At 51.9% G+C, this 43,417-nt stretch carries 30 protein-coding genes; 10 read left to right on the top strand and 20 right to left on the bottom strand.

All coding sequences use genetic code 11. The features are described 5' to 3' along the window. Nucleotides 1–190: 190 nt before the first annotated feature. On the bottom strand, nt 191–1,093 hold the full coding sequence (gene lipA, locus A3844_RS23930; RefSeq protein ID WP_244169838.1) for a lipoyl synthase: 903 nt from the start codon (nt 1,091–1,093) through the stop codon (nt 191–193). A 343-nt stretch (nt 1,094–1,436) separates the two neighbouring features. On the opposite strand from lipA, the gene A3844_RS23925 reads away from it, so the two are divergent. Further along, nucleotides 1,437–2,504 (top strand): M23 family metallopeptidase, encoded by a 1,068-nt coding sequence (locus A3844_RS23925; RefSeq protein ID WP_074108675.1) that lies wholly within the window; start codon nt 1,437–1,439, stop codon nt 2,502–2,504. A 68-nt stretch (nt 2,505–2,572) separates the two neighbouring features. Here the strand turns inward: A3844_RS23925 and A3844_RS23920 are convergent, their stop codons facing one another. Continuing rightward, nucleotides 2,573–4,270, bottom strand: coding sequence for an alpha amylase N-terminal ig-like domain-containing protein (locus tag A3844_RS23920; RefSeq protein ID WP_074108674.1), 1,698 nt, complete (start codon nt 4,268–4,270; stop codon nt 2,573–2,575). Between the two features lie 125 nt (nt 4,271–4,395). Here A3844_RS23920 and A3844_RS23915 point away from each other — a divergent pair, with 125 nt between their 5' ends. Further along, entirely contained in the window at nt 4,396–5,430 is a 1,035-nt protein-coding gene (locus tag A3844_RS23915; protein ID WP_074108673.1) for a LacI family DNA-binding transcriptional regulator, read from the top strand. Between the two features lie 94 nt (nt 5,431–5,524). Here the strand turns inward: A3844_RS23915 and A3844_RS23910 are convergent, their stop codons facing one another. Then, nucleotides 5,525–6,226 carry an alpha/beta hydrolase gene (locus A3844_RS23910; protein ID WP_074108672.1) on the bottom strand — a complete coding sequence of 234 codons (702 nt, stop codon included), beginning with the start codon at nt 6,224–6,226 and terminating at the stop codon, nt 5,525–5,527. Between the two features lie 332 nt (nt 6,227–6,558). On the opposite strand from A3844_RS23910, the gene A3844_RS23895 reads away from it, so the two are divergent. The 4 genes from A3844_RS23895 to A3844_RS23880 all read left to right on the top strand — a co-directional run bounded on the left by A3844_RS23895 (nt 6,559) and on the right by A3844_RS23880 (nt 13,733). Beyond that, nucleotides 6,559–7,899 (top strand): DUF6385 domain-containing protein, encoded by a 1,341-nt coding sequence (locus A3844_RS23895; RefSeq protein WP_244169837.1) that lies wholly within the window; start codon nt 6,559–6,561, stop codon nt 7,897–7,899. 142 nt (nt 7,900–8,041) lie between these two features. Further along, nucleotides 8,042–10,111 (top strand): glycosyltransferase, encoded by a 2,070-nt coding sequence (locus A3844_RS23890; RefSeq protein ID WP_074108671.1) that lies wholly within the window; start codon nt 8,042–8,044, stop codon nt 10,109–10,111. Then, the gene (locus tag A3844_RS23885) at nt 10,108–11,655 is read left to right on the top strand and encodes a glycosyltransferase (protein WP_074108670.1); all 1,548 of its coding nucleotides are present in this window, start codon (nt 10,108–10,110) and stop codon (nt 11,653–11,655) included. Before A3844_RS23890 ends, A3844_RS23885 begins: the two co-directional genes overlap by 4 nt. Before the next feature lie 17 nt (nt 11,656–11,672). Then, nucleotides 11,673–13,733 (top strand): tetratricopeptide repeat-containing glycosyltransferase family 2 protein, encoded by a 2,061-nt coding sequence (locus A3844_RS23880; RefSeq protein ID WP_074108669.1) that lies wholly within the window; start codon nt 11,673–11,675, stop codon nt 13,731–13,733. An 80-nt stretch (nt 13,734–13,813) separates the two neighbouring features. On the opposite strand, the gene A3844_RS23875 is transcribed toward A3844_RS23880, so the two are convergent. From A3844_RS23875 to A3844_RS23840, 7 genes are all read right to left on the bottom strand, one after another. Further along, on the bottom strand, nt 13,814–14,569 hold the full coding sequence (locus A3844_RS23875; protein WP_074103130.1) for a glycosyltransferase: 756 nt from the start codon (nt 14,567–14,569) through the stop codon (nt 13,814–13,816). Beyond that, nucleotides 14,553–15,881 (bottom strand): hypothetical protein, encoded by a 1,329-nt coding sequence (locus A3844_RS23870; RefSeq protein WP_074083792.1) that lies wholly within the window; start codon nt 15,879–15,881, stop codon nt 14,553–14,555. The genes A3844_RS23875 and A3844_RS23870 overlap by 17 nt, the downstream gene beginning before the upstream one ends. Further along, complete coding sequence (locus A3844_RS23865; RefSeq protein WP_074108668.1) at nt 15,878–17,359, bottom strand: glycosyltransferase family protein; 1,482 nt, start codon at nt 17,357–17,359, stop codon at nt 15,878–15,880. The genes A3844_RS23870 and A3844_RS23865 overlap by 4 nt, the downstream gene beginning before the upstream one ends. Nucleotides 17,360–17,475: 116 nt before the next feature. Further along, on the bottom strand, nt 17,476–18,630 hold the full coding sequence (gene yunB / locus A3844_RS23860) for a sporulation protein YunB (protein ID WP_425270622.1): 1,155 nt from the start codon (nt 18,628–18,630) through the stop codon (nt 17,476–17,478). A 139-nt stretch (nt 18,631–18,769) separates the two neighbouring features. Further along, on the bottom strand, nt 18,770–19,381 hold the full coding sequence (locus A3844_RS23855) for a TVP38/TMEM64 family protein (RefSeq protein WP_074103127.1): 612 nt from the start codon (nt 19,379–19,381) through the stop codon (nt 18,770–18,772). Between the two features lie 227 nt (nt 19,382–19,608). After that, nucleotides 19,609–19,830 (bottom strand): glycine betaine ABC transporter substrate-binding protein, encoded by a 222-nt coding sequence (locus A3844_RS23850; protein WP_371916023.1) that lies wholly within the window; start codon nt 19,828–19,830, stop codon nt 19,609–19,611. A gap of 209 nt (nt 19,831–20,039) precedes the next feature. Continuing rightward, nucleotides 20,040–25,049, bottom strand: coding sequence for a carbohydrate binding domain-containing protein (locus A3844_RS23840; protein WP_074108667.1), 5,010 nt, complete (start codon nt 25,047–25,049; stop codon nt 20,040–20,042). Between the two features lie 239 nt (nt 25,050–25,288). On the opposite strand from A3844_RS23840, the gene A3844_RS23835 reads away from it, so the two are divergent. After that, nucleotides 25,289–26,305, top strand: a complete 1,017-nt coding sequence (locus A3844_RS23835; protein WP_074083869.1) for a LacI family DNA-binding transcriptional regulator — start codon at nt 25,289–25,291, stop codon at nt 26,303–26,305. 344 nt (nt 26,306–26,649) lie between these two features. Here A3844_RS23835 and A3844_RS23830 read toward each other — a convergent pair whose 3' ends face one another. The 6 genes from A3844_RS23830 to A3844_RS23805 form a co-directional block, all read right to left on the bottom strand. Beyond that, on the bottom strand, nt 26,650–27,660 hold the full coding sequence (locus A3844_RS23830; RefSeq protein ID WP_083606993.1) for a ketoacyl-ACP synthase III: 1,011 nt from the start codon (nt 27,658–27,660) through the stop codon (nt 26,650–26,652). Nucleotides 27,661–27,863: 203 nt separating this feature from the next. Continuing rightward, on the bottom strand, nt 27,864–29,207 hold the full coding sequence (locus tag A3844_RS23825) for a glycoside hydrolase family 28 protein (protein WP_074108666.1): 1,344 nt from the start codon (nt 29,205–29,207) through the stop codon (nt 27,864–27,866). A gap of 399 nt (nt 29,208–29,606) precedes the next feature. Beyond that, nucleotides 29,607–30,719, bottom strand: a complete 1,113-nt coding sequence (locus A3844_RS23820) for a glycoside hydrolase family 88/105 protein (protein ID WP_083606992.1) — start codon at nt 30,717–30,719, stop codon at nt 29,607–29,609. A 66-nt stretch (nt 30,720–30,785) separates the two neighbouring features. After that, nucleotides 30,786–31,661 (bottom strand): carbohydrate ABC transporter permease, encoded by an 876-nt coding sequence (locus A3844_RS23815; protein WP_074108664.1) that lies wholly within the window; start codon nt 31,659–31,661, stop codon nt 30,786–30,788. A 21-nt stretch (nt 31,662–31,682) separates the two neighbouring features. After that, nucleotides 31,683–32,651 carry an ABC transporter permease gene (locus tag A3844_RS23810; RefSeq protein WP_074083867.1) on the bottom strand — a complete coding sequence of 323 codons (969 nt, stop codon included), beginning with the start codon at nt 32,649–32,651 and terminating at the stop codon, nt 31,683–31,685. A 133-nt stretch (nt 32,652–32,784) separates the two neighbouring features. Next, nucleotides 32,785–34,338 carry an extracellular solute-binding protein gene (locus tag A3844_RS23805; RefSeq protein WP_074083785.1) on the bottom strand — a complete coding sequence of 518 codons (1,554 nt, stop codon included), beginning with the start codon at nt 34,336–34,338 and terminating at the stop codon, nt 32,785–32,787. A 605-nt stretch (nt 34,339–34,943) separates the two neighbouring features. Between A3844_RS23805 and A3844_RS23800 the strand changes: the two genes are divergently transcribed. Further along, complete coding sequence (locus A3844_RS23800; RefSeq protein WP_083606991.1) at nt 34,944–35,198, top strand: hypothetical protein; 255 nt, start codon at nt 34,944–34,946, stop codon at nt 35,196–35,198. 165 nt (nt 35,199–35,363) lie between these two features. On the opposite strand, the gene A3844_RS32435 is transcribed toward A3844_RS23800, so the two are convergent. Then, nucleotides 35,364–35,630 carry a hypothetical protein gene (locus tag A3844_RS32435; RefSeq protein ID WP_244169836.1) on the bottom strand — a complete coding sequence of 89 codons (267 nt, stop codon included), beginning with the start codon at nt 35,628–35,630 and terminating at the stop codon, nt 35,364–35,366. Between the two features lie 53 nt (nt 35,631–35,683). Between A3844_RS32435 and A3844_RS23795 the strand changes: the two genes are divergently transcribed. Then, a complete protein-coding gene (locus tag A3844_RS23795; protein WP_074083783.1) occupies nt 35,684–36,163 on the top strand; it encodes a VanZ family protein in 480 nt (159 codons plus the stop codon). Nucleotides 36,164–36,311: 148 nt separating this feature from the next. On the opposite strand, the gene A3844_RS23790 is transcribed toward A3844_RS23795, so the two are convergent. Beyond that, nucleotides 36,312–37,835 (bottom strand): extracellular solute-binding protein, encoded by a 1,524-nt coding sequence (locus A3844_RS23790; protein ID WP_074108663.1) that lies wholly within the window; start codon nt 37,833–37,835, stop codon nt 36,312–36,314. Between the two features lie 184 nt (nt 37,836–38,019). Here A3844_RS23790 and A3844_RS23785 point away from each other — a divergent pair, with 184 nt between their 5' ends. After that, on the top strand, nt 38,020–40,359 hold the full coding sequence (locus A3844_RS23785; RefSeq protein WP_074108677.1) for an AraC family transcriptional regulator: 2,340 nt from the start codon (nt 38,020–38,022) through the stop codon (nt 40,357–40,359). A gap of 113 nt (nt 40,360–40,472) precedes the next feature. Here A3844_RS23785 and A3844_RS23780 read toward each other — a convergent pair whose 3' ends face one another. Then, complete coding sequence (locus A3844_RS23780; RefSeq protein WP_143192144.1) at nt 40,473–41,072, bottom strand: hypothetical protein; 600 nt, start codon at nt 41,070–41,072, stop codon at nt 40,473–40,475. Nucleotides 41,073–41,883: 811 nt separating this feature from the next. Further along, nucleotides 41,884–43,417 (bottom strand): ABC transporter ATP-binding protein (locus A3844_RS23775; RefSeq protein ID WP_074108661.1); only part of this gene is annotated, 1,534 nt, incomplete at its 5' end.

The raw sequence follows: 43,417 nt of genomic DNA, 5'->3' as shown, positions 1-43,417 counted from the left end.
GACTAAAGACTAAAAGACTAAAGACTAAAAGACTAAAGACTAAAAGACTAAAGACTAAAAGACTAAAGATTAAAGACTAAAGATTAAAGATTAAAGATTAAAGATTAAAGATTAAAGATTAAAGATTAAACATTAAACATTAACTGTGACTCCGTCACGGGACAAATTTGCTGCGCAAATTTGTAAGAGCTTATAAAGAAACGGAACGCTCTTCACGGGCAGCGGTAGCGGACTTCACCTGCTCATGCGCATGATAAGAGCTGCGCACCAGCGGGCCGGACTCCACATGGCTGAAGCCGCGCTTCAGCCCCTCCTCCTTGAGCTGGGCGAATTCCTCAGGAGTATAATATTTCTCCACGTTCAGATGCTTTGGTGAAGGCTGCAGGTATTGGCCCAATGTCAATATATCACAATCCACCGACCGCAGGTCATCCATCGCCTGCAAAATCTCATCCCATTCCTCGCCAACGCCAAGCATAATGCTGGATTTGGTTGGGATGTCCGGCTTCATCGCCTTGGCTCTGCCCAGCAGTTCCAGGGAACGGCGGTATTTGGCCCGCGCCCGCACTCGGTCAGACATCCGCTCTACCGTCTCAATATTGTGGTTCAGTATATCCGGACGACTGTTCATTACAATTTCAAGACTGTCCCGGTCGCCCAGAAAATCCGGTATCAGCACCTCTACACTGCACAGCGGAAGGCGCTTACGGATTGCAGCTACGGTCTCGGCAAAAATCTGTGCACCGCCATCCTTCAGATCATCACGGGCCACGCTCGTGACCACACAATGTTTCAGTTGCATCCCCTCGGCAGCCTCAGCCACACGCTCCGGCTCCAAAAGATCGAGCTCCGTAGGCAGACCTGTATTTACGGCACAAAACCGGCAGGCCCGGGTACAAATGTCACCCAGTATCATAAAAGTAGCCGTGCGGTTAGCCCAGCATTCATAGATATTCGGGCATCGCGCTTCCTCACATACGGTATGTAGAGTTTTGGAGCGCATCATGCCTTTAATTTCCTGATAATGTTCACCCGTCGTTAACTTGATTTTGATCCAGTCTGGCTTGGGTTGTTTGGCTGTCCGATTAGTCAAAGTGAAGAACCCCGCTTTCGCCTGAATATTTAGTTGCATCCATTAAAGTTTGCTGCCTCATATTATAGCATGTGCAAGGGCCATTTGCCTGTTTTTGTGAACCTTTGGGCAAGGATGGATAAAATAAGCCCATTTGCTCCACTCTACAAGTAGAAACGGCTACGCCGTCCTTATCAAAGCTGATGATTCCGGAGCACCGATACTGCGTACCGCTTTTAGCTGCCCGTTCCAACAGGAAAGACAGAGACAGGAAAGATAAGGAATAAGAACAAAAAGCACCCCAAGGGTGCTCTTGATAAAAACTTGTTAACACATCAGCACCCGGACCTAGGAGGTTGTAAACATGCCGGCTCAATTCAGGAATGCTGCAATACGGAAAACAGTACTCTGTCTGTCAGCCGCCGCCATGCTATGGGGAACAAGCTATCCGGGGGCAGCGGCTGCAGAATTACGCCTTCCCTCAGTCCGTACTGGAACTGTGTCAGACAAAGACACACTCTCTGCCCGCCGCAAGGAGCTATATGATCAAATGAGCGCTGCTACAGGGGTTACCTGGTTCCGTTTCGCTGCTATTGACCAATATGAACGGACGATTGCCAAAAAGAAAAGCGGAACCGCGGAACCCGCCAATCCCCGTCTTACCGGAATCAGCATCCCCGCACCGGTATGGTGCGGACCGCTGAACCCGGATCAAGCGGACCAGGCCCCGCAATCCATCGGATTTTTTGGAGGACTCGGAAAGGATGGGTCCGGCGACGGTGTGGCTGATCCCGGGAATGATGCTGATGTACTCTACAGTATGGCAAGGCATCTGATGAAATACGGGGATTCTGCCAGCGATTTCAATATCGGTGTGTGGGAATATTACCATAACGGCAGGGCAGCGCAGCGGGTAGCACAGTTTGCCAAGCTGTACGAGCATTTCGGACGGCTTGATTTGTCGGGCAGTGCTTTTCCTCTGCCGGTGGGCTCCCTCTATTCTTATCACAGCACTTGGGGCACCGGCAGAAGCTGGGGCGGAGCGCGTATCCACGAAGGGACAGACCTGTTCACACCTCACGGCATGACTGTGCGCAGCACCTGTTTTGGAATCGTGGAAACCAAGGGCTGGAACCGCTACGGCGGCTGGCGGATCGGTATACGCGATATCGAAAACCGCTATCATTACTACGCCCATCTGGCAGGGTATGAGAAATCACTCTCCCGTGGAGATATTGTGGCCCCCGGCCAAACGATCGGCTGGGTCGGCAGCTCCGGCTACGGCAACCCGGGCACTCAAGGCAAGTTCCCGCCTCACCTGCATTATGGAATCTACCGCGACCGGGGGATTACGGAGTGGGCCTTCGATCCTTATCCCTTACTGAAGCAGTGGGAGAATGCGGAATACAAAGCTGTGAAAAAACGGAAGTAATTGCAGCCATTCCACCTGATCATCAGACGGCGTCCTGTCCTGTCAGCATGGAACAGGTACAGCTTACTCTAATGGAGCATTAGACAACCGAAGGGTTCAAGCTCCACAACCAGACGATCATTATTACAGATCGTTGTCCCTGTCAGCAGGTCGGTTAACTCCGGGGTGCCGGAGCGGAAACGGTCCACCTCCAGATGATAGCGGTTAGGGGAATTATTAATGACCAGCCCTATCTTCTCCTGCCCGCTGGACCGGACGTAACCTAGAACATTGCGGGTTTCATCCGTGAACCAGGGACGGAAAGAACCTTTTCGCAGCACCTCATATTTCTTCCTTAGACCGATCAGCCGTGTATACCAGGCATGGAGTGTGCTGTTCTGCTCTTGCTCGCGCCATACCATCGGCCGTCTGCAGTGCGGATCTGTCGCACCCTCCATGCCAACCTCATCACCATAATAAATCATAGGCATACCGATATAGGTCATTTGAAAGAACACTGCAAGCCTCATCCGGTACATCGCCGTTTCCTCATGGTTCCAGCCCCGTCCACCCTGCTTGCAGGCCGTTAAAAAACGCAGCGTGTCATGGCTGCCAAGCAGCTGGAACATGGCCGCATTCGCCTGATCGTTGCAGAACGCTTCCTGATGGATTACTTGCTCCATAAAGCGCACCGGTCCAGTTGACTGCTCAGCAAAGAACTCCAGCACCGCATCGCGCAGAACATAATTCATGCCGCCATCGAACTGGTCGCCTCTGAGCCAAGGCCCGGAACCATGCATGATCTCACCAATCAGCAGCAGCTCGGGGAATTCTGCTTTGAGTTCACGGCGAAACCGCGTCCAGAACTTGTGCGACACCTCATTGGCCACATCCAGACGCCAGCCGTCAATCCCCGCCTCACGTACCCAATGCTTGGATACCTCCATCATATAATCCGCAACTTCTGGGTTGTCCATATTCAGCTTGGGCATATGCGCCTCAGCTTTGCCAAAGGTCTCATAGTTTGGAGAAGGGGTCTGTACCACTGGATAGGAGTGGATTAGAAACCAGTCCTTGTACCGGGAACTCTCCCCATGCTCAAGCACATCCCTGAAGGCAAAAAACGTATCACCGGCATGGTTGAATACGGCATCCAGCAGTACCCTGATTCCATGGTGGTGAGCCTGATCCACCACAGCCCTCAAATCCGCTGTTGTGCCAAACGTTGGGTCGACCTTGTAGTAGTCAGAGGTATTGTATTTGTGCTCGGAAGGAGACTCGAATATGGGCGTCATGTACATAGCTGTGATGCCCAGCTGCTGCAGATAAGGGATTTTGTCCAATATCCCTTTCAGATTGCCTCCGTTATAGCTGCTGGGATAAATCTGATAGACTACCGCATCCTGACTCCAAGAGGGAATTTTAACCGCTTCCGGCTGGTGCATGTAAGCATATTGAAAAGATCCGGCATGCTCTCTGTTCTCTGCTATCCCTCTCTCTCCATACCACAAATATTCCCCGGCTGGGTTCATGACATGGAATAAGTATCTGCATTTGCCAGTTACTGATGGAAGGACGGCTTCATGAATCTCATAAGCTCCTGCAGAGCCGATCCGCTCCATTGGAAGCGGGATTTCGCTCCCCGGCGAGTCATAGCGGTCAGAATGAATCACGGTGCAGGTCAATTGCTGCCCATTCTGTACGAAAAGTCGCAGCTTCAAGCTGCCGGGGCCAACCGGAAAAGCAAAGGGATCTTCAGCAGTATGGTATAGAAACCAGCGGGTCATATGATACGAGCTCCTTTTATTGTATGATGGGTTTATGTCTTGGTCATTAGCAGAAACGGCTACGCCGTTTGAAACCTATAATCCTTATTTTTTCAAAAAATCCGGCTGGATCGTGAGGGAAAACTATGAAGGTAACGATTACGGATATCGCCTCAGCGGCAGGTGTAGCCAAATCCACAGTTTCTAAGGTGCTGAATGATTCACCGAAAATCTCGCAGGAAACCAAACATAAGGTCAGAGAAATCATGAAACAAATGAATTACACACCCAGCAGCATCGCCACAGGTTTAGCCCGTCAGAGCAGCAGCAATATTGGGCTGTTGATCGACATGTCCAAATCCAGTGAATTCTTGAATCAGTTCTTCTACAGCATCATCGGCGGCATTGAAAGTGTAATCGGATCCATGAAATATGAACTGACCATCGCCAATGTGGAGCATAACCACCCGGAGGGCCATTTCCTGCACAGGCTCATAAGAAGCAAGCGGGTCGATGGCCTTATCGCCAACACCTCGGTGCTTACAGAGGAACTATGCATGGAGCTCAACCGGCTCCAGTTCCCATATATTTCGCTGGGGGAAGTTGCCGGCTCCGAATGCTGGGCCGATTTCGATAACGAAGCTGGCGGTAGAATGCTCACCCGGCATCTGCTGGAGGAAGGCTACTCTGCGGTTGCTTTTGTTGGCGGTCAGGAGGGAGATCCTCTCTTCATCCGCCGGCTGGAAGGCTGCAGGGAGGAACTTTTAAAAGCCGGACTATCCCTCCCCGAGCAATGGATTATGAACGGCGCGGCAGAAGAGGCGGTAGGCTATCAAGCGGCCAAACAGCTGCTGCGTAGCGAAACGCCGCCGGATTCCCTGATCTGTATGAGTAATTTTGCCGCATTTGGGGCACTGCAGGCTGCAAGAGAGCTGGGGGTACAAATTCCCGCTGAGCTTGGAATTGCAACCTTTGATGAATATCCGTTGTCCCGCTACACCACACCGCCATTAACCTCGCTTAATTTGGACACTTTTCATCTGGGGGTATCGGCCGGTGAGTTGTTAATGGAAAGGATCGACGGCAAAAATGAAGCTGGCCGCGGGCTGCTGCTGAAGCCGGAGTTAATTCCGCGGGAGTCAACATTAAGAAAAGTAAGGGAAACCGGTTTCCCTAAATAGAAACTATCATACCCATCTAGAGATGTCAACGGAATAAGGCATGTCCCTGAGTCGTTAAAAACCTCCTCCACGTTAGCCCGTGAAGGAGGTTTTGTTATTTCGCTGAGTATTCCTGCAGCTTATTTATTGAAGCTCTGCCGGAGCTTTGAATAAACTGCAGCACCTCATCCATTATTAGGCTGCTGTCTTCGCAGTGGCACAACATATGGCCGCTTCGCTCCACCATTAATACACGTTTGCTTGCCGAGGGGATGGTGCGGTGCAGATAGGCCGCGCTTTTTGCTCTCACCAAATGATCCCTGCCGCCCTGAACAATTAAGGTCGGGGTCTCAATCTGCGGATAGATCTCAAAGCTCTCACGCACCAGACGTTGAAATTCCCTTGTAGCCTTCGCCGGAGTAGAGCCGAACTTGCTCAGGTAATTCCGGATCATAACCGGGCTGCCCAGGGTCTTCAGAATCTCCAGCAGGTTAAGCGGAAAAACAGGTGTAGACAGCAGCGTAAGCGACTTGATCTGTTCCCGGTACTGCACAGATAAGTGGGAAGCAATAAGCGCTCCGGTGGAAAAACCGATCAGGTGCACCCTGTCGCCATCATTCAACATCTCTTGCAGCTGGTCTTCGGCGCTCTGCCGCCAACCCTGCCTGTCGGATTGAAGCAGGTCATGCCGGCTCCCCCCATGTCCTTTTAGCGTAAAGGTTCGGGCAGGGTACTGATGCTGTTCCAGGAATTGCGCTAGCGGAGAGATTTCGTATTCCCCTCCTGTGAAGCCGTGTATGAATAAGCAGCGTTCCATAGGCGCCCTCTTTTCGTTGGAATTCATTATTAGTAGCCTATTAAGCAGGATTCCCATGTTTAACCCATTTTAAGAAAAATAACCCTAACTGCTCCAATCGTCAAGTTTTGACTCTGGACAAGGATGGGGCTGTTTTTTTATTTTACTGCCCAAGCATTACCAAAGTTTTTCCATATAGTAATATCACACCATTCGAATGGTTATTGTTCAGCTGTACAGGCTATTGCTCTACTTGAATCACTGCCTATCTATTTGAAAGCCCAGACGACGGTTTGGGATTTTTACTGTGGGCGGGTTACTCGGCCTATTCTATTATGAGAGGATGAACTCTTTTGCCAAATTTCAGTTCGTTTCAAGCAAACCCCGATAATCTGCGAACGCTGATCTTCGGGCGGGACCCTTCCACACTGATTGACCGCCCTCTCACCACCGATTCCAGCGGAAATCTGACTACAGTCATCCTTAATGGTACGATCTCCAGCGTGCTCGGCGCTACCATTACCGCCGGTACACTATCATCGGCGGGTACGGTTACCAACCTCTTAAACGGTACGATTACCAGCGTGCTCGGGGCTACCATTACCGCCGGTACGCTATCATCGGCGGGTACGGTTACCAACCTCTTAAACGGTACGATTACCAGCGTGCTTGGGGCTACCATTACCGCCGGTACACTATCATCGGCGGGTACGGTCACCAACCTCTTAAACGGTACGATTACCAGCGTGCTCGGCGCTACGATTACTGCTGGTACATTATCATCGGCGGGTACGGTCACTAACCTGCTAGATGGTACGATCACTAGCGTGCTCGGGGCTACGATTACTGCTGGTACATTATCATCAGCAGGTACTGTAACCAACCTGCTAGATGGTACAATTACCAGCGTGCTCGGGGCTACGATTACTGCCGGTACGTTGTCATCGGCGGGTACGGTCACCAATCTCTTAAACGGTACGATCACTAGCGTGCTTGGGGCTACCATTACCGCCGGTACACTATCATCGGCGGGTACGGTCACCAACCTCTTAAATGGTACGATTACCAGCGTGCTCGGGGCTACGATTACTGCCGGTACGTTGTCGTCGGCGGGTACGGTCACCAACCTCTTAAACGGTACGATTACCAGCGTGCTTGGGGCTACCATTACTGCCGGTACGTTGTCGTCGGCGGGTACGGTCACCAACCTCTTAAACGGTACGATTACCAGCGTGCTCGGCGCTACCATTACTGCCGGTACGTTGTCGTCGGCGGGTACGGTCACCAACCTGCTGGATGGTACGATCACCAGCGTGCTCGGGGCTACGATTACCGCCGGTACACTCAGCAGCGTAACCTCGATTTCACAGCGCAGCTTCATTGAACAGGCAACTACCGGCATCACAACAGCCGATGCGCTTACGCCTCTGCCTGCGAACACGACAAGCGTGCTGGGCACTTATTCTTATTTCATCGTGAATACCGGCGCTAATCCTGTAAATACGCAGGTGGAGATAAGTGCGGACGGAACCAATTATTTTGTCGACACAACCGGTAATAATCCGCTTCCTGCCGGATCTGTGGATGTCCTTGTTCCATCCCGGTTCCTCAAGTACACCCGGCTGGCCTATCAATCGTCAACACCGGGTTCAGCATCTACGCTCAATGTCATCTTCGATGCTCAGGGAACGTAAGTTATCTATCGGTCATAGTATGTAATGACAAAGAGTGCATGGGTAGCCCATGTACTCTTTGTTCTGCCCGCCTTTACCGGACAACACTCCCATCGTGCATCACAGAACTGTGGGGAAACTGACTCTCCAAGGAGGAACACCCGTGAAAAAGCCCACCCTAGGTGTACATCTCATCATTCGCAATGAAGCCGCTCTTCTCCCCCAATGCCTGGACAGCCTGTCCGGTGCTGCGGATGAAATTGTAATTGTAGATACGGGTTCAACCGATGATTCCTTGAGCATCGCTGAAGGATACGGAGCCAAGGTATACCGAATGAATTGGAACCATAATTTCTCGGAAGCGCGCAACACCGGGCTGTCCCATGCGCAAACGGATTGGATCCTCGTCTTGGATGCCGATGAAATATTGAAGACACCGCTCGGAGAAATTACCGATATGCTCCAGAACACTCCAGCCCTGGCTTATACGGTTAATATAGAAAATTGGTTGGGAAGCTCTCCTGAGGAGCGGCTGACGCACAGCATAATCCGTCTGTTCCGCAATGGAAAAGGGTTCAGCTTTGACGGAATCATCCATGAAGGGTTAGACGCCTCTATTATCGACAAGCACGGTGCTTCCGTCATTCACAGCAGCAATATCGAAATCACTCACCTGGGATATTTACCGGGCCTCATGGCCCAGAGGAATAAAGTCAGCCGCAACGAGCAATTGCTGCGCCTTGCGCTGGGAAAAGAGCCGGACAATCCTTTTTACAGCTATAATCTGGCGGTTACCTGCTGTCAGAACGGACAGCTGGAGGAGGCGGCAGAACTGCTAAGCCATACCATCCATCAAGCTCCGCTTCAGGTGTCTTACCGTCCTTCGATGATCCGCGATTTAGGTAAAATCTATCTGGCCATGAATAATACGAAGGGGATTGATGCCCTGCTCGCACGGGAACTGCAGCGCTATAGGGATTACCCGGATTTGCATTTCATCCAGGGGCAATCCTGGGAGAGCCAGGGACTGATCGAACGTGCTTGTCAGTCCTATGAGCGCGCAGCGGCGGGTTCGGAAGCTGCACTAAGTCAAGAAGCTGCCCTCAGCGGGAAATATGTTTCTGAGAAAGGCATGAACAGCTTCCGCCCGCTGACCCGTCTGGGAGAGAACTCTCTTCAGCTTGGACACACGGAGGATGCGGCCCGGTGGTTTCACCGTGCCCTTCAGCATCATTCAATGTATGGTCCAGCACTTCAGGGAATAGCTTCAGCCTTCCAGCGCCTGAATGTGCCGGATCCGGAGATTTCCACGCTGTTGATCCAGCTTGCGGGTACAGAGCAGCCTGCCGGGAGAAGCGCGGTAATCCATGCCCTGGAATCCGTCCATGCTTATGAGGCTATTGCCGGATTGCCGCGGGCGGGTTTTCCGCTGGAATGGGAGACACTGCCTGCTATAATCTCCGCATGGATGATTACCGGACAACTGCAGGAAGCAGGGTCTGCTCTGCGGGAGGCTCTTCCTCTGTTGAAGCAGGAAACAGACAGAGACAGAGATGTCACGAGGCAGTTATGGATTATTCATGCCATCTGCCGGTGGCAGGAAGACAGACAACAGACCGAATCATACGGATTTCTGGATGCGCCGGAGCCCTTGCGGTCCGGGCTATTGCATATCGGTGAAAAGTTGGCGCGCCAAGTTTCAGCTCCGGCTGCGCCAGACAATGCCGGTGAACATTCCCTAGTGGTCACGGAGCTGATCCGGCAGGCGGTTAAACTGCGCAGCTTCGGGCTGGCTGCCGAACTGGCCGGGCTGTTTCCAGAACACCGGGCCGAACTTGCCGGGGCTCTGTATGAGGCGGGCCAGCTGGAGGCCGCAGGGGAGCTTTTGATTACCCTGGCGGCCGGCGGTCAAACGGGAGGGAAGGGTTCTTTTTATCTCGCGGAGATGCTCTTTGACCAAGGCCATTATGGGGAGGCTGCCGAGTGGTTCCGGCACATGCTTGACACAGCACCAGCGGATAACCCTTCCCGCATTGGGCTGTCGCTGAGCTACCTTCATCTAGCCAAGCAGGAGCTCGAAGGAGCTGCAGCCAGCTTCCCGGAGATATATACGCAGGGACCTTTACAAGAGGACATCGCTGCGATCCATCAGGCCATCGCCGTGCTGAACCGTACTGCCTGGCATACACAGTGGAGTGCTAATCAGAACATTCAGGGAGGAGCCGCAAGATGAGCACACCAAAACACCGCATTTCCCTCTGTATGATCGTCAAGAATGAGGCGGATAATCTGGCACAGTGCCTGGCAAGCGTACGTGGTGTGGCTGACGAAATCGTAGTGGTTGACACCGGATCAACAGACTCCACTGTTCAAATTGCCCGAAGCTTCGGGGCGAAGGTCGTGGCCTTTCCCTGGAGCGGTGATTTTGCCGCTGCCCGCAACGCCGGCCTGAATCAGGCTCAGGGACAGTGGATTCTTATACTGGATGCGGACGAGGAGCTGGATCAAGGCAGCAGGGGCGAGCTGTTGCTGTGCGCGGAGCATATGGAGTATGAAGCGTTTTTTCTGCGAATTCATAATCACTCAGGAACGGCCCGCTCCTCACAGACGATTACCGTGAATCCGATATTGCGGATGTTCCGCAACCGCCCGAGTTACCGCTTCAGCGGGATCATTCATGAACAAATCGCCTCGGTTATCGTAAAGGAAACCCCTGCCGCCTCCATGCATTTGAGCACTGTGGTGATTCATCATTACGGCTATGCCAATGGCGTAGTGGCCAAAAAGGATAAGATCCGCCGCAATGTCGAGCTGCTGAAGGAGCAGCTGAAGCTGAATCCGGGAGACGCTTTTCATCATTTTAATATGGCTGTCGAATATATGCGGCTCGGGGAGTATGACCCTGCGCTTGAGCATATCCGTACTTCGCTTGAACAGGTGGAGCCGGATACAAGCTATGTCCATCTCCTGTATAAGTACGAAATCCGCTGCCTGGCGGTCAAAGGCCATGTGCAGGAGGCGCTTGCAGCCTGTGAGCGGGGGATTCTGTTATTTCCCGACTACCCGGACCTTCATCACCTAAAAGGTATACTGCTGCTGCAGTCGGCAGCTTACATGGAAGCCAGAGCCGCGCTGCGGCAGGCGCTGGATATCGGCGTTTCGCCGCCGGGCTATCACACGGAATCCGGCTGCGGGACGTATGTTACGCTGGCTGTGCTGGGGCAGCTCTGCCAGGAGATTGGTGAAGACTGCGAATCGGCTGCCTGCTATACCCGAGCCGCCCAGCTTCATCCAGCGCCTTGGCCGCTGGTTGCACGGCTGGTGCGCACGCTGAAATGCGCGGGCCGGGAGAACGAACTGAACGGTTGGCTGGATCTGCATGTTCCCGGAGTTGCAGCGGAGCACCGGAAGCTGGCCGTTCTGCTGCTGAATGAAGGCTGCTTCGAAGCGGCCGCGGCGCAGCTGGAAAGGAGTGCACTTGGGCAAATGGACCCGGGGGCCGCCAATGACAGCAGTTCCTGCGTCAAGTCGCTTCAAGAAACCGTTGCCGCTTCTGCCGGAAGCTTAAACGGTGAAGATCTGGCTGGCCTGCTGGGTCTGGCTTCGGACATGGCCGCGGGCTGCGCCGGCATGACCGCACACCCGGCATATCAGCGCAGCCGGACCTGGATTCTGCTGGCTGACGGCGCACTGGCCTCGGTCGCCTCTTCGGCACCCATGCATCCCGCTGCTGGCAGAGCGCGTCTATTGCTCCCGCTACCACGGGTAACAGACTAGAGAAGGCAGGTGTGAAGATGTCTATCCCGGATGTATCCCTGTGTATGATCGTCAAGAATGAAGCTCAGCATCTGGAACGCTGCCTGGCTTCGGTTGCAGGATTGGTGTCGGAGATCATCATTGCCGACACGGGTTCTTCCGACAACAGCATGGAGGTGGCCCTGAGCTTCGGGGCACAGGTGATTGAAATTCCCTGGGAGGGGGATTTCGCCAAAGCCCGGAACCGGACACTGCGGCAGTCCTCCTGTTCCTGGGTTCTAGTGCTTGACGCCGACGAGGCGGCTGGCGGCTGGCGGGCCGATGTTCTGAACGAATTGCTCGGCGCAGAGCAGGTAGACGGCTATTTCCTGCCTTTTATCCATTATGTAGGAGAAGCGGATAGCGGGGACTATGTCACGGACAATGTCTGCCGGCTGTTCCGCAACGATGAACGCATTGTCTTCCAGGGGAGTATCCATGAAGAAGCTGCAAGCAGTATCTGGGCGCTGCCGGACGGAAAGATCGCCTACGCAGCAGCGCTGCCTGTCCGGCATTACGGCTATCTGGATGAGGAGCTGCGCGCAAAGAACAAAACTGCCCGTAATCTCGAATTGATCCAAACCGCACTGCAGCATGATCCGGAGAGCATTCCCCTTCAGTACGCCCTAGGGACTGAACATTACCAGCAAGGAGCGTATGAGACTGCCGCCGGACTTCTGCTTCCTTTGCTGAAGACAGCCCCTGCAGGCTCCGGCTATCTTGCCGATATTTATATGAAAACGGCTTATGCCCTGCAGGCCTGCGGACGCACTAAAGAGGCCAAAGCCGCCTATGGAGCCGGTCTCCGCCTATTTCCTGATTTCACGGATCTGCTGGAGAGTTATGCTGTTCTGCTCCTGGAAGAAGGAGAATTACAGAAGCCTTACCATCTGTTGAAAATAGCACTGCAAAGCGGAGACACCGCGCAGAAATATCCCTCCTCCTCCGGCAGCGGGACCAGCCGGACCTGCGTGGTGATGGGCCAGGTCTGTGAGCGGCTGCTCCGCTATGAGGAAGCGGCAGATTGTTGGGAGCAGGCGATAGACTATGATGCCGGCTGCGCTGCTGCTTGGGCAGAGCTTGTTCCCCTCTGTCTGCTGGCAGGAGAGGAACAGCGCCTGACTGCCTTGACCCGGCAGACCCTTCAGGCCATGCCTTCAGAACTGCTGGGCAGATGCATCCCTGCAGCACTGAATGCCCATGCCTGGGAATGGCTGCAGGTGTTGGCCGCTGCACCTCAGCTGCCGGCTTCGGTGCAAGCCATCCTGCGTGTGCTGCCGGAACTGTTCCGGCACACGCAGATGCTGGATGCAGCTGCTGCGGCTCCGCTGGAGCGGCTGCTGCGGGAAGGCCCGGAGCAGCCGTGGGTACACGGCTATCTGTGGGCCTGGGCCTGCCGCACCGGCGACGCCGCCGCTGCAGGGAAGTGGCTCGCGCGCCTGGCCCCTCTCAGGCCAGGCCTCGCGGCGGTACACCACCGGATAGGACTGGAATCCGGTGGCGGCGATCCGGCATGGCCGCAGCAGAGCCATACGGATCACTCCGGTGATCCGGCAGCGAAACTGCCAGGCCATGCGGATCATCCGGCCGGTGCAGCGGCGATCCAGCCGATAACTTTTCCCGGCCTGTCCTACGCTGCACAGCTGCTGCTTCAGGCCGGAGCCTGGAGCAGTCTGCTGACGCTATACAGGAACACGTCTCCCTCTCTGTTCCAGTGGTGCCGTCTGCCTCAGCCGCTGCTGCGCGGACTGCTGCAAGCACCTGCTCCCTTCAGGGAGCAGTGGTGCTCTATATACAGCAGTCATGCGCAGCAATACCTCGGCACAACTTGTGCAGCAGAATGGCTGCTCTATGCAGCTGTATCCGATTCCTGCGGGAGAGTGCCGCAGCTTGATCCGGCTGCAGGGAAGGCGCTGCAGCAATCGGGAAGCGCAGCAGCAGCCTTGGGCCTCAGCTATCATAAGCTGCTGCTGGCGGCAGAAGCCTTTCCCGGTAAGAATCCCCGGGGAAGCATTCCCTGGCTGCTGCTCGTCAGATCAGCTCTCCGCGACGGATTATGATGAAGTGAAATGTTTCCACTGCATTATCTGCAATAGCAATCGCCAATCCGCTGCTTCCAGCAACTTATTCGCTGCTGCACCTATTCCGGTCTTTCATGCTCCCGCCTCTCCTGCCATTCCACCAGATTGGGGTTGTCGTCCAAAATGGAGCGGTACTGCTCCAGGCTACCCCATTTCCCCTCGGGGTCCAGCTCCATGTAGCGTTCATATTTTTGCCGGAGGGCTTCAGGCGGCAGCGCCCAGCCATAGTGCTTCACGCGCAGCTCTGCGAAGAAAGCGGGCAGAACGGCGTAAGACAGCGGCAGGCGGGGGACATGATGATTCATTTGCGGTGTAAAATAATAAAATTGCGGCAGATACCGGACCAGCGTCCGGGTATGCTTGGTATGAATGTTCCAGTGCTCATCTTCACGGTAATGCGTCGTACCGCCCCAGAAGTCATACAGCCGGAACGCCACGGAATCGTACGCATCCTGATCAATCAGGCGGCGCATTTCCCGTTTGGCCTCTTCTTCATAGAATTCATCGGCATCCACGGACAGCAGCCAGTCAGGGTCCGTGGACACCGCCAGCTCCCAGAGCGTCTGCCGCAGCTCCCATTCCCGGTGGAACAGCGGGCCTTCCAGTGTCACCAGCTTTGTCACCTTGGCAAAAGAATGGCACAACCGTGCCGTGTCATCCGTGCTGGCGTCATCAACAATGACAATATCGTCCACAAAACCGCTCAGTTCCTCAAGCACTTGTTCCAAATAACGTCCGCTCTCATTCCTTACCTGCATCATGGCGGTAAGACGATTTCCGGAGGTTTTGCGCAGCGGCTTATCCTTGCTCATCATCGGCTCCCCCCTTCAATCGTCCTGCTGCTTCCTCCAGGTCGGCCATCTCAGCGAATAATGTCCGCGCCTCGCCGCCTGCACCTGCCACCCGCAGAAAGCTGCGGATCGCCGCATGTCTTCTGCCATGCAGCAGATGCATCGTACCTTCAATGACTGGTAGTTGAACGCCGCCATAGGAGGGAATTTCGGTCCCTGCCAGCAGGGCCGTGCTTGCGGGCGGCATCCCGCCACCCTGGAGCACCGCACCGCCAGGCAGCGGGATGACTCCGGCCTCGCTGCTGCTGAGCGCCGCTAGACGCTGAAGCTGCAGCGCTTTTTCCCACTGGAAGGAGGCGATGTAATTCTGCAGCAGCAGCGGCTGCGCCTCAGGGCAGGACAAGTTCTCCAGAACGCGGATCGCCTCTGCGACGTCCTCATTCACGCGGTAAAGTTCCGCCTGAAGCAGTCCGGAGTCTCCACTGTCCAGCCACCTTCTCATCTGTACAGCTGTACTTCTTTCCTCCTCGGTAAACGCAGTGATTTCGTACTGGGCAACCGCCAGCGCCAGATTGCCCTTCTTGGCCTCAATGGCCGAGAAGAAACGGTAGTGCGAGTGAAGGCAATCGGTATAGTCATGCAGCAGCATCAGTTCAAAAGATTTCGCCAAATACCGCTCGGCGGCTTCATCTCCCAACAAATATAAATAGGTGGCGGCCAAATAATGCACCGTAGGCTGATGAGGCATCTTCCCGCACATGGACACGTAGAAGTCTGCTCTTAGGCGGCGCTGAATGACAAGCCAGTCCCCTGCCCCGGAGCAGGCCGGCTGCCACAATCCGGTAAGTGCACGTGTCCAAACCTCCTCATAGTCAGACAGAAAAAACAGCCGTTCTCCCCGCCGGAGCAGCCCGCAAGACAACGGATAATCTCCGCTGAGATAGACCACCCTCGGTCTGCACAGATTTTGCTCCAGGTATAACCGTTCCGAAACCGTGCCTACCAGGTCTGCTCGGGCGGCAAGCAATGCGCTGTATTTTTCCCACATGATCTCGTTCTCGCCTTCGGGACACGGCTCCAGCAGAGCCACTGTGTAGGCTGGCTGCAGGGCCAGCACATCGGGCAGCCAGTAGGGGGAAGAGACAAGCAGTGTAAAACTCCCGCCATCCCAAGTATTCAACTCCGTCAGGGCCACCGGCCGGATTCCGCTACAGGCTTGCTGCTCAGGCGTCATCCCTCCGGCAAAGCAGATGTCTGCCCGCTCCGGCAAAAGATCCAGCAGTCTTTTATATGGATACTCTTCCCAGGAGACGCGGCTGAGAATCAAATAGTTCATAAGCATACCTCCCCGCCTGCCTGCATGTTGCTGGCATTGAGCTCAGGCGGACCGCCTATATACCCTATAGCCAGGGAAGGCCCGGGCGCAAGCAGAAGACTGTAAGGGGGCTCCCCCCTGGTGATGCGGCCCGGGACTATTCCACTCCTGTGCGCAATCCGTTCCAGTGGAAGCTTCTTCGCGGTCGGACCAGGCCATCCATGATCAGTTGCAGTCTCCTCCATTGCCGAACCCGTCCGGCTGACTACGAGGTCGGCTGAACCATGCCGGACAGCCCCGGCAATCCGCTCCACATAATGCGTGTCATAATCAGCGGAAGCAGAGAGATACACTACAATCTCGCTCCCGTATAAGGCGGAGACATTCTCCAGCGCATGAAGCCAGGATTTCTCGCCTTGAACGGCTATGACCGCATCCTGCTCCCGCACAGCAATTTCCGGGAGAGCTTCACTGCGGATGTCCCTGACCCAAACCCAGCGGATATTGCCATAACTCTGCTGCTCTTGCAGCCGCTGCAGGGATCGAAGAGACTGCCCGGAGGTAAGTATTTCATCGGAAAAGACGACTGCTGTGACGAGCGGAACCGGGGCAACCGCCGATCTTCCAAGCGGTATCCCGGGCCTTGGCAGCAAAATGGATACATCCGCAGGCACCGGAAGAATACCCGCATCTGTATCCATCTTCACTGCACTGGCATCCAGTCCCCATTTGGCCAGGTAAGCCTGCTCCCCTTCCTGCTTGCCCTCGTGATCCACTTCTAGCGGATGAAGCGAATGAACATATACGGCATCACTCAGCGCAAGCCGAATTCCCAGCTGCCGGGCCCGGAGGCACCAGTCGGCCACCATCAGCTGCCGCCGGACAAGCCCCGGATCGAACCCGCCGACCCGCAGCAGCAGTTCCCGCGTGAAGATCAGACAGGAGCCGCCCAACACTTCCACCTCATGCCAGCCGCCCTGCTGCCGTCCCAGGCTATGGCTGACATAAGCGGACAATTCCAGATCGGTGCCAAAATGCAGCTGCTCCCTCCCCTCCCCAAGTTCTGTAGAGGAGCGGGGCGCAATGACCTGGACAGCCGGAACATCGATTGAAGGCCACAGCAGGTGGCCAATCCAGCCCGGAGACACCATCACCGTATCTTCAATTAGCGCGACATAAGAGGTCCCGGCATAAGCCAGGGCTTCGTTCACCCCATCATTTCCGGATTCATAGGGAATACAGGTCACCCCCGGAAAAGCCTCCGCTAAGGGCGGCAGCGGGAAATCCCGATTCATGGCAACACCAATCAGCGTAACGGAAGCACCGGAATGCTGATGAAGAAGATTCAGGCATTCCGCAGCCCACCCGGCATGACGCAGCAGGACCACCAGAGTTACGCCGTCTTTCACCGGTAGTGGAAGCAGTCCTTCCTGCTCCAAGTACCTATATCTGCCCGCCAGACGTTCTATGCTGGCAGAATAATCAGATTCATATGACATCAGGGCTCACTCTCCATTTAGGTAAAAATGATGCTGCCTACAGTGTATGAGCCAAATATCTGGTATATCCCTCACATTTAAGATAAACTTTCAGGCGGAACGAATCCGGAGTGATTTCATGGACTGTCCATACCGGAGCTGCTGCCTGTCTCGTCTCCCGCAGGATTGGTATTCGGTGTACCGGAATTCTTAGAATCGTCCATTCCGCCTGTGGAACTGTTATTTCCCGCGTTGCCTCCGCTTGGAACCGATGGCCCTGTGTGGCTCCCGCCTGTGGGAGGAGCGGGGATGGCAATTCCAGGCGCGTTGCTGCCATTCTCTCCGACAGGCTGACCCTGGTTATCGTAGTAGTACATCGGGACATCGCCCACCACCATCAGATAGGAAACGGGAATTTCCGTATCCACAACCTGCGGTTCTACATCGAACGGGATAATGACTGCCACTTCTGTGACGATATGAATATAGACTTCGACCAGAATCATATTGATTCCGGCATCCTGCTGCCGGGTGTTCAGCTCCACCTTCACCGCACCTTGCGGTTCAATCTTGACCGGCACATTCGGACCGTAGGAGGCAATCAGCGAGCTTCCCAATGCCTGGCCTAGCGGAATATGCTCTGTCTGATTGTGCAGCTCCTTCAACGTGGATTGTATCACCTCTGCCGCCTGTGAGGTAATGCGCATATGCTCCTTATAATTAAGCATAAAGCCTGATATTTTACCGTTCTTGTCCGTTTTCCAGTCAATCAGTGCTTCGGCGTTTCCCTTGTCGGCCACTTGAGAGGTGATCGCCTTATTAATCGATTCCGTGGCAATCTGCTTCACACGGATTTGCGCCAAATGAAGAATAGGCGGCCGTAAATTCTTTTCCACATAACGCAGGCTCTGCATGACCGACAGAATAAGCACCAGACTGAAAATAATCCAGAATCTGCCCCGATTACGCGGTTTCTGACTCGGTCCCTTCGACACAGAGGCCGTATTCCCCCTCTCCATCCGGCCCGGCAGACGGAGAAGAATTCTGCGCTTCGGCTTTCCATACCGTCCCCCTTGAACGGACAGCCGGCCGCCCGCTTTGGAGGGCTTGGCCCGGAATGCCGGACTTGCGCCTGCAAATCTTGGGATGCCATCCTTCGTTGGCCTGGCCTTGAACGCCGGGCTCCGTCCCGCGGCTCTCGGAATGCCGTCCCAGCTGAGCTTGGGTAGCCGCAGCCGCCGCAAACCCGGGACTCTTGCGCTTCGGCTCCCCCATTTTTTAATTCTGCCCATCCCCTCTGTCCCTCCCCGCCTTCCCGGAGGTCAAGCTGCCTCCGGTTACTATAGGCTATTCGGGAACGGTAAAAAAAAGAAGAATGTTCCCCCGGGTACATTCCCGTAAGAAACATTCCTCATTATTTTACCACAATCGCTATTCCATCCGGCTCCGCCTATCCTCCTGCAGATGTCCCCAGTGGCGGCGGATAAAGATAGCAATAAGAACAACGACAAATACCCCATACCAGGTCAAGAACCTGTTCCATTCCTCTCTTGGTACAACAAGTGTTGAACTGATCGTTCCGAACAGCCAGATATAAGAAAGATTGCCAAGAACCGTCCCCCAGATAAAAGCCGGTACCTTAATCGGCGACACGGCCGACATGAAGTTAATAATATTGCTGGGTACGACCGGGACCGTCCGCAGCAGCACCAGTGTCCAAATACCATAGCGGTCCAGGTAGCGCTGCCACTTGTCATACCGCTTCAGCTTGGAGCGCCATTTCCGGTCGAACCAGTTGAAGAGAAACCGCCGAAAGAGGAAGTAGGTGAGGATTGCCCCCAAATTGCAGGCCAGCCAACTGATGACCATTCCTCCGATTACATTAAATACAGACACATGAAGGACAATAAGGATCGCCAGGGGGAAAAATCCGAACAGACTCTGCAATATGGCTAGTGGAATGGTGACGAACAGGATATACGGTCCGCTGAGTCCGAGTGATTGCAGCAGCCAATCGATCCAGGCATTAATGGTCTCCGTCATGGAGCGGCCTCCTTTCTTGCATCCTTGGACCAGCGCGAATCATATAAATTCTTGTATTTCAAGAAAAACACCCCTTACGGGGTGTCTAATAAATGAATCTGATTAGTGCATGTAATATGAATGGAACAGAATTTTAGCGTACAAGTTACAAATTTGTAGCCTTATGTTCCATACATCATAGCATACATTTTTAGCTGCTGCAAAATTCCGAAGATTCAAAAGAACAGTTATTCGATGCCGGCTATCCAGCTGTTTACTTGATTCTCATGCTCCGAAACCCAGACCTTCGCCGCGTCCTCGGGTGACATGCCTCCCTGGATATCCACCATTACCTGTGCCATATCCTCAGCTGTCCATTGGAACTGATCCAAGAACCGATAGACTGCCGGCATGTCCTCCTTCAGGCCTTTGCGGACCATGGTGTGGATCTGCTCAGCTCCGCCATAGATGCCTAGTCAAAATTGAAGAAGCGATTAAATACTACCGCTGGCTGCTGAAGCTGATTGAAGCACTGGAAACCGGCAAAATTTTCGAACTGATTCCTAAAGAATCTTAGGGCATTCTGCATCATTCCCCTCATCTCCACACAACAAAACAGCCGAGATCCTGAATCACAGGACTTCGGCTGTTTGACGTTTAAATAGAATACTTATGCCCCTTACGGAGCCTCTGCCAACCTTACATTATCAATGAAAATATGATGGCCTGCCTGTATCGCGCTGTTGGTGCTGTCACTGTTGCCTGCTATCAGACCCATGAGGAAGACCAGATGCGCTCCGGCATCCGTGCCGCCCGCCATGGTGAAAGTGTAGCTGTAAGTGCTCATGCTGCCCGTCAATGCGACAGCTTTTGCCGGTAAATATTTCGTGAAATCCCCGCCCTTATGCTCCACAGCAACTTCAATCAAACGGTCCACATCGGAGCGGGCTTCAAAACTCAGCGTATACGTCTTGCCCTGCACCAGCTTCAAATTGGCATAATCCACCTGTGCACTGTAATTGGCTGTTCCCGTACCCGTCAGCGCGACAGACAGTTCTCCGTTCACCGCAGCAGCAGATCCAGTGCCATCGAAGTATTGCGTCCATCCGGTGAGGCCTTTTGCCGCATCGAAGACTCCATTATCCAGCGTACCGCTGGCCGGTTCCACAGGAGCACCACCCCCGCCTTCCACTTCTGTAACCCTGATGTCGTCAAAGGAGAGCGTATGCGGCGTGCTATTCGCCGTCTTGTTGTCGCCCATGGCCGCACCGATCAGGTAATTCAGCTTCAGCGGACTATTGTTATCTACGGTAAATTGTGCGCTGTAGGTCGCCCAGGTCGCGGTAACCTCGAACTTCGCCTGCGACGCTGCAGCAGAGGTGCCGCTGTACTCCACGATAATCTGTCTGGGAACGGTCGACTTGGCTTTGAAGCTCAGCTCATAGGTCTTACCAGCCTGGAGTGGAATGCCCTCCTGGAAAAACTGCGTATGCCAGGCGGCCGTTCCGGCAACAGAAATCCCTATCTCCGCAACACCCTCATTGACGTTAAACGAAGATACCCCGCCTTCTCCCGACCAGGTAGACCATCCGCTTTTACCGCTGGCAAATGAACCGTTAACGACCAGATTGTTGTCATTCGCCAGAATAGTCTGGGATACGGCAGCACTGACATAGCCTTCAGCTTCCACCGAAATGATATAGCTGCCTTCAGCCGGGAAAGCAGCTGCGGCTATCGTAATTTTGCCTGCTTCTACGGTGTACTGCCCCACCGCAAGCGCAGTGCCGTTCACCTTCACCGTCTTGATGCTGCTCCGCCAGGCTGCATTCTCAGTGAAAGTCAGTTCTACCGGCTGGGATACCCGATTATTCGTACTGTCACCGAGCAGCTCCTGCGGCTTGGCCGGCGCATTCTTGATCTCCAATTTCACATTGTCGATCATAATCTCATGCGCCTGTGCAACACTCACACCATCCACCTTGCCCAGCAGGAATTTCAGCGACAGGGTGTCGTTGATCCCTTGGCGGAATTCGAATCTGTAATGAGCGGTATCCGGTGTAATCTTCACGATCTGGGCAAAAGAAGGCTGAATCGAAGCATTCTCCGCTCTGATACTAATTTGCCGGGCAACACTTGAACTTGCATCGAATTCAAGGACGTAATCCTGACCGCTGGCAACCTTCAGCCCATTCTGGAACAGCATTACCGAATAGGGCTGGCTTCCGGTATTGGTAATCTGAAATGTGGCTGCCCCTTTCGTAACCGCAGCGGTGCTTGCTCCGCCCTGCTCCGTCAGCAGCCGCTCCCAGCTGTTAAAGCCAAAGCTGAAATCCCCGTTCACCAGCGGGTAATAAACCAGCGAAGGATCATAGTAGAAGCTGGTCCGCACCAGCAGGAAGTTATCCAGCTGGATGGTGCCCGCGGCTCCGCCAAGATGGAGTACAAATTGTCCCAGCGTATCGGTTGCTCCCGCGAGATCAGGGAATACAGCCTCCACCTGCTGGGCTCCCTTCTTCAGAGGGATTGTCTTAGAAGCGTAGACCGTGCCATCTCTGCCCTGCAGCTCAATTACTGCAGTACGCGGGGAAGGCACATCCGCGTCAAAGGTAAGCTTATAATCCTGATCCTGCACCAGGAATATCCCTTTCTGCAACAGACGGACATCGGAGTCCCCACTGCCAGAACCGCTGATCTGCAGGTTTAAGCGGCCTGCATCGTCCACCTTCGGGCTGACCGCTGCTCCTCCGGAGGCTTCGGCATGCCAGTAGCTGAGCCGGTTCGGCTCGCCCAGATCAAAGGTGCCGTTGTACAGATGGTTGCCGCTGCCCAGCGGCGTTTTCGCCCGGTCATGATCGAATGGAATACTGTCGATCTCTTCGAGACGCGCGTTGCCGAACCATACCGGAGAAGCATTTGTACCCAAGTTGAATTCTACCCGGGCGGCAATGTCGGAGTTCTCCTTCATCTGGAACATGGTTTCGAAATGCTTCAGCGATGAAGTCAGCTCGGCCTTAAGTGACGGTGAATAGGCCTGATAACCACGGGACTGCCCGCCCGTCAGCCGGACGCTGATATTCCGCGAAGTATCCGTCTTCGCGTCGAAGCTGAGCTTGTAGGTTCTTCCCTTGGCCAGCGACACTATGGCCTGTGGCTGAATGGAGTAGGAGTTGCCCCCAGGGCTGGTTATATTCACCTTAAGGTAATTCTGCCCGCCAATCGGATCAAGCGATACCGCCGCTTCCGCTCCGGCTTCCTTATACAGCACCCAATGGGCGGTATTCGGGATGCCCATTCCGGCATCGCCCCCCGTCTGCTCGGTGAAGCCGTTGTTATGAATCAGGTTGCCATCTGCAAGCGGCGGCAGTGAACCTTCAAGATACGGCTCCTTCGCAATCGTAACGGGTACCGGCTCGCGGTAAGGGCGGCCTGTCAACTCGTAGACTCTGACGTAATCGATTTCCATGGTCTGCGGAAATACCGTCTCCGCTGTAGGGTTGCCGTCGAAATTCCCACCCACCGCCAGGTTCATCAGCAGATGAAACTCCTGGTTGAACGGTGCCGGATAAGCGTTGTTCGTCGGCTGGCCGTTACTTAGGCTATACCAGTCATTTTTGGTGGAATACAGTACGCCGTCCACATACCAGCGGATTTCCCCCGGCTCCCATTCCATGGAATAGGTGTGGAACTGCTCTATCGTTGAGTTGCCCGGCAATACATATTCCTTGCCTGAATATACATTGTCAGGCCACTGGGCACCGTAATGGATCGTACCCGCAACCGTGCCTGGACGGCTGCCCCAGCTTTCCATAATATCGATTTCTCCGGAGGCCGCCCATGAACCGTAGACATAGTTCGCCGGCAGCATCCAGATCGCCGGCCAGTAGCCTTTGCCTACAGGCGCTTTAGCCCGGATTTCGAATTTACCGTATTTCTTGCTGAACAAATTCTTCGTTTTGATCCGGGAGGAGGTGTATTCCTTGCCTCCCTGTGCTTCTTTACGGGCGGTAATGATCAGCTTTCCGTCCGCTTCCTTCACATTTTTCGCTTCATTGGTGTACCATTCCAACTCATTGTTGCCCCAGCCCGGATTGCCGACTGCCGTGCCGTCCCCGAGGTCATAGGTCCACTTCGCCGGGTCTATGGTATTGTCGTTGAACTCGTCATTCCACACCAGCGTCCAAGGATCGGCCGCAGGAGTTGGAGTTGGCTTAGCCGTTGGTGTGGCTGTCGCGGTCGGCTTAGCCGTTGCGGCCGGTGTAGCCGTTGCGGTTGGCGTGACCGTGCCGGATGAGCCGGCCGGCACCTGGGTCGCGGCTGGCGTTACGGTGACTGCACCGCTGCTGCCCTGCTTCAGCGGAACGCCGCCGGCGGTGACGCCTTCAGCGTTGTTCAGGACAGCGCCGAAGGTGCCGCTGCCCTGAAGGGAAGTGCCCTTGGCAGTCGCGGCAAGCAGCAGCTCTGCGACCCGGGCATCATCTGCCAGCATAACCTGGCTCGGACTGCCCAGGGTTAGCTTGCTTACCTTGCCGGAGAGCATCAGTCTAAGGCCGCCATTAACTGATCCTGCTGTGGAGACAGCAGAGAAGCTGCCTTTTAACGCTGCTGCCTTAACACCGTTTAAGATTTCCACATCCGTGAATCCCGCTCCTGTTAATCCATTCTCCTCAAGCGTAGCTCCCGAGTTCAGCTGCACCGTTCCAACCGAGGTGGTGCCACTGGCATAAATGCGGATTTTTCCATCAGGCTTGGCAGCCTGCACTCTGCCTATCTCACTGTTCTGGAGACCCACGCTGTGCTCACCGCCGCCGCGGATAAAGGTTGTGCCCGTCACTTTTACCCTTTCAAGCAAGGCATTCCCTTCACCAATTCCCTCCGTGAGGTAGAGATTCCCCTCAATCACGGTGTCTTTCAGTGTGATCCCGGCTTGGTTCAGCACTACATTTCCTTGCACCTTTCCAAGTGTGGCTTCCCCTTTCGAGCGCAGCAGCCCCGGCACCATCCGATCTGCAAGGACTGCGAGCTCCGCACGGGATATTCTCCCCTCCGGCTTGAACAAGCTGCCCGGATAGCCCTTAATATATCCCGCGGCCGCAAGTGCCGCTGCTGCTTCCCCTACCTCGCTGTCCACTCCGGTCAAATCGGTGTAAGCCGTTTGCCCTCCCGCTTCCAGCTTGAAAATCTTCTGCAAAGCCACGGCCGCCTCGGCACGCGTTAACGGAGCTGCGGGTGTCAGATGATTGTCCTTGCCCGTGCTTAAATAGCCTGCCGCGATGCCTTTGGCAATATCGCTCCTGTACCATGCAGATGCAGGTACATCAGCAGGGAGGGTGGCAGCTTCCACGGTGTAGTTAAAGATGCGGTTGATCATCACGGCAAATTCCGCTTTCGTCACCGGAGCATTGGGCCGGAACGTGCCGTCCCCATAGCCGCTGACAACTCCATTCCCGCTCCAGCGCTGAACCCCACGGGCTGCCCAGCTATCTGCCGGCACATCAGTAAACGCTTTCAATACAGCGTAGCCGGATGGATTCCCCTCCGCTGCCGTTACGCTGTTTGTCTGCAAAGCTGAATCATTCTCTGCCGTCTGACCGGAGGCAGCTTCTGCGCGGCCCCCTCCGCTGCCCAGCGGTGACAAAAGCCCTGAGGCCAGAACCATGGCAGCAAGCAGACCGGATACCTTTTTCTTCATCCTGTTCATTCCCTCCCGAAGTCCTATTGTTCATTCCCGCGTAAAATCGAAATCGGTTTCGAAAATATCTGCGCCAACACCCTCTAATTCGTGCAACCCATGCCCGTCCGCGCACTTCTCATACAATATCCGTTTGACTTGCTACGGCAAGTTGAATAGACTTAAATTCATGAATAAGCGCGGCGTAGCAGTCTTTTGGACTGAATGCACGGATAAGTGGAGGTTGGATTTCCATGCAAATGAATATTAAAAAAATCGCTGAAATGGCGGGTGTCTCCGTCTCTACCGTTTCGAAAATCATGAATAATTATAGCGATGTTTCCGAAAAAACAAAAAAGAGGGTCATGGAAATTATCGAGCAGACCGGATACTCCCCCTCCAACTCCGCCAAGACACTTGCCACCAAGAAGTCCAGCCTGATCGGGGTTATTTTTGCCGGTGAGCTTAATGTTGAATTTACGCATCCATTTTTTGTGGAGGTGCTGAATTCCTTCAAGAAGCAGATGGGTGTGCTGGGCTACGATCTGATCTTCTTCTCCAACGAGAAGTTCATTAGCAGCGGAGATTATTACTCCCGTTGTCTGCATTTTAATGTCGACGGCTGCGTCATTATCTCCGGGCAAAAGATGGAGCCGGCGATCCGCGATCTCGATAGGAGCAGCATCCCCTGCATCGGCGTAGACCTGGAGCTGACAGGCACAAAGTCCGGATTTGTGATGTCGGACAATTTCCAGATCGCCTCCAAGGTGGTGGAGCACTTCTATCTGCTCGGGCACAGAGAGCTTGGGTTCATCGGAAGTACGGCGGACTCGGAGATCTCCAACCAGCGGGAAGCCGGATACGTAAAAGCGATTGAAAGCTTCGGCCTGACCCTGAACCGCAAGTGGTTCGTGCATGGGGACGACTTCTTCGAATCCAGCGGCTACGCGGCGATGCAGCAGCTGCTGAAGACCGGAAGCTTGCCAAAAGCGGTCTTCGCCGCCTCCGATCTGCTCGCCCTGGGTGCGGTCCGGGCCTTGAAGGAACAGGGGCTGCGGATCCCCGAGGATGTGGCCATCATCGGCTGCGATGACATCGAAGCGTGCAAATACACCAGCCCCACACTGACCACCATCCGCCAGAACAAAGAACGCCTCGGTGTACTCGCGGCACATATGCTCTTCGACCTCATCAACAATCAGTCGGACGGCGGTTCCTTTGTCGTCGAACCGGCGCTGATCGTCCGCGAATCCTGCGGCAGCCGTTTGACCGGTTAACCCGAAAGCAGGCTTGCCGCGAGCTGGTGAACCCTTGACGTCAGCTTTCTATTAACGGTGAGCCTCACCAGCATACTCGCTTTCCTTTGAAGGCCCTTAAGTATCCAAGCAGCTAAAGTACTTATGCAGCACCCTCACACTATCATCATCAGCAACGTCAGCTACCCATGGCGATCTTAGCAATCTGTAACAACCTTACAGTACTCTCAGCAGTCCTCCCTCCGGCGAAACTTTTACTTTTTTAAGCAGACAACACTATTCGAAAACACTTTCGATAATATAATCCCTTATTTGTTGTAAGGGTTCAAGGCACTGTTTTTCTGGTTTTGGGCGTCATTTTTCGGTTAGAGAGGGGTGGGAGGTGAGACCTCGGGGGCCAGTGCCAGCTTCACCAATTGCCCGGCATGCGTTAACCCCGCACCAAAGCCATACAGCAGAATCTGCTGGCCGTTCACGACCTTAGCCTCGCGGATACCAAGATCCAGGGCAAGCGGAATGCTGGCGGCTGAAGTATTCCCGAAATATTCAAGACTGTATAATGCCTGCTCAAAAGGATAATTCAACCGCTCACAGATCGGTTCAATCATCCGCAAATTGGCGCTGTGCGGAATGAACCAGTCCACCTGGTCCAGGCTGATTCCGGCATGGTTCAGCACCTGCTGCACACCCTGAGGCACGGTACGTACCGCCCAGCGGAACACTTCACGGCCATTTTGCACCAGCTTGCCAGTATCTATAAGATCTATCTCATTCACCCTGTGCGACAGGCCTGTGCGGTATACATGATGCGCCCCGCTGCCGTCACTGCCCAGATGGAATCCGGCGAAGCCATCCATTTGTTCATCGCTCTCCACCAGCACAGCCCCAGCCCCGTCACCAAAGAGGATACAGGTGCTCCGGTCGGTATAGTCTGTAATTTTAGATAACGCATCCGCCCCAAGAACCAGCACCTTGCGGTGCAGACCAGAAGCCACGTAGGCATGTGCCGTATGCAGCGCATAGACAAATCCCGCGCAGGCAGCACTCATGTCCATTGCTCCGGCTGTAGGCTGAATCCCCAGACGGTTCTGCAGAATGGATGCAACCGAAGGAAAAGGGAAATCAGGCGTGCTTGTGGCCACGAGAATCATATCAACATCCTGCACGCTTTTACCGTAACGTTTCATCAGATCCAGCACAGCGGCTGCACATAAATCACTGGTGTATTCATCCTCACGGCTAATTCGGCGTTCACGGATTCCGGTCCGCTGGACAATCCACTCATTATCGGTATCCACGATCTGCTCCAGATCGCTATTCGTAAGTCTCCGGGCCGGAACGTAAGCTCCGATTGCGGTAATTTTGGCACCTTTCAAAAGTATCACCCCATAGTTTAGTATCTGATCTTAGTACTTGGTACTAATTATAGCCTCAAGCGTTCTATATTGCAAAACGTTTTCCCGAACAAACCCGGCAAAAGCAAACCTTCTATTATCTATTACCTTTCCCCTTCAAACTTAAGCAGCAAAAAAAAACCGCAGCCCCAAACGGGCCACGGTTCCTTATCAATACTTTTCACTTAACTGTTGACCGGCTCAACTGTAACCCGCTCGATCAGCTTTTCTGGTTTGACGGTGTTTTTGGACCGGCAGTTCATAAGTTCGACCTCTTCTCCGTTCTCAATGTAGAAAGCGGGGCCTTCGTGATTCTCAACCGTCACCTGGTGGAATTGCACATCCCGTACATATCCCAGATAAAAGCCCCGGCCCTTCATCGGCTCAAGCCCTGTCATCATATCCGGAGCTCCGGGGACCGCATTCTTCGCCATTGAGATATCCACATTCGTGAATGTAATCTCCGAGACATGCTGCTCCGCAAGTCCATACAGAAATCCCGCAGCAGCATGGACATTCTTGGCTGTAATATTGGCATAATGAATCCGGCGAAAACAAGGCGTTTCAGCGGTAACGGAATAGGGATTTTTGTCCCAGACGTATTTCTCCTTGCCGCGTGGTCCGCAGAAATAATACAGATTGAGCGTAAAAGGGCAAATAACGTCCTCCATCACAATATTGCTGATACGGATATCTTCAATAATCCCGCCTCGGCCGCGTCTGGATTTCATGCGGATTCCACGGTCGGTCTGCTTGAACACACAGTTGCTGATTGTCACATTGCGGATGTCGCCGCTCATCTCACTGCCGAGCACAACCGCTCCATGTCCATGGACCATCGTGCAGTTGGTGATGGTGATGTTCTCGCAGGGAATACGCTCCAGTGTGTCTTCGGTCCCCGCTTTGATCGCGATGCAGTCATCGCCCACATCAATGTGACAGTTGCTGATATGAACACCCGAGCAGGATTCGGGGTTGATTCCATCCGTATTCGGCGAGTCTGCCGGGTTCAGGATGGATACATTGTCAATCGTCACATTGCTGCAGCCGATAGGATTCACTGTCCAGCTCGGTGAATTCATCAGCGACACATCCTTGATGGTAACCCGCCGGCAACCGCTGAGACCGATCAACGTCGGGCGCGGATGCTCAAGCTGCTCCGGATGATTCCTGTGCTTCTCCCACCACGGAGTACCGTTGCCGTTAATGGTACCGCTACCGGTAATGGAGATGTTGACCAAATCCTTACCGAAGATGCAGGGGGAATGCACCTCCCGCTTCACACCCTCCCATCTAGACTCCACTGCCGGAAAGTCCTGCGGAAGGGTGCTGAATGACAGCACTGCCCCCGGACTTAAGTGCAATTCAATATTACTGCGGAGCTGGATTGCCCCGGTCAAAAAAGTCCCCGCCGGGATATACACCGTCCCTCCACCCGCCTCACCCGCCGCTGCAACCGCAGCCGCAATCGCGCTTGTGGCGGGTTCGCCAGTGTCCCGCAGGGCTCCATAATCGACAATATTAAACACCCGCTACACTCCTTCCATGAAATTAACGGAATTTCCTCCGTGGGTTCACCTCTGATGGGCCCGTTCCGGGCCAGGTGGACGGAACCAGAGGTATTTCTACCTCTGATGGGGCCGTTCCGAGCCAGATGGACGAAACCAGAGGTATTTCTACCTCTGATGGGGCCGTTCCGAGCCAGATGGACGAAACCAGAGGTATTTCTACCTCTGATGGGGCCGTTCCGAGCCAGATGGACGAAACCAGAGGTATTTCTACCTCTGATTAGTCCGTTCCGAGCCAGATGGACGAAACCAGAGGTATTTCTACCTCTGATGGGGCCGGTTCTGGCCAGGTGGCGGTGCTCCTAACTTGCGCGGCGACAGCCTCCTGCGAATAATCCCGCCGCCCCCTCCGCGCTATTCTCAACCCTCAGACGCTGCTCCGCCATACAAAGACTGCATCTCCACACACGCCATGACCAGTGCGCCGACGCCGTGCAGATCATTGCTGACCTTCGGGCGGGTGACGTAGTTCTCATAATCACCCGCCGATGTTCCGATGCAGATGTCGGGCAGAATCAGCCTGCCTTCTGCGTCCTGCTGCAGTACCCGGATCAAGCCCTCATACCCCTTGCGGGCAGCGGCCAATGCCCCGGGTGGAGCGATGCCGTGCTTCACAGCCTTGGCAATCGTATAGACGAACAAGCAGGAGCCCGAGGTCTCCAGCCAGTTATCCGGCTGGCTGCCTTTGTCGACCACCTGATACCACAGTCCGCTCTCCCCATCCTGATACCGGATGAGAGCTTTGACGAAGCTGCCCAGTTCGGCAGCGAGCTCCGCGCTACCCGGATCGCCGGCAGGTAGCAGATCCAGAAACTGCGAGACGGCGAGGCCGTACCAGCCCAGCGACCGGCTCCAGAACTCCGGGGAGCAGCCGGTTTGCGGGTTCGCCCAGGGCATGCGTTTGCTCTCATCCCAGGCATGGTACAGGAGTCCCGTGGCCTCATCCTTCATATGCCTCCGCATCAGCCGCTCCTGATGCAGTACGGTTTCACGCAGGCCGGGTTCGCCATAGGCATTGGCATATTTGAGGGAGAATACTCCGGCCATATACAGTCCATCCAGCCACATTTGGTTCGGATATTTATCTTTATGCCAGTATCCGCCTTCCGAGGTCTGGTTCAGCGTCAGCAGCAGGTTGCGCAGCTTATCGGCGGCAATCCGGTACTTCGGCTGGCCGGTCCGCTCATGCAGCGTGAACAGCAGCAATCCTGCCTGAACCGCATCCAACTCGTCCCGGGCAAAATACAAATTGCCGTTCTCATCCACCAGATCATCGACGTATTGCTGAATATATGCAATATAGCGGTCCTCCTGGACAGCTTCCCACAATAGTTCCATACCGCATAGAAACACACCCTGATGGTAATGCCAGCGGTGGGCTGGAGGCAGCTCTCTTGCTTTATAAGTATCCATTAAAGAATCACAGACCTGTTGTGCCCATTCCATAGGTGTTGCCGGCAGACTGCCTATCATCTCCATACCCCTTCCACTATATAAGTAACACTCCTGCAGTTCCAAACCCCCCCTCCACACCTCTTACTAACCCTTCATCGATCCCAGCATAGCTCCCTTGGCAAAATGCTTCTGCAGGAACGGATAGACCATCAGAATCGGCAGCGTAGCCACCACGATAACCGCCATCTTAATCGTCTGATCCGGCGGCGGATTGGTCGCATCCAGGGAGGAACTGTAGTCCATCCCGCTCGCGAGCACCACGATTTGCCGGAGCAGCACCTGAATAGGCCATTTCGCACTATTATCCAGATATAGGATCGCAGTCATATAAGTGTTCCAGTAAGTAACAGCATAGAACAGGGAAATCGTTGCAATCGCCGGCAAGGACAGGGGCAGCACAATCCGGAACAGGATGCCGAAGTCGTTGCAGCCGTCGATTTTAGCCGATTCTTCAAGGCCCTCAGGGATATTCTGAAAGAAGTTTTTCAGGATAATCATATTGAATGCACTAATCGCCGAAGGCAGAATCAAGGCTGCATACGAGTCGATCAGACCCAGCTCCTTCACCACCAGAAAGGTGGGAATCATTCCGCCATGGAACAGCATCGTGAACACCACGAGAAAGTTGAAGACATTGCGCCCGTCCAGATCCCTTCTGGAGAGCCCATAGGCCATAAGGGCAGTGATGAACATACTGAACAGCGTGCCAACGAGTGTAACCCCTATGGAAACACCCATTGCTCTAAAAATCGTGTCCGTCGAGAAAATAAACTTATACGCTTCAAGGCTCCACACCTTGGGAATCAGCACAAACTTGTTGGCCGCAATCTCAGCACTTGTGGTGAATGATCCGGCAACCACGTGCACAAACGGCAGCACGGTAATCAGGGTAATGAGGGCAAGCAGTGTAAAGTTCACAGCAGAAAAGATTCTGCCGCTGATCGTGCGATCTTCTACCATTTCAATTCCTCCCGCTGGTTCTCAATAAACGCCTTCTTCGCCCATTTTTTTGGACAATTTGTTGACCGACATAACCATAATCAGTCCGATCACGGATTTGAAGAATCCGATAGCCGTACTATAGCTGAATTGACCTTGCCGGAGTCCGGCCGTGTACACATACGTATCAATAATTTCCGCAACCTCTCGGTTCATGGAGTTCAGCAGCAGATATACATGTTCAAATCCAAGATCGAGCACGGAACCAATTTTCAGAATAAGCAATGTAATGATGACGCCGCGGATCGCCGGGAGGGTAATATGCCAGATTTGTCTGAGCCGTCCGGCTCCGTCCATGCGTGCAGCTTCATAGAGTCCGGGGTCAATAGCCGCAATCGAAGCCAGATAAATAATCGTCCCCCAGCCCGCTTCCCGCCAAATGACTTGAAGGATATACATCGGCCTGAACCAGCCGGGACTCAGCAGGAAATTAATCTTTTCAAAACCGAAATAGGCCAGCAGCTCGTTGATAATCCCGCCGTCCATCGTAACCATGACAAATGAAATCGACACAACGATAACCCAAGACATGAAATGGGGCAAATAGATGAGCGTCTGAAAGGTTCTTTTGAAAAAGCTGCCTCTCAGCTCATTCAACATTAACGCCAGAATAATCGGAACCGGAAAATAAAATAAAATGTTCATTCCGAACAAAATCAAGGTGTTCCCCAGAATATTAAGGAAATCCGGCTCCGCAAATAAACGGTGAAAATGCTTCAGCCCCACCCAATCACTTCCTGTTATCCCCTGGTAAGGCTTGTAATCCTGAAACGAGATGATCAGACCGTACATCGGCAAATATTTAAAAACCACAAAATACAGCACACCCGGAATCAGCATGACGTAGAGCAATTTGTTTCTCCACAGACGTTTTTTGAGCTCACTGCTGCTCTTATAGCTCTTGGGCTTCAGCTCGGGAACCACACCAGGCTGAGCGGAGACTTCCTGCATAATACTCTTCCTTTCTGCTTCATAATTGGTGCCTGACTGCCGGCTCGCCAAGAGAATCCGAAAAGACTGCTGAACTACCGTTGTTAGCAGCCTTTTCAGCTTCATTTGTATTCAGTTACTACAAAACTGCTGCCTACTTCTTATACACGGCATTGTATTCTTCAATAATCTTCTGGCCGCCGCGGTCTTTCCAGGCCTGCACTTCTTTTTCGAATCCGGCCTTGTCGATTTGTCCGTACATATATTTGTATGTGGCATCTGTAATGATCTGTTGAAGCTCTACGCCCTTGGAAGTATAGGTAGGGGAATCCAGCGCAGCCGTAGGATCAGCCACACCTACCTTCACATTCTCCAGCAGCAATTCTTCAGCATGGATTCGGCCTGGAAGCACATTCAGACTTTGGTACATGCCATTCGTATCCGCTTCACCGATTACACTGTCCTTGTAGCCCTTAACCTCACGCTCAATCAACTCTTTGTCATCAGCAGGTTTGGCTCTGCCGTCTACGACAGTGTAGTGGGTCCCTTCAATGCCCCAGTACATCAGGTTGGCAACCTCAGGAGTCATCATCTTGTCATAGAACGCCAGAATTTTCTTCAGCTCTGCCTCATCCTTGACTGCAGATTTCGGGAACAGCACCACATTGTTGTAGCCCGGAATCATCCATTGCGCGAACTTTCCGTCCGGTCCGGCAACCATACTGTGCGTATCCAGCACGGCATCCGGGAAATTCTTAATCAGGTCTTTGTTCAGGGTATCAATATCCTGCATCGAGCCCCCGATATACATCCCCGCTTTGCCGCTGACGAACATTTTTACCGCATCCGTTTTACTGGTCGCCGCGAAATCCTGGTTCATGTACCCAGCATCGCGGGCTTTTTTGAAGAAATCCATCGTGTCAAAATACTGCGGGAACGTAAATTCCGGCTCCAGCTGTCCATCCTTCTCTCCCCAGTTGTTCGGTGTGCCGAACCAGGAGGATACGGTTTTGAATGCACCATAGACCAGTTCGTTACGGTCCACGATACCTACGGTATCTTTGTTGCCGTTGCCATCCGGGTCCTGCTCCGTGAACGCCTTGGCCATGGCAAACAGCTCATCCACATTCGCCGGCGGCTTCAGGCCCAGCTTGTCGGCCCAGTCTTTGCGGTAAATGATGCCCTGGCGTGCCAGCGGCCGTCCAATGTACAGGGTATACAGCTTGCCGTCCACCTTGGTATTGTTCAGAATTTCCGGCTTCAGCTTATTGAGATTCGGGAACTCGCTTAAGAGTGGTCCGATCTCCCAGAACTGCCCGTCCTTGATCGACTCTTTCATCTGGAGGAAAGTGGTCTGGTTCTTCAAATACGTAACCTGCGGCAGAGAGCCCGTGGCGAACGAGGAGTTCAGTTTCTCTTCATACGTATCCGCCGGGTAGAACTGATAGGTGAGCTTCGTATTCGTTAACTTCTCCACTTCCGTCTTAATCGTATCCGGTGGAGTCTCTGACGTGTTCAGTGGAAGCATAATCTTGATCTCTGTCGGTTTCTCCGGCTCCGGTGCCTTAGTTGCGGTGTCTGTTCCGCCGCTGGGGCCCGCATTGCTCGGGGATGCTTCGTTATTCTTGTTGTTGTTTCCTGAACACGCTGTCAACATGCTGAACGTGAGCAGTGCAGACAGGAGCAGGGTGAAGGATTTTTTGTTCATGCCAATTTGACCTCCGTTTAACTTGTATTGGTTACAAGCCTCACATTACAGCGTCCAGGAGGTTACGAATACAATCATTTGCTCATAAAGGGGCCTTTCTGCGGCGTTCTGGGGAAATGATTATCGTGATAACGGGAGCATTGAACTGAAAGCTGGGCGGGCGTGGGAGGTGGCTGGCGTGGCTGCGGGGAATGTTTGGACTTTCGGCCGCTGTTATGTTTGGATTTCTCTAATTATAGACCGCTGCTAGCGGTAGAAATCCAAACATAAAGGCGGACGCTGACGCTCCTACAGTTCCAAACTTCCCCTCCGCCACTCCCACCTCCCTTGCGGGTGGTTTTAAGTTCAATGCAGGGAGGAAGAGCAGAAAAAACCCGCCGCATGAATCTGCGGCGGGGGCAGGAAGCAAGCTTATTCTTGGCAGAAACAGAACTGATCCATTTTGTTAACTAATATGTTAATATGTACAATATAGTTTATTCCATTTTTATGTAAATAAACATCTGTTTTTTTGAAATAAGGGATGGTTTTATGACAAAAAAACAAAAACTTCATTCGTTTCAATAATTATATTACTAGTTTTAGGAGCCACAATAAGTCTCCAAATGTATAAAAATAAAATGAATCAAGAAATTCAATCTTACTTATTTAACCAAAGAGGTTACACAAAAATAGATATAAATAAAATATATACACAAGTTGGAAAGGCCCCATTGGTAAGTACAACTGTTATTTTCAATGATGATAAAGACAATAGATATTTCTACCGCAAAGAGAAGGAGCGAATATATCAATATAGTATGGCACCTGTACAGGGTGTAGATGATGGTCATCAGCAATACAAGCACAAAGAAAACTGACGATAAACATAAAAATAACGGAGAGGGTTTGCCTTTTGGGTTTTGCCTCCCTGCTACGTACTACGCTACAAATATGTCACGGAAAAAAGTTCGAATGGAGTTCAGCAGCAGCCGCCTCCCCATACTCCTGAATAATCAGATTGCCGCCGCCTGCCTTCCGCTTCTCTACCTCCTGGCGGAAGCCTTCGGCGGAGATATTGCCCAGGATATAATTGTAGGTGGCATCCACGATAATGGCCTCAGCTCGGTATTCTTTTCGTCAAAGGTTGCCGAGCTGAGGCTGACGGTCGGATCATCGACCAGGAACTGCTCATTGTCTTCGCTAATCTGGTCAGCGAGAGCGGTCAGCTGCTCTTTTTGCGCCACCTCCATAATGTTCTTGTTGCCGATATCCGCGATCATCAGGGAGTAGAGCGGGCTCACCTCATTCACACGCAGCTGCGAGGTTTCTTCAGGGAGAAACTATACTTTGGAAAGGGGGAATAATGGTGAATCCAAAAAAAACTGTAAAATATATTTTTATTTTCTACTTAATCTTGGTCTTCAATTTTGTCATTATAAAGTTCTTTGGTGATTTCGGAAGTCTGATTGATCGCATCAAAGATAGAATAGAATTAATAAAAAACGGTTATTGGCATTTACAAATAAGACCTTTTGAAACTCTTTGGCCTTCAATTAAGTTGATAATGTCAGGCACTGGCGGGCCAGCTATGCATAATTTAATCGCTAATGTAATTGTGTTTATACCAATGGGCCTGTTAATCCCCATGCTTTTATCTAAACCGAGCTTCGTAAAAGCAATAGGGATTTCCATTGGGTTAATTGCAACAGTTGAATTGCTTCAGTTTATCACTCTACTTGGAGTTGCTGATATAGATGATGTTATCGTTAATACCAGCGGGGCCATAATTGGCTATATTTTTTATTCAATAGTAAAAACATTTATTACATCCATAAGGACGTAATAAATGTTTTTACTAGATTTCCCGGCCAAAAAGGTCAATGAGTCGCACCACTCCATCTGTGGGTCACAATCAAGGTGGATTCGCTCTTGCTCTCATTGTGGTACTTATTACGAGCTGACAACGAGTGTAAAAGAATATCTATTCAATCCTATTCCCTCTCCGCCGCCTTCTCCGCCTCCCCATACTCCTGAATAATCAGATTGCCGCCGCTTGCCTTCCACTTCTCTACCTCCTGGCGGAAGCCTTCGGCGGAGATATTGCCCAGGATATAATTGTAGGTAGCATCCACGATAATGGCCGAGAGCTCGGTATTCTTTTCGTCAAAGGTTGGTGAGCTGAGGCTGACGGTCGGATCATCGACCAGGAACTGCTCATTGTCTTCGCTGAGCTGGTCAGCGAGGGCGGTCAGCTGCTCTTTTTGCGCCACCTCCATAATGTTCTTGTTGCCGATATCCGCGATCATCAGGGAGTAGAGCGGACTCACCTCATTCACACGAAGCTGCGAGGTTTCCTCCGGGAGAATCACTTTGCCGTCCTCCAGCTTATAGTGCCGCCCTTCAAATCCGTATTTCATCAGATTGGCGACATCCTTATCCATCGTCCGGTCAAAAAATCCGAGTACTTCCTTCAGCTCCTTCTCCGTGGCAATGGCCTTTTTGGAAAAGAGATAGAGTCCGTTGTAGTTGGGAATGGACCATACCTTGTAGCCATCCGGCCCTTGGATCCGGTTAATCAAGGTCAGCTCGGCGGCGGGATTGCTGGCTTGGGCCTCAATCGAGAGACGCTGCACATCGGTCATACTCCCGATGAACATGCCAGCGCTGCCCCGTATGAACTTATCCCGCTGCACCTCCTTGCTGGTTAAGGCGAAATCCTGATTCATCATTTTTCCATTGTACAATTGCTTCATAAAGTTCATCGTATCCATATATTCAGGCGTCTCAAATTCAGGGATGAACTGGCCGTTCACCAGCTTCCAGTTATTCGGCGTACCGAAGTAGGAGCTAAGCGTCTTGAATACTCCATACACCAGATCATTGCGGTCAACCAGGCCCAGCGTATCCGGTTTTCCGTTGCCGTCGGGGTCATTATAGGTGAACTCCTTGATGACGTTATACAGCTCCTCCAGCGTCTGCGGTTTGTTCAAATGGAGACGATCGAGCCAATCCTTGCGGATGATAATTCCTTGTCTGGAGGATGGGCGCTCCGTGTACAGGCCGTAGAACTTCCCGTCCACAGCAGTCTGATTCAGAATTGAGGGGTCCAGTTGCTTCAGGTTCGGGAAATCCTTAAGATAGGGACCAATCTCCCAGAAGGCCCCCGAGCGGATTGCATTTTTGACCAGATTATAATCCGTAACCTTTACAAAAGTGACTTTACCCAGGGAGCCGGTCGCCATCGCCGTATTCATTTTGTCGGTATAGACGCCCTCTGGAACCCAAGTGATCTCCAGCCCCACACCGGTCAGCTTCTCAATCTCCGCAACAATATCTTTGGCCGGGGTTTGAGGGAAATGGAGCGGTGCCAGGATGGAAATCGACGGAACCTCTCCGCCGGAGCCGCTGCCTGCAGCATCCTCCCCGCTGCAAGCGCTTAACATAATCATCATCACAAGCAGAACAAGCACACAGCTATATCGGGCAGCCCTGCGCCCCAAGTCCGGTCTGAACATCCATGTATCCTCCTGGCCTATAAATTATACATTTCACTCCTAATTGATGTACAAATTGCATTTGATAGGGATAAATAGAGAAAATGATTATTGCGGCACCAGATGATTATTGTTATTATCCTTCGTGATGCATACACTGAAGACAGGCGACTGCTTCTAATTCATGCAAAAGGTGCTGAATCTATTGAAACATTTAAGCTTCCTGAACAAATTAACCATTTTCGCCTTTGTCCTCAGCACATTGCCTGTGCTGTTCATTGGTTCTTTTTCTTACTTCACATCCTCCAGCGAAATTCAAAAAAATGTTAACCGTAACAAAAAGGAACTTATTTTACAAATTACATCAAATGTAGAGCATAAGCTGGCTACTGTCAATCAGACCTTAAATCAGGTCGTGAACTCCTCTGTATTGAAAAAGGCTCTGAACAATCCGTTAAATGTAACCGATTTCATTTTATATAATGACATACGTACAGAAATCCGCAATATGCAATCTTTTGATACAAAGTTGGAGGATGTGATCCTGCTGAACCAGCGGCAGAACTGGATGATCAAAAATTCCGGGCTCTACCGTCTGAATGAATACGAGAATTACGAGCAGCTGACCAACCTGATTAATCTGCCTGACGAAACTTCCTGGGTCCTGAATCCCGCTTCCCTGTTCTACAGTGAGGAGAGCATTAACGTCACGGGGTGTGAATACAACATCAGCCTGATCAAGAAGCTGCCCACTACCAAGCTGCAAAAATACGGGCTGGCGATTGCCAATATTCCGGCCTGCAGCCTGCAGGATTTCATCAATTCCGATCTGCAGCCACTGGACAGCATTATCGTTCTGGACAGCTCCGGACGAATTCTGCTGCACCCGGACAGGAGCCTCATCGGCCAGCCGGCTGCAGCCAGCGGCTTCAAGGATTTCGCGCAAATTTCCAGCGCCGCCAGCCCATCGGGGCAATTCAAGACCGTAATGGACAAAAAGGATTATTCCATCACCTATACGCGTTCCCAGCAAAACGGCTGGATCTATCTTTCGGTGACTTCAATCGCAAGTCTGACCAAAGAGTCTAACAAAATCGGAACCTACACCGTATATGTATGTACTCTCATGCTGCTGCTCTCCGTTCTGCTGGCCTGGCTCGGCTCCCGCAAAATGTACACGCCCATAGAGCGTCTGCTGAACCAGATGGGCCAGCGCAGGCCGGATATCCGAAAACGGCATACGAATGAGTTTCAGATCATCGGCGAGCAGGTCCATCATCTGTTCCAGTCCAAGTCCCAGCTCGAGAAGGAGGTTGCCCAGCATATCCAGCAGGTGCGCACCTTTGTCCTGATCAAGGCCTTTCAGGGGAATATCAAGAAACGGGAGCTGCTGGAGGAGCTGGAGCAATTCGGCTACCAGACCCAGCTGGAGGAATGGCAGACCATGGCTGTAATTACGACCAGTATTGACTTCTCTGAAGAGAACAGCTATCAGAAAAAAGATCTCAGCCTGCTGCTGTTCGCCGTACATAATATGATCGAAGAGCTGGTCCCATCAAGCAACCGGCTGGCGCCGGTGATCATGGACCATACCGTCGTGACGCTGATCGGGAGTGCAGACGGCGATGCAGAGTCTTTTCACAAAACACTCTATTCACTGACCGAATCGCTGCAGCAGAAGATCAATAACTATCTGAAGCTTGCGGCCAGCATCGGGCTGAGCCTGCCCTTCCATGCCTTTGATAAAATGTCGATTGCGTACAGGGAAGGCCTTGAAGCCCTGAAACACCGGATCACGCTGGGTAAGGGCATCATTATTCAATATGAAAATATCAACTCCGGCAACCATTATCTCAATCTGAGCTATCCCACTCATAAAGAAAATGACCTGATGGACGCCATTAAGCTGGCGGATACCGAGAAGGCAAAGGACCTGCTGCACAAGGTGTTCAGCTGTATTTTCTCACCGGGGCTGTCCCCGCAGGAATGCCAGATTCCCCTGACACGCCTCTTGAACAATCTCCTGATAATGATGCAGGAATCAGGGATCAGCCTGAGCCAGCTTCATCCGGTGAACGGCTCGTTATTCGAGGAGCTGACGGATATTCATATCGTCGCTGAGATTGAGGACTGGTTCTGGACGGTGGTCATCCAGCCGATGATCCGCATCTTTGGCAGCAGGCAGAATGCCCAGTACCATAATATCTCGGAGAAGCTGATCGATATCGTCCAGCATGATTATGACAAGGATCTCACCCTGGAGGAATGTGCTTCCCGGCTGCACTATAATGCCAACTATATCAGCAGTGTGTTCCGCAAGGAGACGCAATATTACTTCAGCGAATATCTCGCCATGTACCGGTTCAAGATGGCGAAGAAATGGCTGGAGGAGACCGACATGCCGATCAAGGATATTGCCGCCCGGCTACGCTACAATAATTCGCAGAATTTCATCCGCTCGTTCCGGAAGCAGGAAGGGATGACCCCCGGCCAGTACCGCGAGAATGCCGGCGCAAGGCAGCGGGTGGTGCCGGATGATTATTGACGGAAGAATGTATAGCGTAAAGCCTATGAATTCCGGCATACTATTCTCAAAAAGCCGCGGCCCAGAAGGAGAAGGCTCCTTGGGACCACGGCTTTTTGGGCGTTGGAGGATGTTTAGGCTTTCGGCTTGCGCGATTTGCTTCTTCTGATGAAAAAAATGACTCCAGCCGCCAGCAGCACAATAACTGTACCTCCGGCAAGCACAATATTCCTGATGTCCGGCACATACACCACCAGACGCATCGGCTCGGAATCAGCCATCGTGATGTGCCAGGTCAGTGTATTCCCATCCTGCTCGTCAGCGTTGTTAGGACCATAGAGATTGTATGGCAGCGTTAGTTTGAACGCCAGTTCTTGGCTCTGCATGAACAGCCGGACCAGCGACTTGGGTACACTCAGCGTTCCAAGGGTGTCTAGAATTTTATCCGAATAAGCGTTCAGCTTGGGCTGGGCCACCACGTCATACCGAGTGTACAGCCACTTGTTTTCGGTATCTACTTGTGTGTCCACAATATCAAGGTTTCCCGCATTCAGCTTCACATCCTGTATGGAGGCATAGGATTTCAGAAATTGATATTCCGTGGATTTGCCCACTTTTGTTTTGTGCAGTTCAATCCCTGCCGCCTGTAGTCTGCTGCGAAGCAGATCCTCAATGGTACCGCCCGCCAGCGACTCTGCACGTGAATCCAGCTTAAGATTGAATGCAATATCCATGCCTCCGTCCTTCTTCACCGTGACATGTGCCGTCCCATTGGCACGCTGAGGTTGTAAGTCATGTATTTTCTTTAATGGATTAGGCTCTATGCCTCCAGCAATATCGGTTTTCTCGTTTTGATAGAGAATCTCTGAAATTGAAAGCGACCAAACAAACAAGAAAATATATAAAACACTGCTTTGCAAAACTCAAAGGATAATTAACTGACTCCTCCATTTTGCACACCTCACTTTTATATGCATTTACGTTATATCATTCAGAATAATATGTAAATCTCCCGTATCATTGCAGGATGCCCTGCTAACTTGCTGCTTATAATGACTTACTAATATCAGAGGCATTATGGGAGGCTAACGGATTTACAGGAGCTTACGCACTTGAGCACACGCATGTCGGTGCAAATTCGGGTGGGTTTGCAGTATTGGCCAGGGAAAACTATATCGTATGAGACCCGTAGAGAGCCGTTAGAGCCGTTACTATCGGGGGGCGAAGGAAAAACTCATCACATAACTCGCCACAGGTAGGCTCACAAAGGATTCAGCGGACGAGGAAGCCGATCAATACACTGAATCATTCGAAATTGGGATTTTACAAACGTCAAATACGCAATCTATGACGTTAAATAAAGCAATAAACACTTACCAATATAAAAAAGCCCACTAACCGGAACCAGTGGGCGATTTTGCATTTTACTTCGGACTACACGCCGGAGCTTCCGATCAGTGTAGTTTCACTCAAACCTCCTAACACCGCTATGAAAGCAACTATATGTAAATTAAAATTCATACTCCATACGCTCCCTTTCTTTATTCACTCTCTGTACCAGGATGCTTGCAAACTGTACATTTTATAATACGCACCCAGTTTGTTGATCAGTTCAGTATGTGTACCTTGTTCAATAACCCTACCATTATCTATAACAATTATACGATTGGCATTTTTAGCCCAGCCCAATCGATGTGAAATAAAAATAGCTGTTTTATTCTCACATAAGCAAAAAATATTATTCATGATTTCAACTTCCGTCTTCGGATCTATAGCTGATGTAGGCTCATCAAAAATCAATAGATTTGAATCACTAAATAACGCTCGAGCAATCGCTAACTTTTGCCATTGACCACCTGAAAGTTCTTGCCCATTTTCAATATTTCTGCCTAATGGTACATCGAGATCACCAAGTTTCTCATAAATATCATAACAATTGCATTTTCTCAATGTTTCAATAATTAATTCATCATTATTGATTTGTTTAAGATTCCCCAAGGAAACATTTTCTCTTAAAGTCATTTCGAATTTAATGTAATTTTGGAATATAATTGAGAAATTATTGACTCTTTTTCTTTCATGATTCCAAAGAATCTGACCTTCATTTGGTTCATAAAGCCCAATTATGCACTTTATTAAAGTTGATTTACCAGCTCCATTGTTTCCTACGATCACAACCTTTTCATTTTTTTTGATATCAAGATTGATATTTGATAGAACATCACTCTCAGAATTTTTGTAGCGAAAGTTTACATTCTCCATATTCACTGAATGAATAGGGATCGCTAGATCTATTGATTGATTTTCAGCGCTAGGATAGGTCATGAATTCATGAAAATCATACAATCTTGTGCAGTTGATATAAAGTTTGCTTAGTGGCCATGTTAGTGTTAAAATCTTATTTCCAGATTGAACAAGGGCTAAAAATATCGTAGATATCAAACCGATTGATATGTTTTCAATCATTGAGATGTCTTTGATAAGCAGATATAATACAATGAAAATAGAAATGGACTGGATAGTGGTCGTAATCATACCTATTTTGATCTCAGAACGTCTTTTCGTCATTCGTTTGTTATGCTGATACTTTATTGTTTTTTCCCACAAATCCATAAAATAGCTTGCTGAATTGTATATCCTCATCTCTCGTACAAACTTTGAATTGCTTAGAATATCTCTTAAATAATCCCCTGTCCTGCCTTCAAGAGTCATTTCTCGATTGAATTTCCTAACTATAATTTCAGTTCTCATCTTTATACATAAGTTAACAACAATCATTAACATGATTATAACGGAAACGACATAAAATCGTTCAGTTATCGTTAACAATATAATACTGAACAAAGATGATCCAATTGCAAGCGCTGATTCGAAATTGAACAATATGTTTAATAAATCTTCTCCAACAACTTGTTCGGCTCTTTTTAGTTTATTACAAAATTCTTTATCATCGAAATGAACATATTCCACTTCATAAGCTTTTTCAGTAATCTGTTTTCTAAATATAATAGATATTCCATTTTTCAATCGGTTACCCAATACTTTTTGCAAAAATTCACTTGATAGTCTCAATATGGAG

Origin of the sequence: Paenibacillus helianthi, from assembly GCF_001909055.1 — a bacterium.
GTDB classification, from domain to species: Bacteria; Bacillota; Bacilli; order Paenibacillales; family Paenibacillaceae; genus Paenibacillus_AQ; species Paenibacillus_AQ helianthi.
This window is presented reverse-complemented; position numbering and strand designations above follow the sequence as displayed.

What these genes read in the sequence shown, in the direction of transcription:
- A3844_RS23925 (WP_074108675.1), top strand. Translation starts at nt 1,437, where the DNA reads ATGCCGGCTCAATTCAGGAATGCTGCAATACGGAAAACAGTACTCTGT.
- A3844_RS23920 (WP_074108674.1), bottom strand. Translation starts at nt 4,270, where the DNA reads ATGACCCGCTGGTTTCTATACCATACTGCTGAAGATCCCTTTGCTTTT.
- A3844_RS23915 (WP_074108673.1), top strand. Translation starts at nt 4,396, where the DNA reads ATGAAGGTAACGATTACGGATATCGCCTCAGCGGCAGGTGTAGCCAAA.
- A3844_RS23910 (WP_074108672.1), bottom strand. Translation starts at nt 6,226, where the DNA reads ATGGAACGCTGCTTATTCATACACGGCTTCACAGGAGGGGAATACGAA.
- A3844_RS23885 (WP_074108670.1), top strand. Translation starts at nt 10,108, where the DNA reads ATGAGCACACCAAAACACCGCATTTCCCTCTGTATGATCGTCAAGAAT.
- A3844_RS23880 (WP_074108669.1), top strand. Translation starts at nt 11,673, where the DNA reads ATGTCTATCCCGGATGTATCCCTGTGTATGATCGTCAAGAATGAAGCT.
- A3844_RS23875 (WP_074103130.1), bottom strand. Translation starts at nt 14,569, where the DNA reads ATGATGAGCAAGGATAAGCCGCTGCGCAAAACCTCCGGAAATCGTCTT.
- A3844_RS23870 (WP_074083792.1), bottom strand. Translation starts at nt 15,881, where the DNA reads ATGAACTATTTGATTCTCAGCCGCGTCTCCTGGGAAGAGTATCCATAT.
- A3844_RS23865 (WP_074108668.1), bottom strand. Translation starts at nt 17,359, where the DNA reads ATGTCATATGAATCTGATTATTCTGCCAGCATAGAACGTCTGGCGGGC.
- yunB (WP_425270622.1), bottom strand. Translation starts at nt 18,630, where the DNA reads ATGGGCAGAATTAAAAAATGGGGGAGCCGAAGCGCAAGAGTCCCGGGT.
- A3844_RS23855 (WP_074103127.1), bottom strand. Translation starts at nt 19,381, where the DNA reads ATGACGGAGACCATTAATGCCTGGATCGATTGGCTGCTGCAATCACTC.
- A3844_RS23840 (WP_074108667.1), bottom strand. Translation starts at nt 25,049, where the DNA reads ATGAAGAAAAAGGTATCCGGTCTGCTTGCTGCCATGGTTCTGGCCTCA.
- A3844_RS23835 (WP_074083869.1), top strand. Translation starts at nt 25,289, where the DNA reads ATGAATATTAAAAAAATCGCTGAAATGGCGGGTGTCTCCGTCTCTACC.
- A3844_RS23820 (WP_083606992.1), bottom strand. Translation starts at nt 30,719, where the DNA reads ATGATAGGCAGTCTGCCGGCAACACCTATGGAATGGGCACAACAGGTC.
- A3844_RS23815 (WP_074108664.1), bottom strand. Translation starts at nt 31,661, where the DNA reads ATGGTAGAAGATCGCACGATCAGCGGCAGAATCTTTTCTGCTGTGAAC.
- A3844_RS23810 (WP_074083867.1), bottom strand. Translation starts at nt 32,651, where the DNA reads ATGCAGGAAGTCTCCGCTCAGCCTGGTGTGGTTCCCGAGCTGAAGCCC.
- A3844_RS23805 (WP_074083785.1), bottom strand. Translation starts at nt 34,338, where the DNA reads ATGAACAAAAAATCCTTCACCCTGCTCCTGTCTGCACTGCTCACGTTC.
- A3844_RS23800 (WP_083606991.1), top strand. Translation starts at nt 34,944, where the DNA reads ATGTATAAAAATAAAATGAATCAAGAAATTCAATCTTACTTATTTAAC.
- A3844_RS23795 (WP_074083783.1), top strand. Translation starts at nt 35,684, where the DNA reads ATGGTGAATCCAAAAAAAACTGTAAAATATATTTTTATTTTCTACTTA.
- A3844_RS23790 (WP_074108663.1), bottom strand. Translation starts at nt 37,835, where the DNA reads ATGTTCAGACCGGACTTGGGGCGCAGGGCTGCCCGATATAGCTGTGTG.
- A3844_RS23780 (WP_143192144.1), bottom strand. Translation starts at nt 41,072, where the DNA reads ATGGATATTGCATTCAATCTTAAGCTGGATTCACGTGCAGAGTCGCTG.